We start from the raw sequence: 57671 nt of genomic DNA, 5'->3' as shown, positions 1-57671 counted from the left end.
AGCCATTTTGCCCCACTACAATCTTACTATATATTAATGAGAAAACAAAAAGACTGCTCCCAATTGTCGTTTTATTGCAACAATCAGGAGCAGTCTTTTAACCTATTATATTTTATAGTGTAACAGCATTATCGATTACTTCTTGTGGGATAACGATTTCTTCTACTTCATTGAAACCAGAGAAAGTAGATTTTACATCTTGTTCGATGTTCATTTTCTCTCCGTCTACTTCTATATCCATATCGAGCACGACATCTAATTTATTCGTTTGGAACGTCTCTTTATCAATGTGTATTAAATAGTTTACTGAATTAATAACAAAATCCATTTGAATCTCTTCGCCTGCACCCATCGTTTGCATCACTTCGTCGACTTGTGTTTTTACAAGTTCTGTGAATTTTTCACCTGAAGCCTCGAGCGTTAAAATATAGTTTTCATTATCTTGTTCAAATTTAAACTCATCTAAATATCCTTCAATCTGCTTCAGTTGATCGGATGCATCAGCTTGGCCGGCAGCATTCATAATTCCTGCCATCATTTCTTGTGGAAACTTCATCCACTGTCCTGCAGATTCTTCGTATACATAGAAATCATCTGCTGTCATATAGCTTTCTGATTCAGACGTTTGAGCAGGCATACCTTCTGCCAATCCATTTACAGTTGATGTACCTTTTTGATGCATTTGCATTGGTTCTACTATATATTCCATATCCATTTTCGAGCTAATTTCTAATGTAGTTTCTTCGCTAGGCATATTCATTTTTTGATTTAGATCCATTACTGCTTTTACACTTTTCAGCTCTTCTGAAGTAGCAATAGATTTATCATATACCTCTTGTAGTGTTAACTTACTCTGTTCTGTTACCTCTTCACTTTCCGCTGGAGTTGCAGTTTCGTTACATGCAGCTAAACCTAATGATAATGTGGCTACTGCTATAAGCATTGTCCATTTTTTCATATTAGTTATCATCCCTTCATGTGTTGATAACTATATATACGAGGAAAGTTTAGGTAAGGTTTCATTTATTTTACTCCACGCATATACTTTTGGATTAAAGGCGTCATTAAATACAATAGTAATCCGATAATAATCGCGATTACTCCGATTACACCAAAGTATAAAATTTCATTTTCTGGTGAATACAATTTAACTACCTGTGCATTGATGGCTTGTGCGGATGCATTCGTCATGAACCACAAACTCATCGTTTGAGCGGCAAAGGCACCTGGCGCAAGTTTTGTTGTAGCAGATAAACCAACTGGTGATAATAGTAACTCACCAAGTACAACTAAGAAGAAGCTCAGTACAAGCCAAAACGGGTTAACAAGCGTTTCCGTTCCATTCATATAGGCTGGAATGATCATCACAATGAATGACATACCCGCAAAGAACAAACCGAAAGAGAACTTTTTAGGCGTAGATGGTTGTCTGTCACCAAGTTTTATCCACATCCAAGCAAAAATAGGTGCGAGCACAATTATAAATAACGGATTTAATGATTGGAACCATGCTGGTGAAATCTCAAAAGATCCTATCATCAGATTAACACGCTCATCCGCATACTGCGCCAATATATTGGCCCCTTGTTCGGCAATTGCCCAGAACATCATCGCCGAAACAAATAATGGAATATATGCAAGCAATCTTGACTTCTCATCAGCAGTTGTACGCTCACTTCTATACATCACGATAAAATACAAGGTCGGTATAACAATACCTAAAATAGAAACCGTCATTGTAAAGACATCAATTGTCATAATTCCTTGTTTCACTAATATAAATCCAAGAACAAGTACGATTATAATGACAAATCCGATTCTAGCAAATACCTTTTTCCGTTCTTCACTAGTCATTGGATTTGGCACATATGACCCTGCCAAACCAAGATTATTTTTCTTTGTTACTAAAAAGACGATTAATCCAAGAGCCATCCCAACTGCTGCTAGTCCAAATCCTAAATGGAAGTTGTACTCTAGACCGACAGTTCCAACGATCAATGGCGCAAGGAATCCTCCCATGTTAATACCCATATAGAAAATACTGAAACCAGAGTCACGACGAGCGTCCTTCTCTGAATACAAATCGCCAACGATAGTTGAAATATTTGATTTTAATAACCCTGTTCCAATGATGATTAGTGCCATCGAAATAAATAGTGTTGTAATTCCACCTGGGAACGACAATACGATATGACCGAGCATTATTAATACTCCACCATAAAATACAGTTCTTGTCGTACCTAGTATTCGGTCGGCTATCCAGCCTCCAATAATTCCAGACATATAAACAAGGGAACCATAAACGGCCATGATGGAGTTTGCCGTTGAACGCTCAAGCCCCAATCCACCTTGTGTTACTTCATAGTACATATAATAGATTAGAATTGCGCGCATCCCGTAGTAAGAAAAACGCTCCCAAAACTCTGTGAAAAATAAGGACATTAACCCTTTTGGATGTCCAAAGAATCCTTTTTGTGGAACTGATTTTACTATTTCATCTTTTGAAAACATGCTTTTACCTCTTTTCTAAAATAAGACATTCATTATATCGTCCTCTCTTTTTCCTGTCAAAAAATATCCAATTATTTCGCTTTCTGAAATTGTTCGCTATAATAGTCACTATGCAATAGAAGAAAGGAGGAGATTTTATGCTAAAGAAGTTTTTTGCATTTTATAAACCACATAAAAGGCTATTCGTTATCGATTTTAGTAGTGCTGTATTTGTCGCCCTTTTAGAACTGGCTTTTCCTGTTGCAGTGAAATGGTTTATCGATGTCTTATTACCAACTGGCGATTGGAATATGATTGTCCGCATCAGTATTTTATTGTTGCTCGTATACATATTGAGCACTTTCCTTAACTATGTAGTAAGTTATTTTGGTCATAAACTTGGGATTAATATCGAAACAGACATGCGCCAGCAATTATTTAATCATGTGCAACGGCAATCATTTCGGTTTTTTGATAATACAAAAACTGGTCATATTATGAGTCGTATTACGAATGACTTATTTGATATCGGCGAACTTGCCCATCATGGTCCGGAGGATTTATTCATCGCCATTATGACGCTTATTGGAGCATTTGCCATTATGTTCAATATCAATCCTGAGCTTGCAATTATCGCAATCATTATGGTTCCATTCCTATCTATCGTTGCTACTTACGGAAATATTATGATGAACAAAGCATGGAAGAATATGTATGGTAAAATTGCTGACGTAAATGCCCGAGTCGAAGATAGTGTATCCGGTGTACGTGTAGTCCAATCATTTACAAATGAAAAATTTGAAATCGCTCGTTTCAAAGAAGATAACGGGAATTTCCGTTTGGCAAAACTAAGCGCTTATAAAGTAATGGCTGGTACACATTCCAGTATTTATATGATGACCCGACTTGTGACATTAGTTGTACTTGTGGTGGGAGCTTGGTTTACATTCCAAGAAAAATTATCTTACGGTGAGCTTGTGAGCTTTATATTGTATGTCAATGTGTTGATCAAACCAGTGGATAAAATTACAGCACTACTCGAGCTATATCCCAAAGGAATGGCTGGATTTAAACGGTTTTTGGATCTCGTGGAACAAGAACCAGAGATTAAAGATCGACCAAATGCTTTAAGTGTTACTCATTTAAATGGAAACATTGAATTTGACAATGTTAGCTTCCGCTACGATAAGCATAAATCTGTACTAGAGGACATTAATTTATCGATTAAAGCTGGGGAAACGGTGGCTTTTGTCGGTCCGTCTGGAGCAGGAAAAACAACCATTTGTTCACTTATTCCACGTTTTTATGAGGTGAATGAAGGTGCCATTTCCATTGATGGACTAAATATTCAAGACGTCACTATGCAATCATTACGTGCTCAAATTGGAATTGTACAACAGGATGTCTTTTTATTTACTGGTACCATTGAAGAAAATATCGCGTACGGGAAAAAGGATGCTACTACCGAAGAAATTCGCGATGCAGCAAAAAAAGCGCATTTAGAAGACTTTATCGCCGGCCTTCCTGAAGGGTATAATACTCAAATTGGAGAAAGAGGACTTAAATTATCTGGTGGACAAAAGCAGCGCTTAGCAATTGCGCGTATGTTCTTGAAAAATCCACCAATTTTAATATTGGACGAGGCTACCTCTGCCCTTGATACAGAAACAGAAAAAATAATCCAAAAATCATTAATGGAGCTTGCAGAAAATCGCACAACACTTATTATTGCCCATCGCCTTGCAACTATTCGCGATGCAGACCGAGTGTTAGTGGTAACCGAAGACGGAATCGCAGAAGATGGATCGTATAATGAGTTAGTCGCGCAAGACGGGATTTTCGCTAGATTGCATAATATACAGTTCCAAGAAGTGTGAAAAGAAGCTTATCGCCCGAGCGATAAGCTTCTTTTTTATTCTTCTACAAAGACAAATTGCTCAAATCGATCATAGTCTGATTTTTTCAGTTCGACTCTAACAAGCGTCCCTTCTTCTTCGTACGATGTCGACTTCACAGATGCATGCTCGTTTAAATAAGATACAAGATCTCCTCGATCAAAAGGGATCAACATATTGCATAAAACATAGTCCGAAAAAATACGTTTTTTAATCATATCTAGCAGTTCGTCTAGGCCTGCCCCTTCCTTAGCAGAAATCCAAATATTATCGCTAGTTACATGAGGATATTTCAAATCAGCCAAGTCTGATTTATTGTATACATAAATCGTCGGTACATCCTCTACCCCTACAGCGAGTAGCGTCTCGTTCGTAACATCCATCATATAACGGTTTTCAGCATTTGATACATCTACAACATGTAGTAGTAAGCTAGCATCTCGTGCTTCTTCCAAAGTGGAACGGAATGCTTTCACTAAATGGTGAGGTAGCTTACTAACAAATCCTACCGTATCTGTTAATAAAAACTCTTTTTGATCAGGTAACTTGATCTGACGAACGGAAGTTTCGAGCGTAGCAAATAGCATATCCTTTTCAAATACTTGTTTGGAATCCGCTTGTCCAACTTTATGAAGCAATTGATTCATAATAGTAGACTTACCAGCATTTGTGTATCCCACTAATGATACAACTGGAATGGCGTTTTTCTTCCGTTGTTTACGTTGTGTTTCGCGCTGATATTTGACCTGCTCTAGCTCACGTTTAAGTTTGGCAATTTGATCTTCAATTTTACGTCTATCCAGCTCTAGTTTTGTTTCCCCAGCACCACGGTTTTTAAAACCGCCGCCTGTTCCCCCACCTTGTCTACCAAGGGATGCTCGGAGTCCGACTAAACGTGGCAACATATACTGTAGCTGTGCCAATTCTACTTGCATCTGTGCTTCGTTCGATTTCGCACGACGAGCAAAAATGTCTAATATGAGCATCGTCCGATCGATTACTTTACATTCTAGATMCCGTTCTAAATTTCGAATTTGTGATGGTGTAAGTTCATCATTAAAAATAACTAGATTGGCATCAGCTTCTTCGTAAAAGTTTTTTATCTCTTCTACTTTACCTGTCCCAACGTAATGGGAATTCGTCACACGTTCTAGATTTTGCGTGACTTCTCCTACTACTTGTACGTTTAGTGCTTCTGCTAAATTGTGTAATTCTTCTAATCCATATTCAAAATGCTCATCATGCTGCAAATTGACCGCAACAATGACCGCTTTTTCTATAAATTCTTCCAAAATTATTCCTCCTCTTAGTGGAAGTGATACGTTGCCCGTTCATATATAAGCGTTTCTTTATCCCCTGTCCCCTCTATATGAACTGCCGCTAATCTTTCCTTTGTTCCACTTTGTAACTGTTTAAAGATTAGCTTTGTATTGCTTAGTAAAAGTATGTGTCCATCTTCTTCTACCAAGTCAAAATACCTTTTCCACTTATTCATTATTCCCTTTGGATCACGCACATGAAATTCACATGCTGAAATGCTTAATTGTAAATTACTTTCGTTAATAGTGCCATCATTTTGAAGTGATTGATAGCGTTCTTCATCGCTTTCCTCCCATTCGATAAAAAATGGAGTAGGTAATGCATCGCTTATCTCTTCTTTCACAAATAGCATCTTCCACTTACGAACTTGGCCACTTGTTGTTTTTCTTTCAGCATGTAAAACTCCAGAGGTTTCTATACCCTTCGCTTCCAGTTGCCCGAAAAGTTCATCAATTGTCGTCGTACGAATGCAAATAGTTCCAAATCCAGCAGTTGTTTTCAAATCGTGCAAGAATAGATTAATTAATGGATGGTTTGCATTTTCTGCAATTTCTTTATGTTCAAGCGCTAACCACTCTATATAGCTAGTCTTTGCGTATAAAAGTGCATTATATGTACCCCAATTTGTATGTTGGCCTCCAATAACGGCGTGATAACCTTTCTTGTTCCAATCACTTGCAACTTGACTCGGTGTTTTTGTTACGTGATGGACGATATGATCTAAATACATTTTAACAACCCTTTCCCATTTTATTTACTAATGAAATTATGTAAAACAAAAGAGATGACTTAGAAATATGTCATCTCTTTGTCGATTTCCCGGGAAATATCTTATACGAAAACTTTATCTTTCGACATTTCGCGAAGTAAGAACTTTTGAATTTTCCCCGAAGCGGTCATTGGATATGCATCGATAAATTCAATGTATTTCGGGATTTTATGATGAGATATTTTCCCTTTACAGTATGTCTTTAATTCTTCACCCGTTAAGTTTTCGCCTGTTTTTAAAATAACCCACGCCATTAGTTCTTCCCCGTATTTCTGATCCGGTACCCCAACTACTTGAACATCTTGAATCGCCGGGTGCTGATACAAAAACTCTTCCACTTCTTTTGGATAAATATTTTCTCCGCCGCGAATGACCATGTCTTTCATGCGTCCAGTTATATCGAGGTACCCTTCCTCGTCCATTACTGCGATATCGCCCGTATGTAGCCATCCTTCTGCATCAATGGCAGATTTTGTCGCTTCTTCGTTTTTATAATAACCTTTCATCACTAGGTAACCTCTCGTACATAACTCACCCGGAACTCCCGCTGGTGTATCTTCCCCTGTTACCGGGTCGATAATTTTCACTTCTACTCCCGGATGGGCTTTCCCAACAGTCGATACTCGTTTTTCGATTGCATCGTCCGTTTTCGTTTGTGTAATAACCGGAGAAGATTCTGTTTGCCCATATGCTATTGTTACTTCTGACATCCCCATATCTTCTATTACTCTTTTCATTACTTCTATTGGACAAATGGAACCAGCCATAATCCCAGTGCGTAATGTAGATAAGTCATATTGAGCAAAATCTGGATGATTTAACTCCGCTATAAACATAGTAGGGACACCGTGTAATGCCGTACACTTTTCGTCTTGCACCATTTGTAATACTTTTTCTGCATTAAACTGTTCCATGATGACCATTGTACTACCATGGGTAACAGATGCAATTGTACCCATCACACAGCCGAAGCAATGGAAGAATGGAACAGGGATGCATAATCGGTCATTTTCTGTAAGATGAATATAATCTCCAACAAGTTGTCCATTATTCACTACATTTTTATGCGTTAGCATTACACCTTTTGGAAATCCAGTCGTTCCAGATGTATACTGCATATTAATGACATCATCATTATGAAGTGCGTTCAAACGTTGCGTTAATGTTTCATCAGGTACACTTTCTGCATGTGCTAAAAGCTCGGACCATGTATAAATTCCTGGATATTCATTTTCACTCATCACAATGACACGTTTAAAATTTGGTAATTTCTCAGAGTGTATTTTACCTTTTTCTGAGTCTTCGATTTCTGGACAGACAGCGCGTATAATGTCCAAGTATGATGTCCCTTTATATGACTCGCATAATATAAGTGTCGTTGCATCCGACTGTTGCAGTAAATACTCCAACTCTTTTTCTTGATAACTCGTATTTACAGTTATAAGAACAGCACCCATCTTTCCTGTTGCATACTGACTTAATAACCACTCTCTTTTGTTATCAKACCATATTGCAACATGTTCCCCTTTGTGGATGCCCATACCGATGAACGCTTTTGCAAGCTCGTCCGTTTCTTCGTCAAATTCTTTATATGTTTTTCGAATGCCATGTTCGGGATATACGTAGGCTTCTGTTTCTGGAAATTTTCTTGCTGCTTCTTTTACTATTTGTCCAACTGTTTTTTCATTTAACAAACAAATCTCCCCTTTTTGAATGCTATTTCATTTCCTATTATTCTATCACAAAATTCTGACGAAATAGACTATTTCTTAACTAATTGACTTAATAGTAAAACGTGATAAAATCCTAATTACTTCGTCACTTCAAAGCGTTGAAGTGCGAAAGTGTTTTATTAATTTCACTGAGGAGGATTTACTATGTTTCGAATTCGTTCGACGATCATGCCTTCCTTTTTAGAGGCTGTTCTCATTACAATGATGATTATTGCATTAATGGCAGTTTGTATTGTTCAATTTGATGCAGTTCCACATATGCCTATTTTACTGGCGATTTTATTACTGATTACTTATGGATTATTCAAAAAAGTGCCTTTCAAAAAGTTAGAGGAAGGACTAATAGAAGGATCCAAAGCAGGACTTGGAGCAATTTTTATCTTTTTCTTTATAGGTATTTTAATAAGTAGCTGGATGATGGGTGGGACTATACCTACACTGATTTATTTAGGTTTCCAGTTTATTACTCCGCATTTTTTCTATGCGATTGTATTTTTAATTACATGTATTGTTGGATTGTCTATTGGGAGCTCCTTAACAACGGTTGCGACAGTTGGCGTTGCATTTATTGGGATGGCAAGCGCGATGGATATTTCTTTAGCTATTACAGCTGGAGCAATTGTTTCAGGAGCCTTTTTTGGAGATAAAATGTCTCCCTTATCTGATACGACGAATCTTGCTTCTGCGATTGTTCAAGTCGATCTATTTGAACATATTCGCAATATGGGATGGACGACTATTCCTGCATTTTTTATCTCTCTTGTTGGTTACGGGATTTTATCGCCTAATAAAGAAATCCAAGAGTTAGATCAGATTAATGTTTTTCAAGAGGGACTTCTTCAGACAGGTATGGTCCACTGGTATACATTACTTCCGATCGTTTTACTCTTTATACTTTCTATCAAAAAAGTGCCTGCGATTATTGCATTAGCTTTAACTTCTATTGCGGCTATTTGCATTTCTTACTTTTTTCATTTCACTCCTTTTGAAGAAGTACTGAATATATTGTTTAACGGCTATTCGTCTAGTGTTGGAATCGAAGCAGTTGACTCCCTTCTTACCCGTGGTGGTATGAATAGTATGATGTTTACGATTGGACTTGTCATACTTGCTTTAAGTATGGGAGGGCTATTATTTACACTCGGCATTGTACAAAGTTTACTTGCGAAAGTGGAAAGTTTATTGAAAAGCGTAGGAGCTGTTATTACAGCGACGGCTTTTACTGGAATTGGTGTAAACACATTAATAGGCGAGCAATATTTATCCATATTACTAACAGGTGAATCATTCCAATCGCAATTTAAAAAAGTAGGACTTGCCAATAAAAACTTAGCGCGTGTTATGGAAGACGCTGGGACAGTCGTGAATCCACTTGTTCCATGGAGTGTGTGTGGCATATTCATCACGAATGTATTAGCTGTTTCCACAATTGATTACTTGCCATTTGCCTTTTTCTGTTTGTTAAGCCCAATTCTGACGATATTGTTTGGATGGACTGGTAAGACGCTTACTTATTTGAAGTAATTTCTATTTAATTGTTATTACAACTAAAGCTTTCATTTTTCCAACTAACCTAAAATATCATCGGTGTGTTACACTATTTCCAAGTATATTACGGAAAAAGAAGGCGAATCGTATGGAATTTCAAGAAATGAAAACATATCTAATAGAACAAGTTGGAAAAAAGCAGTTGGTTGCTGCAACGATCAGTCAGCCACGTGCCAAGTCTAATGAAGTAAAGCGCGTTAAACTAAAGCCAATCGAAATAAAAAATAAATATCACATTCAACTAGAATATCAATATGAACGCATTTTAAAACATGAAAATGTTCCACTAGAAAGTTTTGCGGAGACACTAGAAGACCTGTTAGAACAGTTCCGCCAAATTCATGCGGATTTCGTAACAGAAAAAGTACAAGCCCAACTTTCTAAGAAAAACAAAGTAATGTGGAAATCAGAGAAAACAGAAGCTGCAAAAACAGTGAATCTCTCGCATAATCGTAAAAAGAATTATTTGTTAGATGAAAACACTCCCTATCCTTTTCTTATTCGTTTAGGCGTACAAACCGAGGAAGGAAAAGTGAAAAAGCAAAAATACGATAAGTTCAAGCAAATTAACCGTTTTGTGGAGTTTATCGACGATGCTCTTGCCCATTTACCAAAGGATAAACCTGTGCGGATTCTCGATTTTGGATCTGGGAAATCATATTTAACTTTTGCACTTTATCATTATTTAAAAATCGAAAAAGGTCTCGATATTCGAGTGACTGGTTTGGATTTGAAAAAGGAAGTTATTGAGGAATGTGCGCAGATTGCAGACGATTTAGGCTATGAACAACTCGAGTTTTTAGTTGGAGATATTAATGATTACAACGACGAAACAGCTGTAGATATGGTTGTTACACTCCATGCTTGTGACGTTGCAACAGATATGGCCCTTGCACGTGCAGTAAAATGGGGAGCCAGTGTTATTTTAAGTGTCCCTTGTTGCCAGCATGAGTTAAATAGACAGCTAGATGCACCTGGTCTTGATATTATGTTAAAGCACGGACTCATAAAAGAACGCTTTGCAGCACTCGCAACGGACTCCATTCGAGCAGAAATATTAAATATGGTCGGCTATGAGGCACAATTAGTGGAGTTTATTGATATGGAAAATACGCCGAAAAATATATTAATACGAGCTTATAAGAACGGGAAAATAGCGACCGATGAACAAATGGAAGGTTATAAACAGTTTAAGCAAATGTTAAATGCAGATCCTTTTTTGGAGAATGAATTGAAAGAAATGATGCCTAGTACCACGGATAGGAGTTGAAATCATGAAAGAACCGACATTTAAAAAAGTAGCCTATGGTATAGCAATGGCTATCGCTATCATTATTGTGCATTTCATCGATGTACGAGTATATAATATGTCCCCGATCATCGCCTTGTTATTAGCGATTTTAATCACCTTTTTAGGGATAGTATTTATCAACAAATCGGAGAAAATGGATAGAAAAATTTCGCGAATGAATTACAACTTACTAAATGTAGCGGTTGTACTAGCCCTATTCTTCGCTTATGTCACCATTTCACAGTAAAAGGTCGTCTCCAAAAACGGGGACGACCTTTCTTTTTATAACTCTTGTCTTAATGCTTGAATGACATCTATTTTCGTTGCTTTTCGTGCTGGTCTCCACCCTGAAATCATTGCAACACTAATGCTAATAACAGAAGCAATGACCACAAGTTGCCAAGGGATTAAAGAAAAGGTCATCGATATACCTTCGAACTCTTCCTCCCCTAAGGCTGCACCTACTACCATCGGCAATATCCAGTTTGCTAGGAAACTTACAGCATAAGAAATGATGACTGCTAGCACTGTCCCAATTACACCGATCCATGCACTTTCCATCAAAAACAAGCGTTGAATCAGTTTAGGACTTGCGCCAATTGCTTTCATTACACCGATTTCACGAGTTCTCTCCGTTACCGCCATTGTCATCGTATTAAAAATACCGATGGAAGCTATTAATACGGCGATTGTCCCAACAAAGATAAGCCCTATTTTAAATGCCATGAAAAAGACATCTAACTGCTCTAATTGTTCTGAAACGGAATACACACTATAGCCCATTTCTTTTAGGTCTTCCGTTACCGATTTTACATGCTCTAAGCTAGAAGTGTAGATTTTCATGCTAGAGTAGAATAAGTCGGTATTCTCTCCTTCCACATTCACTTCGTACACTTCCTGAAACTTGTCCTTCCATGACTCATCTAATAGCATGTTCGTATCGACAAACCAATCCCTCGCCGGTTTCTCCGTTACTCCTACAATCGTAAAATCCCAGTTTTCCGGGAAAGCTTCTTCCGATTCATATGATTGAAGTGACATAGAAATCGTTTTTCCGATTAAACTCTCTTTGTATCCTCCCTTAGATTCCGCTTCTTCTTCCGTACTTTTCTCCATTTCCTGGCGTTCCGTATCCGTTAATAAGTTCTCTGCAAACTGGTAGCCTACAATGATTTCATTGTCCTTCGTAGGCATACGCCCTTCAGATAGTTTGAGATTTGATTTTTCTTCTTCTGCAAAATTAGTAAGCAGCATACTACCTTCAAGCGAACGATTTTCTAGTTGAGAAACTGTCATGATGTCCATACGAGTTCTTTGTACAATTGCATCTACATGTTCCACTGCTCTAATTTTAGAAATATCGATTTCTTCTCCATCATTTGTATACACTTCAACTTCGGTAATAGCTTGATCTTCTAATACTTCTTGACGCATCGTATCTTGTATGCCAAATCCGATGGAAGCTAGTACGATTAAAAATGCACACCCCATTGTTGCGGCAAGTATGGTCATAAATACACGTAATTTGTTTTTCTTTATATGCTGGCGTACAAAGTCGACCTGATCTTTAAATAACATTGCTTGTATCTCCTTTCACTAATTCCCCGTCACGCATTCTGAATTTACGATGTGCGATGTTAGCGACTTCTTCATCATGCGTAATAATAACGAATGTTACCCCCAGTGTTTGATTGAGGTCTTGTATTAATAACAATATATCTTGTTCTGTCTCCGAATCTAAGCTACCAGTTGGCTCATCTGCGAAAAGAATTGGAGGATTTGTAATCAATGCTCGGGCAATACTAACGCGCTGCTGTTGTCCGCCTGATAATTCATTTGGGTAATGGTCTGCTACTTCCGTGAGTCCTACTTTACTCAATAACTGTTGCACGCTTGCTTTTCTTTTTTTCGCCGCTATTCCTTTTAATTTCAATGGTAGCTCAATGTTTTCAAATGCGGTCAACCCAGGCATGAGTTGAAAGTTTTGAAAGATGAAGCCAAAATTATTTAATCGGAACTGCGCTCTTTCGGTTTCATTCAAGCTAGCGGTTTCTTGGTCATTCACTATTATGGATCCTTGTTCTGGACTCATGAATCCTGCTATTGTATGTAGTAACGTGGACTTTCCCGATCCACTTTTTCCTACAATCACAACGATTTCCCCTTTTTCTACTTCAAAGGATAATCCTTTTAGGACGGGTACCCTCTTTTCTTTTCCTTTTTTTCCAATTAGAAATGTATGATTAACATTTTGTACTTGTATCATTTGTTTTCTCCTTCCGTCTTGCTACTTTATTTAGTGTACAGATTGTTTCTTAACATTTTGGAAGGATAAATATGAAGAATTTCTTAAGAATTATTTTAGAATCATTCAAACTTTCCATAACACTTGCCCGTCTAATCATTGAAACGTAATCGCGGGTACGGGAAAAAGGAGTTCAAAAACGTCATGACGAAAAAGGAAAAATTTCAACTTGTTGAAAACTATATAGTAGAACATCAAAACGATTATTATCGGCTAGCTTTTAGTTATGTAAAAAATAAAGAAAATGCGTTGGATATTATTCAAGACAGTATTATTAAAGCATTAAACTCGATTGATTGTTTAGAGGAAGTGCAATATATTAAAACATGGTTTTATCGAATTGTTGTAAATACATCCATCGATTTCATTCGAAAGCATGGACGTATGCAAACAATGGACGATGATATTCTTCATTCCCTTTTACCTGAGCAACATGATTTAGAAAAAGACTATGATTTATATGAAGCCATCGATCATCTAAAAGAACCATATAAAACAATTATCGTTTTGCGATATTTTGAGGATTTAAAAATTGATGAAATAGCAGAAGTACAACAGGAAAATACAAATACGATCAAAACGAGATTGTATGCAGCACTTCGAAAACTACGAGTCAATATGGAAGAGAAGGTGGAATTATGAAAAAGTTACAAGATGCCAAAAAGAAATACGAAGAAATTGAAATCCCTGAGGAATTAAATAATATAGTGAAAAACTCTATTAAAAAAGCAAACAGAAAACAGAAGAAGCCTTTCAAACAATGGGGACTTGGCTTAGTTGCAGCGGCAGCATTGTTTACAACTAGTGTGAATGTAAGCCCCGCACTCGCACAATCTCTTGCAACCCTCCCTCTGCTTGGGCAATTTGTTCAAGTCGTCACCTTTCAGGCCATTAAGCTTGATGAAGACACTTATAACGCCGACTTAAAAACTCCAATAGTTACTGGACTGGAAAATAAGGAATTAGAACAAATGTTAAATGAAAAATATATCGCAGAAAATGAAGCACTTTATGAAGGCTTCCAAAAAGAAATAAAGGAATTAGAGGAAGCAGGCGGTGGGCATCTAGGTGTAACATCTACGTATGAAGTAGTAACGGATACAGAGGATATTCTTTCTATTAGTCGTTATGAAGTGAATACAGTTGGATCATCTTCTACAACAATGCGTACAGATACGATTGATAAGAAAAACCAGATACTAATTACATTACCAAGTTTATTTAAAAATGATGCGTATATCGAGGCTATTTCTACTTATTTAAAAGATGAAATGGCAAAACAAATGGCAAATGACTCTAATAAAATATATTGGATCGATGATAAGGACGAAATAGGTTTCGTATTCGAAGCTATTCGCCCGGATCAAACTTTCTCCATAACTGCAGATCATAAGCTAACAATTTCGTTTGACAAATATGAAATAGCCCCAGGTTATATGGGTGTTCTGACATTTGAAATTCCAACTGAAGTGATAAGTGAATATCTCATAAGTGATTACTATATAAAATAATGGACTGGTTGCAAAATCGAACTAGTTGATTATCCGGTTCTACCCCTTAAATTAAACGAAAAACTGCTCCTTCTCACAAACTAGTGAGTAGGAGCAGTTTTGCTAATTATGATGGCATCGGAGTTTTGGTTGGTGCTGCATAACCTTCTTTATAAGCCTCATCGATAGCATTTCGAATTTCTACTAAAGATTTGCCTTCTTGTACCATGGAGATGCTAGCTATCGCCGTTTCTACACAAGCTGCACATCTTGTTCCGTGGTCATCCCACACAACTTCTCCATTTTCTTTTATCTCGTGAACGAAACAGTTAAAGTTATCTTTATGCCCTGCACTATCTCCGCAACCACAGTAACAAGGCATCCATTTTAAAATATCATGAGCCTTTGCTGCTGCTTGATAAACAAGTTGCATATCTTCCGACTGGTTTTCTAAAAATGCTGGTAACACATCTGTTGATGCAGTTGTTTCTTGTAAATCGCCATTTGCTAAGTGTGCGATATGTTCTTCATGCCCCTCATGATCTTCTTTGGTCGTTTTCTGTCCGCATGCTGAAAGAACTAATATAGAAGCAAGGCATATAAATAGTATTTTTTTCATAATAGGCAATCTCTCTTCTTAAATCATTTTTTCCGGACGAACGATTTCATCGAACTTTTCAGCAGTCAATAAATCAAGTGCTACTGCCGCTTCTTTCAATGTCGACCCATTTTTATGTGCATGTTTTGCAATTTTTGCTGCATTTTCATAACCGATATACGGGTTTAAGGCAGTCACTAACATGAGTGAATTGTTTACATGATGTTCGATTGTTTCTAAGTTTGGTTCAATGCCAACCGCGCAATTGTTGTTAAAACTAATAATTGCATCGCTTAGTAATTCTACAGATTGTAGGAAATTATGAATGATGACTGGTTTGAAAACATTCAATTGGTAGTTCCCTTGACTTGCTGCGAAGCTGATCGTCGTATCATTACCCATAACTTGTGCAACAACCATTGTCATCGCTTCACTTTGTGTTGGGTTTACTTTACCTGGCATAATCGAGCTTCCCGGTTCATTTTCCGGAATGGAAATTTCTCCAATACCGGAGCGTGGACCACTTGCAAGTAAGCGAACATCATTAGCGATTTTCATTAAGTCTGCGGCAAGTGCTTTTACCGCCCCGTGCACATACACGACATCGTCATAGCTTGTTAAAGAATGGAATTTATTTTTGGCGGAAGTAAATTCAATGCCCAATGCTTTTGAAATTTCAGCTGCAACTAAATCGCCAAATCCTTTTGGTGCATTCAAACCCGTACCTACCGCTGTTCCACCGATTGCTAGCTCCTTCATGTCGGACACACTTTGCGCAATCATTTTAGAAGATTTTTCTAGCATTCTATGCCATCCACTAAACTCTTGTCCTAGTGAAAGTGGAGTAGCATCCTGCAAATGTGTACGTCCGATTTTCACGATATCCATAAATTTTTCGGATTTCTTGCCAAGTGTTTCTTTTAATACATCGATTGCAGGTAATAGTTTTTGCTCTACGGCAAGCACTCCTGCAATATGCAGGGCTGTTGGGAATGTATCATTGGAACTTTGAGATTTATTGACGTCATCGTTGGGATGAAGTCGCTCTTGGCTTCCTTGTGCTTCTAGAAGTTGATTGCCACGATGTGCAATAACCTCGTTTACATTCATATTCGATTGTGTACCGCTACCCGTTTGCCATACGACAAGTGGGAAATGCATATCTAATTTTCCTGCTAAAATTTCATCTGCTGCTGCTGCGATAGCATCTTTTTTGACTTCTGAAAGATTTCCTAGAGAGTGACTAACTATTGCGGCAGATTTTTTTAATAAGGCAAGTCCATGGACAACACCAATTGGCATTTTTTCAGCACCAATTTTAAAGTTTTCTTTGGACCTTTGTGTTTGTGCACCCCAAAGGCTATCTTGCGGAACTCGAATTTCTCCCATAGAATCATGCTCAATACGATAAGACATTTTTCTCTCTCCTTTTAGATCCATTTGTTGTTGTTTTCTTCTAACATTTTCAAAAACTCATCCACTACAATCGGATTAAATTGGGTACCTCTTCCGTCTTTCATCTCTTGTATAGCATCTTCAATCGTCATAGCGTCTCTATATACACGGTTTGTCGTCATGGCATCGAAGGCATCTACAACGGAAACAATGGAAGCCTCCAATGAAATTTCGCTTCCCATTAACCCGTATGGATATCCTTTTCCATCATACCGCTCATGATGCTCTTCTACAATAAAAGCAGCTTTCCGTAACCATTCTACTTCATGCTTTCGCATCATTTCAGCACCTAATGTCGTATGCATTTTGATGATGTTCCATTCTTTTTCTGTTAATTTACTAGGTTTGTTTAATATATCTAATGGAATTGCTAGTTTACCTATATCATGAAAATAGGAACCTACACTTAGAATCGACACATTTTGCTTCGGCTCCATTCTTTTCCAAAGTTCAATCGAATAATCTCTAATACGAGCGCAATGATGGTATGTATAGCCATCCACTTCTTGTATTTTTCTTGCATCGCGTTGAATAATATATCGTTCCGTAAAGTTTTTCTCAAAAAAAGAAGAGGTCATTTCAAATAACATTTCTACAGTTTCTTTTGCATAACAAGTATGAACAGCGGGATTTATATTTGTATCTATGACATCACCCGGACATAAGATAATTTTCTTTCCTTCTACATCCACCTCTAGTTCCCCACTCAAAATGGTATATCGCTCTGTAAATGAATCATCATCATTCGGAGTATAGTGAATCCAAGAAGCACTATTTGGGATAAGCGTATATAAAGAATAGGAAATTCCATTCGCACTCCCAATGTAAGTCGTTACCGATTTATCTGTAACAACTTTTGGCAAATACATCTTTTGTTTAAGATCCTGTACCTGTTCGATTGTTAGCATGCTATTCGCCTCCATTCATTTGACAATATTCTACGTAATATGTGTATATTATATAGTTTATTTAGAATAAATGAAATACGGCGAAAAAAGCCGAGAAAGTTTTTCTCGGCTTACAAATAGCTTATGCCTCTTGCTCCACTTTAGATTTTTTTATTTCTTCCGTGAGTTGTTCAATACTTGGTCGAATATTCCCTTTACCAGAGTAGTTTTCGAGCATTTCTTTTACATCGATTCCGGATGAAGCTTTTAATGTTTCTTGTAAGGTAGACATTAAATTAGTTGCATAAGAAGTCACTTTGTTTGCACCGCCACCTTCTCCACTTCCTGTATCTACCACTGTAATTTTGTCGATATTGGAAAGTGGGCTTGCAATTTGTTTCGCATATTCCGGTAACATATGGACAATCATATCTAAAACAGCTGCTTGACCGTACATATCAAATGCTTCTGCAATTTTACGTTTTGCTTCGGCTTCGGCAAGACCTTTTAGACGAATGATATCGGCTTCCGATTCCCCTTGCGCTCGCTGTGCATCGGCTTTTGCAAGACCGTCTAATCGTACCTTTTCTGCATCGGCTTTCGCTTTTGCTTCAATTCTGTATTTTTCAGCATCTGCTTCTGCAATTTCTCGAGATTTAGAAGCTGCAGCATTTTGTTCAATTGCATACCGGTCTGCGTCAGCTTTTTTCTTCACTTCAGAGTCGTATTGTTTTTCACGTCGTAAAATTTCTTTTTCTTCTAACTCAATTTGTTTTTGACGCTCGATAATTTGAATTTGCATTTCTTGCTCCGTTACTTCTTGTTTAGAACGTGCAGTTTCTAATTCATATGCTTGGTCAGCACGTGCTTTTGCGATATCTTGTTCACGGCGATATTCTGCCACTTTTAATTGATTGTCTTTTTCTGCTTCTGCAATTTCAGTTGCACGTTCTATTTCAGCACGCTGCGCATCTTTGGAAGCTTCTGCACGTTTAATACGAGTTTCTTTTTCTGCCTCTGCAGTCGCAATATCTGCATCTCTTTTCACTTGCGCAATTCTCGGTTTCCCTAGTGAATCTAAATAACCGTTTTTATCACGAACATCTTTAATCGTAAAGGAAACGATGATTAATCCCATTTTTGCTAAGTCTTGAGAAGCAACTCGTTGCACTTCTTGGGAGAACTTATCACGATTTTTATAAATTTCTTCTACCGTCATAGACCCTAATATAGAGCGCAAATGACCTTCTAGTACTTCTTTTGCTTCATTCTCACGATCTGCTTTTGATTTTCCTAAAAATTGTTCCGCTGCGGTTGCAATCTCAGAAATAGAGCCACCAATTTTTATAATTGCCGTTCCATCTGCCATAACAGGAACACCCTGCTCTGTATATACTTCAGGTGTTGTAACTTCTAGCTTACTTGACAAAAGACTAAGTGGTTCACCTTGTTGAAATACCGGGTATACGAATGTACCGCCACCGCGGATTATTTTAATGCGGTTTCCTGAATCATCGGTATGAACGTTTTTGGATCCTAAATAACTACCGGTTACGATTAGCGCTTCGTCAGGACCTACAGTGCGATATTTCGTAATATATACTGCAAGTACAACGATTAAAACAAAAACAACAATTCCTATTACTATTAAAAGTCCCATATCCATTTTTATTCCCCCTATTTATTATTTTAACGGCTCATATTCTTTCACTAAAAATGTGCCGTCCTCAATATCAATGATTAATACTTGCTTGTCATAATCTATCTCTTCCTTGTCATATCCAACTGCTCTTTTCGAAATAATTCCATTTACCGTTTCGATCACGATTTCTCCATAACCATCAATCGGAATCGGAACAATTACTCGTGCTACCTGGCCTTGCAGTGACTCATTCGTATATGCTGTCGAAACTTCTGCAGAAGCTAATGGAACAAGTACAAAGAAATATAATAAAAAAGTTATAACGCTCGAAACTACAAGTGCTACTATAATGATTATTTCATCGTTCCAGTTCGTTAATTTAAGAAGTATAAATCCGGTCGCACATATAAATAATAAGAAGGTAAGTATTGTCGTCGGATTCAAAATCCCACTATCCATTCCATCAATTGCATCTGCAAACAGCACATATAATATCGTGATTAAACCAATAACGAATAATCCATACAAGAAGATTTGTTCGATTTTCCTCACCCCTTTCTCCCTTATGCCTCTCTAATCTTTTATACGGGTTAACTCACGGAAAGTTTCATATTTTTACATTGTTATAAATTTTTAAATTTCATTCATTAAAAAGCGCTTTCATTCGACTGTTTAAACCCTTATTTTAGGAAGCAATGTTACAGCATTGTAAATTTTGATAAATAGACGTAAAAAGTGTGTAGATTTTGTAATTTTTTTGGTATGCTATTTGAGGAAAAACGTTGAAAAATAAACTTTAAAGTCCAGGAGGCTTTTTTTATGATTGGTTCAAAAAAAATAGATCCCTTTTTCTCATCATTGTTAAATATCGCAAAAAACGTGCAAGAAGCAGCACACTATACAGATGATTTCCGTGTTAATTCCATTTCAGATTTAAAGGAAATCAGTGTTCATGTGAAGAACTATGAGACTGCAGGAGACAAATTAATTCATGAGCTGATTGTTATGCTTAATAAATCATTCATGACTCCTATTGAACGAGAAGATATTTTGCAACTAGCGGTTAGAATGGATGATATTTTAGATGGCATTGATGATTTTACAGCTAATTTAGAAATGTTCTCACTTCTTGAAATCGATGATTTTATGCGTACTTTTTTAGAGTATATCGTGAAAAGTACAGATGAAATTGTAAAAGCAATGGAACTTCTTGCACAGAAAAAACTACTTAAAATGCATGAGCATTCCGTTCTTATTAAAGATTACGAGCGTAAATGTGATGAAGTACTTCGTTCATCTATTAAACAACTGTTTTTAAATGAAAAAGACCCGATTCGAATTATTCAGTTTAAAGATATATACGAAAAACTAGAAGAAGTTGCAGATTATTGCCAAAACGTAGCTACTACGATTGAAGCAATTATCATGCGAAATGCGTAGGAGCACGTCCTATGGATTCTATTTTAATTCTTACAATTCTTGTTGTCGTTTTTGCTTTAGCCTTCGATTTCATAAACGGGTTTCATGATACGGCTAATGCTATAGCAACTTCTGTTTCAACAAGAGCGTTAAAACCAAGAGTTGCTGTATTAATGGCAGCTATAATGAACTTTGTTGGAGCACTTACTTTTACTGGGGTTGCAAAAACAATTACAAAGGATATCGTTGATCCGTTCGTATTACAAAATGGTTCCCTCATTATTTTGGCTGCACTATTTTCAGCTATTATTTGGAATTTAGTTACTTGGTATTTCGGTATTCCTTCCAGTTCTTCGCATACTTTAATCGGTTCTATCGCAGGAGCTGCCGTTTCTGCTGCTGGGTTTGCCGTTTTGAACTGGGAAGGATTCATTAAAATCATTCAAGCACTGCTTATTTCACCATTTTTAGCGTTAGCAGTTGGATTTTTAATGATGTCTTTATTCAAAGTGCTTTTTAGAAAGACAAGCTTATATGGAACAAATAAAGGTTTCCGTACGTTTCAAATCGGAACTGCAGCATTACAATCCTTTACACATGGTACGAACGATGCACAAAAAGCAATGGGGATTATTACAATGGCCTTAATCGCTGCTGAGTGGCAAACAAATGATGATATCCAGTTATGGGTACGAATTGCCGCTGCAACTGCAATGGGACTAGGTACATCCATTGGTGGCTACAAAATTATTAAAACGGTTGGCGGTAAGATTATGAAAATCCGCCCTATCAATGGAGCTGCCGCTGACTTATCATCTGCCATGATTATTTTTGGCGCAACAACTATTCATTTACCAGTTTCCACGACACATGTTATTTCATCTGCAATTATGGGAGTTGGAACTGCTCAACGTGCCAAAGGTGTAAAATGGGGAGTTGCGAAGAAAATCGTTTTAACTTGGATTATTACATTACCAATTTCCGCAGTTTTAGCGGGAGTTATCTTCCAAGTACTTAACTTATTTTTCTAATTTGAAAACCTCGTCTGAAAAGACGAGGTTTTTTTGTATGACTTATTCTTTAATGATTAAACCGAGTGATTTTGCAAAGCCAATTGCCTGTTCTGTCGATACGATGCAATCCGCAAGATTTTCCATCGTAACTGTAAGTTGTTCATATATGTTCGTACTCAAATCTATTCCTTTTAAATCCGTTTCCGTGAAATTGGCACCATCTAATTCACATTTTTCGAAGCCTACTTTATCAAATGACGCTTCTATAAAGTCGGCACGATTGATAGATGTTTGTTTAAAAGCTACCTTTTTTAATTTAGAAAAACTCATACTTAAATAATTGGCAACGGAGTCTTCTATCCTCACATCTGTTAGTCTACTTCCAGAAATATTCGTTCCTAATAGCTTGGAGTTTCTCATCTCTACCCTGTGAAATACTGCATTTCCAAAATCTACATTGGACAAATCACATTTTTCAAACAAGCAGTCCACAAATTCGACTTGATGAAATCGAACCCCTTCCATTGAAACCCCTTGAAAGTGTACTTGGTCAAAAATGATTTTGTTTTCTTGCTCCTCTTCCAATTCTAAAAACGTTACAATTCCTTCTGATACAAAATTGTCTTCTAGAAGTGCACTATTTACATCTAGTTCAGGTAAAAAGCTACGAAGCTTCGGTGGAGTAATTTTCAACTCGATTCCTCCCTTTCTTTGTTCCTTTTATCTTAACATTATATTAGTATATTCTCGCTTCTTTCTAGTACAATGAAGAAAGTTATTTAGTATGAGGAGGAAACTATATGTACTGGTTGTCTAATATAGTTACACGTTATTACAAAACTATATTGATCTCTTGGTTGGTCCTATTTATTGCTTTAGCAGTGCTCGCTCTCCGTTTGCCGGGTTTATTGGAAGGTGATGGGTTTAGCACAAACGGCGAGCATCAGCAAGTGATGGATGAATTAACGAATACTTTTGATCTTCCTGCGGAGACTCTATTTATAGTTTTCGATCAATCAACAAACGACACAATCAAGCAAACAATAGCACAGATTGAAGATTTACAACTTGCTGAAACGATTCAATCACCATTAGACGAACCTTCCCTTTATAAGGAACATGTTGCTTATGCCATGTTACATTTCAGTGGCGACACAGCAGATATGCCAGATGTAGTAGATAAAATCCGCACTTCTATCGATGGTGAAAAAGGGGTTACATTAACCGGGGGCGCTGCTATTAATAAAGACATTAATGTAGCCAGCCAGAAAGATCTAGCTAGTGCAGAAGCAATTGGTCTACCGATTGCGATTATTGTGCTACTTCTTGCTTTTGGTAGCGTAGTTGCTGCGTTTGTCCCGCTTATCGTTGGTATTGTAACAGTTGTTTCTACATTCGGGGTCATGACTTTATTTAGCGAAACAATGAATTTATCGATTTTTGTATTGAATATTATTCCAATGCTTGKGCTTGCATTAAGTATTGATTTTGCGCTCCTTCTTATTAATCGCTATAAGGAAGAAAGGTTAAAACAATCTATTGCAGATGCAGTTCAAACGTCGATTCAAACTGCCGGTCGCTCTATTATTTTCTCTGCAGTTTGTGTGTTCATCGGTTTAGGCGCGATGCTCGTTATGAAAGTCGAGATATTCCAAAACCTAGCACTTGGTGGAATGCTTGTCGTATTTATGGCCGTGTTAGCTTCTATCACTTTGCTGCCTTCCCTTTTATTATTAATGAAAGATCGTATAAATAAATGGACGATTATTCGAGTAAAACCTGGTGCTTCAACTAGATGGCGGAACTTTGCCGCTTTCGTGATGAAGCGTCCCGTGACACTTGTTTTAGTAGCGCTCATCGTTTTAGGCATTGGTATTATTCCTGTAAAGGATATGAAATTGACGATTCCGCAAGTAGATTCATTGCCACTTACATACGATTCTCGCCAAGCTTATGAATTAATGGATAGGGAGTTCGGATTAGGTGAAAAATCGACTGTTTATATGATTGCTGAACGTAGTGATGGCTGGGAAAACACAGACGGGCTTGAAATGATGAAAAAAATAGAAGATCAATTATTAGTTGATAAAGATGTAGATTCAGTTAATACAATCTTTAGTGCTAGCAATATTGCTACAGTCCAACAGTGGGAGCAAAGCATACAGATTCCTGAAGTGAAAGCACAGTTAACCCCTTTGCTTTCGTCATTTGTTCAAGGAAATAAGCTCTTAATCCCAGTAACACTAGATTTGAACGGTTCCTCTAACGAAGCTCAAGACTGGGCTCGCGAATGGTCCGAAAAAGACTTGGGTGTCGATATAATACTAGGCGGACAGCCTAAGTTCAACCAAGAAATTTTCGATGAGATATTTGATAAAGTAGGTATGCTCCTTGCAATCATTCTAGGATCTACATTTGTCATATTAATGATTGCTTTCCGTTCTATTTTAATCCCATTGAAGGCAATTATTATGAATGTGATCGGTTTATCCTCTACTTTCGGAATTCTCGTTTATATATTCCAGTACGGACATTTCGGAATAGAAGAGACGACGATTGCACTCATTATCCCGGTCATCGTATTTAGTTTAGTTTTCGGACTCAGCATGGACTATGAGGTGTTTCTAATATCCCGTATTCAAGAAGAGTACTCGAAAAGTTTAGATAACACTGCCGCTACAATTGACGGGCTTACTTCAACGAGTAAGATCATTACGTCTGCTGCGCTAATCATGATTGTCATCACTGGCGCTTTCGCTTTTACAGATGTAATGCCAGTGAAGCAAATTGGAATCGGCATTGCCATTGCTGTGGCGATTGATGCATCCATTATTCGATTACTACTAGTTCCGAGCTTGATGAAGCTATTCGGAAAGTGGAATTGGTGGATGCCATTTAGAAAAGGACCTTATAAAGCTAGTAAATGGCATTAATCTTGCATTATTTTCAACTAAATGAAAAAGACCAGAAGAAAATTGAACTATTTTCTTCTGGTCTTTTCTTTATTTAAATTTTGTTTGATACCAATCCTTGGCAGCTTGCACTTCATCTTGTGTTAATTGATGTCCGTATGAATGCCAATACAGCTCTACATTTGCTCCGGCAGCTTGAAGTAAGTCACGTAATTCCTCAGATTCTGCCGCTGGGCACATATGGTCATTTTTCCCCGCTCCGATAAATACAGGTGCATCAGATAAGGCTGGAAGTTCTACACTACGTCTAGGAACCATTGGATGATGCAAAATAGCACCTTTTAACACATTTTTATATTCGAATAAAAGATTAGCTGCAATATTAGCACCGTTCGAATAACCAATTGCTACTACATTATCGCGATCAAATTCATAGTTTTCCGCTGCTTCATCAATAAAGTTTTTCAATTCTTCCGAACGGAACATTAAATCCTCCATATCGAATACACCTTCAGCTAAACGTTTGAAAAAACGTGGCATCCCATTTTCCAATACATTTCCGCGAACACTTAATATATTAGCCGCTCCGTCAATTTCTTTACCAAGTCCAACTAGATCATGCTCATTTCCGCCAGTCCCGTGCAATAGTAATAATGTTGGTTTAGATTGGTCGTCGCCTTTATAAAAAACATGTTTCATATTAAAACTTCCTTTCAAATATCTTGAATTCGAGATAATTATAACGCGAAACATTTTCTTGGTCAAATAAAGTGATTCACAACTAAACTCCCCATTTTCCAACTAACAAAAAAGCTGTTCCGTAATTCAATTACGGAACAGCTCTTCTTATACTATTTGCTTCGTACCCTTCCACAAAATCGATCCAATCATTGTAAGAACTAGGACGATCAAGCCTAAAACAAAGGGATAAATAATATGCACATCATATAATAACCCTGCTAAAAGTGGTCCTAGCACATTTCCAATACTCATATATGCATTATTCATCCCCATTGCAAAACCTTGTTCCTGTCCTGCTAGCTTCGAGATTAACGTCGTAAGTACTGGACGTAAAATGGAAGTGGAAAGGAAAATAATCATCGTAATGACAAAGAAAAACACATAACTGGACACGAAAATCGAAAGGAGAAACCCTAAAGCAGCGATACCTAAAAACAACCTTAACACGTTCGCTTCTCCAAAACGGCGAACAATCCAGTCAACAACTAATAATTGAACAATTACACTGACAATACCAGTAGCGGTTATCATCCATGCAATGTCTTGTGGTGAAGCTCCGAATTCATTGTCCACAAAGAGGCCTAAAACGGATTCGTATGCCATTAACCCGAAGCTCATCACGAGTGTAATAACAAGTGGAACGAAATATGGTTTCTTAACCGATTGTACGATTTCTTTCACCATAGGCTCAGGTTTATGTTCAGGAGCCGTACTATTTTCCGGTTTACTCTCCTTTAGTACGAACAATGAAAAGACAACCGCTAAAACTCCTACAATTGCAGAAATCAAAAGAGGCATTTTCAAACCAAAATCGGCTAGAAAACCACCGATACCAGGTCCAATAACAATACCAAGTGACATGGCTGCAGAGATAAAACTATTTCCCTTCGCTCGCTGATCCATTGTTGTAATATCTGCCACATACGCAAAAATTGCCGGTACTAATAACGCTGCACCTATACCGCCTATCACACGTGACACATATAAAACACCTACAGTATCTGAAAAATAAAAGACGAACATAGATAATGCCAAGCCGCTTAAACCTGCAATAATCATAATTCGTCTACCATATTTGTCTGCCCATTTCCCAGCAATTGGCGACATAATTAGCTGTGCCCCAGCAAATATCGCAATCATGAGTCCTGCTGCCGTTCCACCTTGTCCGATAGACTTCAAATACGCCGGTAAAATAGGAATAATAATACCAAAACTCCCTATCGCGATAAACATATTTATCATTAAAACTAATAATTTCTTTCGTTGATCTTTCGTCATTTGTTACCTACTTTCATTCAAAAATAATTGTACACTTGCAAAAGAATACCACGGCTCTCAACACTATACAAGAAACTAATTAAAATTTACATCTAAATAACATTTCTCAATATTTCGCTACTACATAAAAAAGAGCTACCCGATGAACTCCGAGTAACTCTTTTCCTTTATTCATTCAACTTTTCAAGCGTTTTTGCCGTTCCTTGCATTGGATAAGACTCCGCTAAACTATCATAACCAACCTTTACTTCGTCATATAGTTCTAGCATATCCCGCATGGCCATTGTAATGGTAAACCAGGTTGCATCTTTTCCGCTGTCAATTGCTTCTTGTGCAGAAAGTTTTTCTGCTTCCTCAGCCGTCAAATCATCCACAACGAGAATATTCGTGTTGTTCATGTCTACAATAATTCCAGTCATATATCCAGTTGGCTGAGATTGGGTTGGATTTTTTTCATAAAACTGCATGATGAAATAAAAGATAGCACCAATCGCTATAAGCGTAAGAACTAACATAATCGCAACAGTAGATCTCCCTTTCATGTGAAATCCCCCTTACCTAGCAGCCACTTTTCGGAAGCCTTCTTCTAGTAAATATGCCTTTGCTTCTGCATAAGAACCGAAACTTTCTTCTAAGTTATAGCCATGATAAATATTCCACATTTCATCCTCTTGTAACAATGTTAGCTTCGAATTTTCTTTGTTTTTCCACTCTTCTTCTACTTCTTCCTCGGTAACCTCTTCTTCCTCCGTCGCTAAATAGGCAATGGAGTCTTTAATTGTTTTTCTTAAATCGTCGGCAGAAGCCTCCCGGATATTCAAAAGTCCCTTGTCATTGGCTTCCTCATATTGTGGAAGATCTCCTACATAGACAAATCCATTTCCATTCGGATGAAGATGGTAAACGACTGTGGTCTTTTCATATAAGCTTTCTTCGTAATGGTAATTTACCCGTTTCATCGAAACTTCTTTTCGAGTAAGTTCCGGAAATTCTTGTATAATTGCTTCTTTTTCTTCAAATGTTAGCATGTGATTCCTCTTTCTTTTCTTTTTTCATTTGTTTAGTATAGCACACTCCTTAACCTCTACGCGTCCACCATTCTGCAACAATTATAAAACAAATAACTACTGCAATAGCGACTGCAAAAAACCAATCTGGTAAACTCCCCAATTGTCTTATTCCTCCTTGCTAATTTGACTCACAAATCGACCGAAGTTTTGTGATGCAAATCCTTGAACCTTTTCTGTTGCATAAGTTTTCAATAAATAATGCACTAAATTTTGTGTTTTTGAAGCATCTTCCAATCCATCTACAAATTCACTTATACCATCGAAGTCAGAGCCAAATCCTATTAGATGTTCTCCACCAAGAGATACAATATGATCAACATGTTGTACCAAATCCGACATACCCACATTCTTTTCAGAATTGTTGATGAATTGTGGATAATAAACAATATGAATAGGTGACTCTTTTTCGATTAATGCTTTTAGTTGCTGGTCTGTTAAATTTCTATTAGAGTCACATACGGCCCTAGCATTCGAGTGACTTGCCATGAGCCATTTCGCTTTTGGAAGTACATCCCAAAATGACTTTTCGCTTAAATGAGAAACATCGATAATAATATTTTGCTCATTTAATAAGGTCACAACCTCTTTACCAAATGAGGTCAAGCCAGTTCCCGATTCCTCTGCTGCACCGTCAGCTATAGCATTTGCACCATTCCACGTGAGACCAACTAATTTCACCCCATGGGATAGTAGCAATTTTAGCCTTTCTATATCTCCATCCAGCATATCCAAGCCTTCCAATGATAATACCGCACCAATTTGTCCTTCTTGAAGCGTTTCAAGTTGCTTCCATTTATAAATTGCTACTACATCATCATGTTTTCCAACAATTTCGGTATGGAAAAATTCAATTTGTCGGACAGCCTCCATGAACTGCTTTTCTTTCGGAAATCCTTCCGATACAAAGACGGCGAATACTTGTAAAGCTACTTTACCAGCTTTTAGTCGTTCTTTATTTGCTTGTAATAAAGGTGAATCTGTAAAAGAAATCGGTGCATCTTCTTTAGCAAGTTTAAATAGTACATCACAATGTAAGTCGTAAATTTTCATCTCTTATCTCCTAAAAAAACCGGCACTCTTCTAATAAGAAGTACCGGTTGAATTTTATAGTAATTCCGCACGAAGTTGTTCAGCAGATTTTGGTGAAAGTAGTCCAAGTGGAATATCAAATGCCGTTTTTGCACCACTTTGACCAGTTTGTCCTAAACGATATGCTGCTCTTGCATACGCAACTAACACACTAGATGTAAAATTAGGATTGCTTTCTAGCTTCAATGAAAACTCCATTAATTGTTTTTCCTTTGTACCACTTTCACCACTTCGAATAACAAATCCACCATGAGGCATCCCACTATGGTTTTGTTGTAATTCTTCTTCCGAAATAAAGTGTACTGTTGTATCATAGTCAGCGAAATAGTTTGGCATAGTGACAATTTGCTGCTCCACTGTTTCCTGACTCGCTCCATCTTCTAATACTACATAACATTCTCTTGTGTGTTTTTCACGTGTGGATAGTGTCGGATGCTCTCCGTTGCGCACACGTTCTACCGCTTCTTTTACAGGAAGCGTATATTGGACCGCATTTTTTACTCCTTCAATTCGGCGTACCGCATCAGAATGTCCCTGGCTCAAACCGTCTCCCCAAAATGTATATGTATTACCTTCTGGAAGTACTACTTCTCCAAGCAATCGGTTTAATGAGAATAAGCCTGGATCCCATCCAACTGATATAACACTTATTTTGTTAGAAGCTTTCGCTGCTTTATCCACTTTATCAAAAAACTCCGGGATTAATGCATGTGTATCAAAACTGTCTACCGTATGGAAAATTTGCGCTATTTCTGGTGTTTGTTCCGGTAAATCTTTAGCAGAACCACCACATAAAATCATCACATCAATTTTATCTTGAAAATCTTTTGCATCTTCCACCAAATATACTCCAACCGAAGCATCATTTACCTCAACGGTTGATGGGTCACGTCTAGTAAATACACCAACTAACTCCATATCAGGATTTTGTTTTACCGCTAGTTGGACTCCTCTTCCTAAGTTTCCGTAACCAATAATACCAATTCGAATTTTACTCATTTACTTTTCCTCCATAATTACGATTTCCTACTATTAAAAATACATGCATAATACCCAACAGTCAACGAATAATTATTCAGGAGCTTCTTCAGAAAATGCTAGCCATTCTTCTCTTGATGGACCATACATTCCTGGCACAGCTAATCCTGCTTGTCTCATTAATACAGTGATTTGACCTCTGTGATGTGTTTGATGGGATATTAATACTTGAAGTATAGTTGCAACAGTCCACGTTTCTCCGTACATATCCTTTTCTTCTAGAAGCGTCGCATCTGACCATTGTTCTTTTATCGCTTGTACCATTGCATTACTTGATTCTTTGTATGCCACAGCCATTTGTTTGGCCGTTATTGGTTTTGCGGCATCGTGCGGAGTAGCATTGAATTGTAATCCCGTTTTCCCAATCATTTCATCGATTGTCACAACGATATGCCAAGCAAGTGTTCCTAGCGTTCTTCCTTCTTCATAAACCTTTTGTTTTAAAGATTCATCTGTTAGTGTATTGAATATTTTTAGTGTCGAATCAGATTCATGTCTCCAGTTTGTCAAAAAGTCTTCTAAAGTTCTAATCATAATATCCCTCCAAATCTGTCTATACACTATATTTCGATATACTAAAGGTAGATTCCTGCTTACTTGCGAATAGATATTACCATCATGTTATGGTAGACTAAAGGACAGACAATAAGAGGACGTGAGCGAATTGATTAAAATAGAATTACCGAAACCAACCGTAACAATCACCCAGCGTGAACAATTACTAAAAGAAGGCGATATCGAAATTCCAGCTATTTACGGGTTTATCGACTTCCACCAACTCCCTCGTGATAAAGGTGGCATCTTTATGTTTTATAACAAAAATGATGAGCTTTTATTCGTCGGGAAAGCACGTAAAATAAGACAACGTATTAAAAAGCACTTTGAAGACAATGTATCCCCAATGATTAAACACCGCGACGAGGTATATAAAATCAGCGTATGTATAGTAGATGAAGCCATGGATCGTGAAATTTATGAAACGTATGCGATTAACACATTAAAATCGAAGTACAATATCGACAAAGCATTTTTTAGATAAGAGTTCTATGATAAAACACAAAGAGTAGATTAATCTACCCTTTGTGTTTTTTTAGTTATCCTTTTCAGTTACTTTACAGTTTCAAAAATGCTTGTGCTGTGAAGTGGTTGAACCCGTGATTTTGGATCGATAAACGTTTTAATATGGCTTATTGCAATCGGTACTTCTCCAAATCCAACAGCGATCAGTTTTACTTTTCCGTCATGCGTACACACATCACCTGCAGCATATATTCCTTCTATATTCGTCTCCATTTTTTCATTGACCACGACTGAATTTTTTTGCATATCCAGTCCCCATGTTTTCAAAGGTCCAAGAGATGCAACGTTACCGTAATTGACAATAACATGGTCTACGGGAAGCCGTTGTTCCGATTTATCTTTGGCAACGATCACCACTTCATGTATATTCTCAGCATCTCCAACTAATTCTTTTACAACAAATGGTGTTTTCACTTGTACATTAGAACTTTCTAATTGTTGGACAGTCATTTCATGAGCCGTGAATTGTTCTTTTCGGTGACAAATGGTTACATTTGAAGCAACATTCTCCAACATCAAAGACCAATCGAGCGCAGAGTCTCCACCACCTAATACAAGTACATTCGAGTCCTTGAAATGATTAATATCTTGCACTTTATAATGAAGGTTTTTCCCTTCATACTCAACCGCTCCCGGAACATTTAACTTCCTAGGTTGGAAAGAACCAATACCAGAAGTAAGCAATATTGTTTTCGAATAATGCACTGTTCTATCCGTTGTTAATACAAAATAATCTGGAAACTTTTCAAGCGACATTGCCGTTTCTTCCAAACAAATTGTTGGATTACTATAAGCAGCTTGTTCTTCCAAATTTGCCACTAAATCTTTGGCTAAAATCTTAGGAAGTCCACCAATATCGTATATATATTTATCAGGATAAAGCTCCATTAACTGCCCACCCAATTGTGGCAAACTATCTATTATTTTCACTTTCAAATCGCGTAGTCCCGCATAAAAGGATGCAAATAATCCTGTTGGGCCACCACCAATAATAATTACATCGTACAATTCCTCTTCCATTACTACTTCCACCTCACTGTATTTCCAAGAATGAAAATGATTCTCAACTATAGCTTAACATAAATTGGACCGACCTTACAGAAATCGATTTCGTATATCTGGAGTCGGTATTGTACAATTATCCTTTTTCCCGAACCATTTATATCTATTTTTCGCAATTATTTTGTATACACTATTTCTAAACGACCTAGGAAATACTTTGAGCAGATAAAAAGCTTTCCACATTCCATTTAAGTGCCTACAAATTTCAAGCGCTGCATCTGAGGAATCATATACTGTATTATTATCAATTACTATCACACTATCCAGATTGTCGGCAATTAAATGCTTTTTCTTTAGATCCTCGCCAACTTCACTTTGTAAAGCCGCAAAGCGAAAATAACCACGAGGATCTCTTTTAATAATAAATTGAACGCTTGCATCGCAGAAATTGCATTCCCCGTCAAACAAAATAATAGCAGTCATATGAACCTCCTCCTTTCTAACAGTATATCAGTTATCATAGAAAAAACCCCAGTACATAGGCATACTGAGGCATCCTATTTATTGTTTATCAGAAGGAGTATCGGAAGAACCAACTTCTTCTAAAATTTCAAAGCTGTTTTCATAATCCCTTATTCGAGGGTCTTCGTCATCTACTGGTTGATCAGTTGTAGAATTTAATAATGATTCTTCTAGTGGACGTATTTCCTCATTCACTTCCTGCTGGGCATGCTCTACGCAAGTAGTCGTGGTTGGAACAGCTTCCAATCTTTCAAGTGGGATTTCTTTTCCACATTCTGTACATTTGCCGTAAGTACCATTATCTATTGCCGTTAAAGCTTCCTTTATATCTGCTATCTCATCTTCATAGTGTCTTCGTAGCGCTAACCTTGTGTGTTTATCTGTTAAGTCTGTTGCATTATCCGCAGGGTGATTATCGTAATTAGATAACTCGGTTGTTTCAAATTCTTCATCATTATCTATACTATGTTCTACTTCGTCTAAACGTTTAAGTAATGTAATTTTTAATTCATCATAATTTGTCATTTGGACTCCTCCTTCATTACTTAGTAGGATTCCCATATTTCATCAAAATAAAACAAATTCCCCCCGTGATTGAAACATTACATTAAATTCAACAAATGGAGTATGATAACTATATAAGGAGTGATAGTTATGGGAATTCATAAGTTTTTTATGAGCATGAATGATTTAGAAAGAATTATTCGAGCTCCTGGACGTTTTAAATTTGAAGAGCATAATGTTGCGGCGCATTCATGGAAGGTTTCCCAATACGCGATGTTCTTTGCTACAATAGAAGAAAATAATGGTGCTACAATCAATTGGAAATCACTTTACGAAAAAACCATTAATCACGACTTTGCAGAAATTTTTATCGGTGATATTAAAACACCCGTCAAGCATGCTTCTCCTGAATTGAAACAAATGCTTTCTCACGTAGAAGAAAAAATGATGGAAAACTTCATAAAACACGAGATACCCGAAGAATTCCACACCGTATTTTTCGACAGAATGAAAGAAGGAAAAGACGAAACAATTGAAGGTAAATTATTAGAGCTTGCGGACAAACTAGACCAAGTATATGAGGCTTTTGCAGAATTGCAACGTGGAAATATGGATGCAGAGTTTCTTAAAATGTATGAAAATGCACTTCGAAAGATTTTCAAAATACCACTACCGAAAAGTATTGCGTATTTTAAAGAAGTAATGCTTCAAGATTTAATAGCAGAGGAATCTGTTATCGATGTAAAAACGATAACATTGAAAATACTAGTCGAATAAAAATATTTTCCTCAAAAATACGATATATCGTATAATATAGTGTATACTATTATTGAACTATTACGACAATTGGAGGGAGGGTATTGAATGCCAATACCTGTAAATCACGCAAAACCTGTACGCACTACTGCTAAACTCCATGCTTTCAACCAATTACAGCAATGGATTATTGATGGTACGCTTCAACCGCAAGAAAAGTTAAATGATCTGGAGCTTGCAAAAGCGTTGGGTGTTAGTAGAACACCAATCCGGGAATCGCTGCAACTTTTAGAGTCACAAGGTTTCGTATCCATGCAACCAGGAAGAGCTACACAAGTTACGTCGGTGGAAACAGAGGATATAAATAATCTTCTCCCCCCACTCTCTGTATTGCAAGCGCTTGCAGCAGAGCTCGCTATCCTAAATATAGACGAAGCTACACTTCAACTACTGGAGGAAAAAAATAGACAATTTGCAGAAGCACTCCACGCAAAAGATTTTTCTACTGCTCTAAAAGTAGATGAAGAGTTTCATCAAATTATTGTAGATAGTGCGAGTAATCCATACATACATTCCATGGTAGAAATGCTTCAAGCACATGTGCGAAGACTATTCTATTATGAAAAGATTATTTTAAGAGAATATTCCATCAAGCAGCATGAAGAAATTATTAAACTTCTTCGAGAAAAAGATGCACAAAAATTAGCAGAAACAATGCGTTCAAATTGGATTTATACGATTGAAGAGTTTTAAAAAAAGATTCATTCCCATTATTTAGTGGGAATGAATCTTTTACTTTTAAGCGATTTGCGTTCGTTGAAATCTTGCAATAATACCAGTAATAATCGTCACAATAATAAATGGAATCAACCATCCTAAACCTACATCATAAAACGGTAAACTATTCTCATAAAACGATACAATTGGTTTCAACCACCCATAATATTCGATGTCCAAAGAACCGCATAAGGCTTTAAAACCATCAATAACACTTATCAAAAATGTAACAAACATAACCGTGCCATAGACAATTCTCGCATGATTAAACAATGGAGATAGGAAGGTCAACAAGATAATTACAATCGCTAAAGGATAAAGCAACATTAAAACTGGAATTGAATAAGTAATAATATTAGATAAACCAAAGTTAGCAATAATACATGTAAATACACTAAAGAAAATAACAAAGGCCTTATAGCTAATCTTCGGGAATAGTGTATGAAAATATTCTCCACATGCAGTAGTTAAACCAATACTTGTAGTCAGACATGCCAAGAAGATTACTATAGATAAAAGAATCGCTCCAAAAGAACCGAAATAATGCTCTGCAGCACTATTTAACACAGGCCCACCATTGTCAAACAAGCCAAAAAGTCCAGTACTAGTTGCGCCTAAATAAGCAATACCTGCATAAATGACACCTAGGAAGAAAATTGCAACGCCCCCGGCTTTCGCTGTTGCGCCAATAATCCCTTTCGTTGTCGTAACACCCATTGATCGAATTGCAGTGATAACTATGATACCAAATACGAGGGACGCCAGTGCATCCATTGTATTATAGCCTTCTGTAAATCCAGTCATAAATGCTTTGTCCACATAATTTCCTTGGGGTTCCCCTAATCCACCCATCGGTTTAAAGACAACAAATACTAATAAAATAAGTAAACCAATGATAATTCCCGGCGCTAAATATTTCCCTACATTATCTACAATTTTAGATGGATTTAGCGAAAATAACATCGTAATTCCAAAGAAAAATATTGTAAAGATAAGTAATCCAATCTGCGCAAAGTCTTGAGGAATAAAAGGTAAAATACCTATCTCATAAGAAACTGCTCCCGTTCTTGGAAGTGCAAAGAACGGTCCAATTGTTAAGTACAATAACGATGTAAATATAACCGCAAATATAGGATGTACTCTGTTTGATAAATCTTGTAAATTTTTACTTCCTGAAAAGCCCATCGCAAGTGTACCTAGGAAAGGTAATCCTATTCCGGTTGCTAAAAAACCAAAAACTGCCGGCCATAGGTTAGTACCAGCGTTTTGTCCTAAACTTGCTGGAAATATTAAATTGCCTGCTCCAAAAAACAGTGCAAATAACATTACCCCGATAACAAGGTAATTGGAAAATGATATTTTCTTGTCCATTCTTTCTTCCTCCTGTGATATAAGAAATAATCATTTCTTGTTGTATGTAGAATGTTCTCTAAGATGAATGCTATACAAATGATTTTTCTACATCACTTCTGTATGCAATATATCAGTATTTGATAATACTATGGATTTAATCAGAATGCAATWTATTAATCTCAATTGATCGAACATTTATTTTATTGGAATAATATTCATTTGTAAAAAATACAAGTGGAATTTRAGTAAGTCTGTCTTTCGGAAGACTCTAACTGGGGATAACCTATGCAATATAGGGATAATGCGTCTTACGAAGTGTCCACCAGGATTTCCGCTACAGGGCGGACGCTTTCCGCGGGGTGCGGCAAGCGAGAAGGCTAGCGGATATCTTGCGACGCATTATCACCAAATAACGACATACCTTCTACTTTATAATTCCCAAAAGCAAAAAGAAGCAAACACTTTAAAATTACCTTTTAAAGTACCCGCTTCTATTCTTAAAACTATTTATCCTCCGGAAAGAGTACTTCCTTCAGTTCATCATCGGAGGAACTATTTGTAAGCTTCACTCTAGCCCGATAAGCAGCACGGGTAATGAGATGTCCCGCAACAGGTGCTGTTAAAAACACAAAAACAATTCCGAGAAGTAATCGTACACTGATAAAACCTTCATGCACCCAGAAGTAGATAAATGCACCTGAAAGGCTCAATAATACAGCTAATGTCGAACTTTTCGTAGCCGCATGGGATCTCGTGTATACATCAGGCAGGCGAATTATCCCAAGTGCACTAATTACACTCATGATACTACCTAGCAATATGAGCAAAGCCGCTCCTAACTCAATTGTCTGATTTACGTTCAACGATAACCCCCCTCTCCACATGCTTGGAAATGGCAATCGTGCTAATGAAAGCAAGTATTCCTAAAATGAGAATTGCTTCTAAAAAGGCTTTCGTTTTTAGCACTATGGAGATAACAGCAATCATCGAGATTAAATTCACACCAATCATATCTAACGCAACCGCTCGGTCTGGCATAGATGGCCCTTTAATAATACGAATTAACGCGATTGCAATGGAAAAGGCAAATAAGGCAAGTGCTACAAGAAGTATCTTCTCTACCATTAGCGTGTCACCTCCATAATTGCTTTTTCAAACTTTGTAATGGATCGTAAAACATCTGCTTTGGATTGCTCTATATCCATCGCATGAATATAGAACATATCCCCAGCTGGATTTACTTCCATTACGACGGATCCCGGTGTCAGCGTGAGCAACATCGCAAGTGTCGTTATTTCCCAATCTCCTTTAAGTTCCGTTTTATAAGTAAAAATTCCTGGTTTTATCTTTAGCTTCGGACTTAATATTTGCTTAATTATTAATATACTGGACGCAGCCAATTCAGATATAAATATAAAAATTAGTTTAATAATCGAGTACAATCTTCTTAAATAAAATTGAGTACCGAAAAAACGATGCATTAAGAAAATAATAACAATCCCAACGATGAATCCAGCCAAAAAGGTTGTAATTTTTAGCTCATCTTCATCCTGTAGTAGCATCCAGAGAAACGCTATAAATAAATTAAATAAAAACTGTGCCGGCACTAGTCATCACCTCTCCCATTACTTATTTCCATCAAATACTGCGTCAATATAAACAGAAGGGTTAGATAGTGTATGTGCTGCATTACTTACATACCCTGATATAAATTCTGCTCCGAGTCCAAGGGATATTGTACCAATGGCAAGCAACACTATAGAGATAATCATTCCTTTTTTCAATGGTACTTCATCATCCGGACTAATAATTGTTTCTCCAAATATTGACTTCAAAAAGATTCGAAGAAGTGAATATAAGACCACAATACTTGATATAAAAGCAAGTGTTAGTAAAATGTAAGAACCAGATTCTATTGCGCCTTGTCCTACCAATATTTTACCTACAAAACCACTAAGTGGTGGTATTCCAGCAAGTGAACAAGTAACTATAAACACCATCCAACCGAATAGAGGATAGTTTCTAATTAACCCACTTATTTCATCAATTTTCGTTTTTCCAGTTAAAGTAATCATCGTACCAGCTATTAAAAATAGCATGGCTTTTGCAACCATATCGTGCATTACATAATAGATAGAACCTTCTAAGGCTGTTTGAGTTGCAACAGCTAATCCGACTAATATAAATCCAACCGCAATAACTACATTGTAAGAAGCGATTAAACGAACATCTTTATAAGCAATCGCACCTATACATCCAACAACTAAGGTTACTCCCGCCATAATTCCTATCAATGTATGTGTAATCGAAGGTTCATGATAGAAAATGAGCGTAAAAGTACGAAATAGAGCATAAATACCAACCTTTGTTAGTAATGCACCAAACAATGCTGCAATTGCTGTTGGAGGTACGCTATATGAACCAGGTAACCAGAAGAACAACAATAAACCTGCTTTTAAACTAAAAACGATTAAAAATAGAATACTAATTGTTGTGAGCAATGGACCCTGTCCCGCTTCTGCTACTCTTTCTGACAGATGGGCCATATTCAGCGTACCTAACGTTCCGTACAAATAGGCAAGTGCAACTAAGAAAAACCAAGAAGAAAGTATATTAATAACTACGTACTTAATAGATTCTCTAAGCTGCGCTTTTTTCCCGCCTAAAGTGACTAACACGTAAGAAGCAAGAAGCATCACTTCAAAACAGACGAATAGGTTAAACAAATCGCCAGTTAGAAATGAGCCATTTACACCAGCAATTAAGAATAAAACAAAGGGATAAAAGAACATTTTCTCATGACTTTCTCCAATGGAAGAAAAAGCATAGATAAGACAAATTGCAGTTACTATATTAGCCGTTAATACAAATAACATGGCAAACGAGTCTGCCACAAAAAGAATACCAAACGGAGGTTCCCAGCCGCCAAAGTCTAATCGAAGAATACCCTCTGTTTGTATTTTGTTCAATATATATAAACTAATCCCAGCCAAACCTAACATCGTCACTAAACTAATCACGCGTTGTGTTTTGACGAATGGTCGAATGAACACAAGTATAACCCCAACTATGATTGGGATTATTAAAGGCAGTACAATTATATTATTCATCATTTGTCCCTCTCAATGCATTTAGATCATCCGACCCAATATCTTGATATGCGCGATACGCTAATACGAGTATGAATGCCGTTACCGCAAAACTTATAACAATTGCTGTTAATATTAATGCTTGTGGCAAAGCATCTGTATAGGGTGGATCTGCTTCCGTTAACAATGGGACATTTCCTGTTTTCAAACCGCCCAACGTTAAGATAAGCAAATGAACTGCATGGGAAAGTACTGCAGTGCCTAAAATTACACGAATAATATTTCGAGAGAGGATTAAATACGTAGCAACGGCAACTAATACACCGATTAGTAATATTATTAACGTTTCCATAGTCTATTCCTCCTCACTTATGCTTAAAATTATTGTTACAACTACACCAACTACTGCAAGTGCCACTCCAGCTTCAAAAATCGTTACTGTCGTAAGCTCCGTTTTACCAAACACAGGCAAGTCAAAATAAGCAAATGTTTGCGACATGAAAGGAACACCTAATAGCAAAGAACCAAATCCTGTGCCAGTTGCAAGTAACACACCAAATGCTGCAACAAGCTTAAAATCGAGCGGCAAACTTTTTTGAACCGTTTCGATATCATGTGATAGATACAAAAGTACAATTGCGGACGCCAATACCAATCCGCCGATAAATCCTCCACCTGGGGTATTGTGCCCCGAAAGGAACAAATACACACCGAATGTTAAGATGATAAATACGACAATTTTTGTAACTGTGCGCAAGATGACATCATTTATTTTCAATTTTTTCATCCCCCTTTTTCGCTCTTAGCTTAATCATGGTGTAAACACCTAAGCCAGCTATAAAGAGAACTACTACTTCAAGCATTGTATCGAATCCACGGAAATCTCCTAAAATAGCGTTAACGATATTTGCACCACCTGCTAATTCATAGGCATCCTCAAAAAATGCGGAAATCGAATCAAATCGATTATAATTTAATACCGAAAGCGCGACCAATACGACAACTGCTCCAGTTCCTACTGAAATTACTGCATTTGTCAACTTTGTTTTTGCAGGGACTCTCTCCTTTTTCCAATCAGGTAAATGGGAGAAAGCTAAAAGGAACAATACAGTCGTAATCGATTCCACCACCAACTGTGTTAACGCTAAGTCTGGTGCTCGGAAAATAACAAAAAAGATGGCAATCGAATATCCTAAAACCCCATTTAACAAGGTTGCCGTCATACGTGATTTCGCAAATAACATTGCCACTGCAGCAATCGCCATTACTCCTACCAAAATAACTTCATATGCCCTAATCCTTACATCCATTGTAAAGTTAAGTGTGAATGCCCCAGAATAAAAGAAGAACCCACCTACTGTTAATATGAAGAATGTATAAATATAGACTAAATAGTCTCTTAACAAACCGGTCATATATTTGTTTGTCACAACGGTTGATTTACTTTCCGCAAACGATAAAAAGTTATCATAGAATGCATTTAGCGTAAATCTAGAAGATAATAACCCATAAACCGGCTTCCACTTTTTGAGAACCCGATATAATAACAATCCAACTAAAATAACACCAATTGTCATGAGTAATTCCGGCTTAATCCCGTGCCATGCAGAAATATGCGGCGTGAGATTTGCTGCATCACCAAATGTCGGATAAACACTCGCCATTGCTGGCTTCAGTATATAAGCTCCCAAAAGATTCGGGAAGAAGAAAATGCCTACAACGAACACACTTAAAATGATCGGAGAAATAAGCATTCCCATTGGCGCTTCATGAATGGGCTTATCCAATTTCTCTGGTTGAACTGGTCCAAGAAATGTTTTGAAGATGATAATCATACAGTAAATGAATGTAAATACACTCGCTATCCAAGCGACAATCGGGAAAATAATTCCGAGCGATTGCAAAGAGAGTATATCTGCATTCATTATTTGAATAGTTGCTGCAAAAAACATTTCCTTACTCAAAAATCCATTAAACAATGGTAATCCGGCCATCGATAAGCTTCCAATGACTCCTACAGTAAAAGTAAATGGCATAAAAGTCATTAATCCACCTAAGCGGCGGATATCTCGGGTACCAAGCTCATGATCGACAATCCCGACGACCATAAATAGTGCACCTTTAAACGTGGAGTGATTGATTAGATGAAACAAAGCTGCAAATGTAGCCTGTGTATAAATAATAGATTCCTCAGAATAACCAAACTGCAAGGCAATGGAACCCAGTCCAAGTAAACTCATAATCAGGCCAAGCTGACTAACAGTAGAATAAGCTAATAATGCTTTTAAATCAGTTTGACGAACGGCATTAAATGACCCCCAAAATAGCGTAATCATGCCGACACCACTTACAGTCCAAAACCAAATCTGATCTCCACCAAAAACTGGAGTAAAACGAGCAACTAAATAAATTCCGGCTTTCACCATTGTTGCAGAATGTAAATATGCACTAACAGGTGTCGGTGCTTCCATGGCATCCGGCAACCAAATATGAAAAGGAAACTGAGCGGATTTAGTAAATGCCCCGAGCAATACTAAAATCATCGCAGGGATAAATAACGCATGATCCGTAAAGTCCCCTACATTTGCTATAATTTCACGTATACTAAAAGAACCGGTCATTGTATGAAGCATTATGAACCCGACGAGCATCGCAATCCCACCACTTACCGTAATAAGCATTGCCTTTTGTGCTCCATGTCTCGATGCCTTACGATGATTCCAAAATGCAATTAATAGGAAAGAAGAAACACTTGTAAGTTCCCAAAACACATATAATACCATTAAGTTATCGGAAAACACGACACCAAGCATGGCACCCATGAATAGTAAAAGATAGCAATAAAAATGTTGAAGTGACTCTTTAGTAGAAAGATAAAAAATAGAATAGAGAATCACCAAACTACCTACACCGGTAATAAGTAATCCCAATATCATACTTAAACCATCCAAATAAGTAGTGAAGTTAATGTTGAACGAGGGAATCCAATTGTATGTATGGATATATGTTTTACCGCCTGCTACCGAGGGGATCAACCTAGCAAGCATAATAAATAACGTAATAGGCACTAACATAACTAGCCATCCGATATGTAAAAATTTGAAACGCCTATAAATGAATGGCACGAGTGCGGCTATTACAAAAGGAATAATAATAGCTAAAGTAACTGAAAACAAATTGTAGCCTCCTATTTCCAAAACGTATTGTGGGAACCTTCAGTTTTGAAAGAATTATTTCATTTGAAAGGGATACTTGACTATCCTAGTAACTAGTAGCATAATAGGAATCCATATGAGGTCCTTATAGTACTTCGGAAGAATTCGGGGTGTTTAACATTGCCTGTTTAAGCGAAAAGCACTTAGTATGCTTTTCATATAAATGATTGATGAACGTATAGATATATATTATCGAATATATACGTTAAATTATACACGAAAGAACTATACACTGCACTTGATGTGAACATAGGCAGAACATTTTGACTAGAACATGCATGTAGATAGATGAAAATTAATTAATAAAAACGAGGTGTAGACAACCGTGAAACACAGAAAAGGTCGAATGGATGAAAGTATACTTGTCTGCGTATACTACGGCCCGAATGGAGAACGACTGATCAGAAGAGGTCATAAGATGGCAAGCATGCTAGATTGCCCGCTTTATATTCTAACTGTTGACCCACTTCCATATGATGCGTTCGACGCTGAAAGATCTGGATATATTGAGGATTGGAAAAACCTAGCAGAGGAATTGGAAGTAGAAGAATTTATCATTCGTGATAACGAAAAACGTTCTTCTCCGAAAGTTATTAAAGAAGTTGCTCATCAACTTAATATTACACAAATAATTATTGGACAAACAGCTCAAAGCAGATGGGAAGAAATCACAAAAGGTTCTTTTATGAATGTTTTGTTAAGAGAAGTTCCTTTCGTTGATTTCCATGTAGTATCAGTTGAACGTTCTATAAAGGATGAAGAAGAAGGCATATTTGAAAAAGGAGTCCGCGCCTATTTAGTTACGGACGGAGACTCCTATAAAGTTTCTTTCACTTGTGCTAAAAACATGTGCCAAGAAGGCATATTCTTTAAAGAAATAGGAACAGACTTCGACAATGGGATTTTCAAGTTTATGCATAACAACAAAATGCATCAGGTCCATATACAAGATAATTTAGTTACAGACTCATCTCAAGTACCCGATGGCTGTAGTGTAAAATTATAAAAGGGAGACTCCTAGGAGTTTCCCTTTTTTCAATCTAGCTACTTTATTTATTTGATGCAAGAGTAATTTTACGGTCTCTTGGCAATGCGAACGCTACGAGTCCTATGATTGGCAATATAGAAACAATAATCATCGTTATATAAACTCCGACCTGGTCCATTAAAATACCGATAACTACCGCTCCTAAGGCTCCCATCCCAAACGCGAGTCCAACAGTTAGCCCTGCCATCGTTCCGATTTTACTCGGCACAAGCTCTTGCGCATACACGACAGTTACGGAAAAACTTAACATGATGAAGAAACCGATCAAAATTAGTAAAATGACAACCGCCCAAATAGGAACATAGGGCAATATCAACGAGAGTGGGATCGGTACAAGTACCGAAAGTAAAATAACATTCTTTCTTCCGAATCTATCTGCCCACGGTCCCCCAAAAAACGTCCCAACTGCTCCAAGCGCAAGGAAGATAAATATAAACACTTGTCCTTTTGGCATCGTAAAATCATAATTCTCTATTAAATGAAATATGTAAAAGCTTGTCATATTCGTCACGTAAAAAGATCTTGCAAAAATAATAACCATTAAAAGGCTTAATGCAATTCCTACCTGCTTTTTAGAAAGTTCCGGTAACGATGAAAGGAGCGTCTTTTTCTTCTTCGCTAAACTTTCTTCTTCCAGCTGTTTTTTATACCAAGCCGAAATTTTGGATAAGATGAAAATACCAACAGCTGCAACAACTAAAAAAAGCGCGGCTCCCTTTTGACCAAGTGGTACAAGGATAAATGCACTTATTAATGGAGCAAGTGCTTGTCCAGAGTTTCCCCCTACTTGATAAATCGACTGAGAAAGTCCTCTTTTAGAACCTGCTGCCATAAACGAAACCCTTGATCCTTCAGGATGAAAAACCGCAGAACCAAGCCCTAGAAAAATAACCGACACTAAAATTATCCAATATTCAGGGGCAAACGCAAGTCCTGCCATTCCAATAAAAGAACTAGTCATTCCAAGTGGAAGTGCATAAGGCATCGGTTTTTTATCACTTATAAAGCCTACAACAGGCTGTAATGTTGCGGCCACGATATTTAACATAAAAGATATTAACCCTAGTTGGGTAAACGTTAAGCCAATTTCATTTCTAAGTATTGGGAACATGGCCGGAATGACAGCTTGTAGTGAATCATTAAATAAGTGGCAAAGACCAATCGCAAACATAATTGGATAAACTGGAGTTCCTAATCTATTCGAAGCACTTCCGGTCGTCATTTTACATATCACACTCTTTCTACGCTCGAGATAATAACAGTAAACTCATTATAGCGCAAATTTTCATAATATGATTACATTTTTATTCATACGGATAGATGCAAGCTTCAAGGTTATACTAAAAAAAAGTTATTTATAGAGGAGCTTGTACAGAAATATGGATACGTTTTTCGAATTGAACTTTTGGGAAATGATTCTTAGGACGACTATTTCCTTTTTTGCATTGTTAGTATTAGCGAGGGCTCTTGGTAAGAAACAACTTAGCCAACTTACATTTTTCCACTACATTACAGGAATTTCATTTGGATCCATTGCTGCGGAAATTGCTTCGCAAAAAGAAACACCTTTTCTTGATGGTCTTATCTCACTAATATGGTGGACCCTTCTTACATTGTTTATGAGTTATATTTCATTAAAATCAACAAAATTACGTGTTCTTGTCGACGATGAACCTACAATTATTATAAAGGATGGGGAGATTTCCGTTAAATCGTTGAAGTCGGCTCGCCTGCATATGGACGATGTGTTAATGATGTTAAGAGAACAATCTATTTTCTCTGTTCAAGATGTGCATTATGCCGTACTTGAAACAAATGGAGAGTTAAGTGTCTTTAAAAAAGTGGCCCAACAAGAAGCAACAAAGTTGGACGTCAAGGCGGATGTATCCCTTCCGGCATTTATGCCTTCTGAAATTATTTCAGATGGGAAAATTGTTCAAAAAAACTTGAAGGAACTCGATTTAACAGAGGATTGGGTAATGAAAAAACTTCGAAAACATGGGGTCGAATCAGTCAGTGACGTTTTTTACGCACAACTTCAAACGAATGGCTCTTTATATATTAGCTTAAGGAAAAATGGGATTTGAAAAGTTGCTATAGTGTTTATCTTTTAGCGGGCGAGCGACGAGCTCGCCCTTTTTTTTACTTAAATTCCATTATTGCTCGTATTAAATCTGTTGGAGCTTCATACATACTCATATGGCCTACATCATTTAATAATACTTGTTTTATATACTTTCCGTTTGCTGTAAAAACCTTTTCGGAAGGTATCAATTGATCCTTTTCTCCAGCTATTAATAACACTGGTAGAGTTGTATTTTCTAAAACTTCTCGACGATCTATTCGATTTTTCATGGCAATCAGTGCATTTTTGGCTCCAACAGGAGAAGTGGAATAGCCAATTTTTTTCACTTCCGTTATTTCCTTTAAATGACTGTCCAAATGGCTTGGGGAAAATAATTTCGGCACTAGTCCATTTATAAATGCTTTCATTCCTTCTGAATCTATTTTATGCGCAGAAGCATCTCTTCCTTCTTTTGCTTCTTCTGAGTCCGGAAAGCCCGTAGAATGGATTAACGAGAAACCCTTTAAACGCTCATTATATTTTTCTGCAAATGCAAGTGTAATATAACCTCCTAATGAATGCCCGAACATCGTTACTTGATCGACTTTTATTGCATCCATAAAATCTTTTATAAAAGTAGCATATTGCTCTATTTCTTTAATATTTTCCTGCACAGCCGAACTTCCGTGGCCAGGCAAGTCTAATGCAATCACTCGGTTCGTTTGTGCAAGTTCTTCGAAAATATTATCCCAATAATCCGAGCTCCCACAAAATCCATGAATGAGTAGGATCGGTTCCCCATTTCCTTCTTCTCTGTATGCTACATCTGCTTGATTAACTTGAATATTCATTACGCTCATCTCCTTATTTGATCGATAATTGTTTCACAGCTTCATTGAGCTTCTGTATGTCGACTGCTGTTACTTCCTTACTTGATAATTTGTATTTTTCTTTTAGCGCAAGAATGCGGTGTACACTTTCGTTAATTCTTTCCTCTGAAATTTCGCCGTCGTTTACTGATTTTTCAATAGCCTCTATCGCTTTTAGCACATTATCATATTCATGTGCGATTAACACAATATCGTTTCCTGCTTTTACTGCTTGGACAGTTGCTTGACCAATTTCATGATTATCTATGATAGCTTTCATCGTCATATCGTCTGTCATCACGACACCGTCAAACTGGAGTTGGTCTCTTAGTATGCCAGTAATAATTTCATGCGACAAAGAAGATGGAAATTCAGAATCTATTTTTGGCAATAAAATATGCGCAACCATTACAACATCGGCACCTTCTTCCATCGCACGTTTAAACGGAATCAATTCAAGCTTTTCCAAATCCTCTAGGCTTTTCTCCACAATCGGCAATTCTAAATGGGAATCCACAGCCGTGTCACCATGACCAGGAAAATGCTTCACAACCGAAATAACATGTTCACTTTGAATACCTTTCATCGTTTGAATACCAAGGTCACTTACAATATCTACATTATCTCCATATGACCGATCTCCAATCACTGGATTTTTTGGATTACTATTTACGTCCAGCACAGGTGCAAAATCGAGATTAAAACCAAATGCCTTCATTTCTTTTCCTAAGTGAGTACCAATTCTATAAGAATAAGAAGGATCATTTAGTTTCCCGATTTCCTTATTTGTCGGTAACTTGCTCAGTCCCGGTAATCGGGAAATTCTACCGCCTTCTTGATCGACACCTAAAAATAATGGAAACTTTTCATTTTCACTTTCTTTTTTTATGGCGTTTAATAATGTAGTTGTTTCATTTACATCTTTTAGATTATTTTTATAAAAAATGAGCCCACCTACTTTGTCTGTTGAAACTAGTCGTTTTGTCTCTTCGGAGAAGGTAGTTCCTTCCACTCCAGCAAAAATCATTTGACCTATTTTTTCTTTTAAGGTCATCTCACTTATGACTGGATTTTCTTGTACAACTGTTTCAACTGCGTCTGTAACAACAGAGATATGATCGACTAGTGGGTTCGGTTCACTTTCTGTTGGTTTCGGAATAATCCACTTTAGTTGGTAATTCGATTCTACTTCATAAATGAGTATTAGTAGTCCAGCCTCATCATATTTAATTTCATCTGCTTCTCCTTGAACTGCTTCAATATCCGTTAAACGTATTTGCTGGATAGCTTCTGAGTTAGATCTAATATCAAATACAATTTCAGTCTGATGACCAATCGTAGCTTTTTTGGACGGATAATCTTCATATATTGCTGTGGCCAAGTCACTTTTCTTTGCCGATTCCCCCCATAATTCATACACTTCCTGTATACCCGTTTTTCCTGCGATAAACGGTACATCCAATACTTGACCTTTTGACGCAAGCTCAAAGACAAGCGCAACAAGTGATTCTGCCTCTGGTACTTCAACATTAGATTGTTTTTCTTGATCGATTGTTTCCTTTGTTTTATCTTTATCTTCCATCACCATCACAATAATCGAGATCATAATAAATAATAAGAAAATGAGTCCAACTTTTTTTGTCATGCAAGAACCCTCCTTCTTATTGGTTTTCCCTAATTCTCCATTCTATAATCGTTGCCTTTATACCTTTATTATTTTAAATATAATTATTATACTTGATATATTTTTTATACCACCATATAATGAAATAGAAAAGAGGGAGAAATCCTATGAAAATTTGTCCATATTTAGAATCATCCTTTGAAATACTAGGAAGACGTTGGAACGGTTTAATCGTTCATTACTTATTTAATTGTCCCAATTATTGCGCCCATTTCTCGGATATGAAAAAGGATTTAACCGATATCACGCCCCGTGCATTGTCACTTAAGCTGACAGAACTTGCAGAACACGGGCTAGTGGAGAAAAAAACAACAGTAGAGCCATCTATCCAAATTTCTTACCATTTATCTGTTGCCGGTCAAGAACTTGCAGAAGCACTTAAACCGGTACATGCTTGGGCAAAACAACATATTACTTTAGAAAAGGGGAAATAACATGACGAATAATAATTCCATGATGTGTGATTTAGAAACAGGTATTTGTGGACCAGCAGGAGAAGGAAATTCCGAAATGGAACTAATCGATTTAACTGCACCAACTAAAAAAATCGATCTATATTATGTAACTGATCCAATTTGCTCGCATTGCTGGGCATTAGAACCGGCATTACGTAAGTTTATGGAAGAGTACGGTCAGTATGTCAATCTGCATACATTAATGGGAGGCTTGCTCGAAAAATGGGACGGATTCGCCGATGTATCCAATGGAATTTCCGGACCTGGTGACGTAGCAGGGCACTGGCGTGAGGTCGGTGATCATACACGTATGCCAATCGACGGTAGCTTCTGGTTCGAGGATCCGATTACTTCGTCTTACATTCCGTCCCGTGTATATAAAGTGGTGCAACAAAAAGATGCAAGCTTAGCTCCTGTCTTTTTGAGAAAAGCAAGAGAAGCCGTATTCCCGTTCAATAAAAATATTAGTAACGACCAATTACTAATCGACATCGTTAACAGCATCGGTCTAAACGGAGAAGAAATCGTAAAAGAATCTCATCTTCCAGCAGCACAGGAAAGTTTGCAAGAAGATTTTATCATGGCAAGTCGACTAGGTGTACGTGGCTTCCCAACAATCATTTTCTTAAATGAAGAACAAAAAGGGGTAAAAGTCGTAGGAGCTCGCCCTTATGACAATTACGTGCAAGCTTTGAAGCAAATACTGCCAGAAGAAAACATTCAACCAAAAGCAGTGGATACATTACAACATGTATTGCAAAAAGAAGGACTATTATTCTCTCGTGAAATCGAAGAACTTTATAGTTTAGCACAATCAGATGTTACAGCATTTGTGGAAAAAGAATTAGTTGCGGATAGCTATGTGGTAGAAAAAGTGCTTGGGGAGAAATATATAAAACTGAAATAAAAAGCGCAAATGTCCTCGAGTAGCTTAGACTCAAGGACATTTTTTGCGTTTGGTTGCTCTTGTAGCTGGATTGATTGCTCTTTATGGTGAATTGGTTGCTGCTCCGTATTATTTGGTTGCTTTCGCTGTAGGGTTAGTTGCTTTCACAAGCATTTCTGTCTCCCTTATCCGTTTTTTTACAATTTCTCATAAGCCATCTTCCGAATAATTTGCTCATGTTGTGGATATTTCTCTAATAACTCTCTTTGCGTGAAAAGCTCAAAGTCTTCAAAATCAAAACCAGGGGACACCATACATCCTACAAGCGAAAACGCTCCATTAGCCACAACCGATGAGCCAAATATAGAGTTTCGTGGAACAAGGACTTGAGGGTATTCCCCATTTTCGATATCTAGCCCTAACTTATGCTCGACATAATTTCCTTCTTCATCAATCACATGTACAATTAGCGAACTCCCACCGTGGAAGTACCATAGTTCATCTGACTTTAATCGGTGGAAATGCGATATGTCTCCTTCTCCTAACAAAAAATAAATACTTGTATAATGCTTTCGAGTTGCTCCAAAGGCATCGAGTGTTTCTTCAGAAGCATGTGTACTTTTAAAATATCCACCTTCCGGATGGGCTTCTAAACCTAAGTGTTGTATATAATATTTCGCATCTTTATGCATTAAACTTCTCTCGTTTCCAAATGTTTTGTACAGTTAAATAGATGACATAAGTTTTCATTATCTTGAAGCTCTACTATAGTAACTGAAGTGTTCCCTATATCTTTTGCAAATTCCCCTTTTGGAATAAGTGCATGTAAAAGTCGTCCGATAAATCCGCCATGACTTACGACTAAAACCCTTTTACCAGGATGTGCTTCTTTCACATCTTCGATAAAGGACATCCCTCTAGAAATAATCGTTTCCTCCGGTTCAAAACCAATGTCTTGCTTCCTCCATTCAGGACCCCACTTCGCTACTCGCTCGGCTTCTGTAGTACCTTCAATGATTCCGCCACCAATTTCACCTAAACGTTTGTCTATAAGAAAATCGATTGTGGCTTGTTTTTCGGAAATTATTTCTGCCGTTCTTTTTGCGCGGATTAAAGGGCTTGTATAAATAACATCCCACTCTTCATGTTGCATTCTACTCGCAACACGCTTAGCCATTTCAATACCCTCTTCATCAAGCGGCACATCGGTGCTTCCTTGAGCTCGCCCTTCTTTATTCCATGCTGTTACACCGTGTCTTATAAAACCGATTGTTGTCATGTAATAAGCCCCTTTGCTTTTTCTTTAACTCTTTACTGAAATTTACTACGAAAACGCTCTTTCGGCAACACTTTTAAAAGATAGGTTGAATCGACTTTTTTATTAATTTCGACTTGACCTTCACGCAACGTCAAGGTTTAGACTGTAGATATTAGGAGGTGATGTAGTGGAATATACCATACAAAAGCTTGGTCAGTTAGCAGGAATAAGCACACGGACACTTCGCTACTATGATGAAATCGGCTTACTAAAACCAGCACGGATCAATTCATCGGGTTATCGAATTTATGGTTCTGCAGAAGTAGATCGACTACAGCAAATTTTGTTTTACCGGGAGCTTGGGGTGAGTTTAGATAGTATTAAAGAAATAATGACTTCAGAAGAATTCGACGGGGCAACTGCTTTAAAGGAACATCGGGAAAAGCTGCTAGAAAAGAGAGCACAATTAGATTTATTAATCGAAAATGTGGATAAATCCATTCAATTAACAGAAAGGAAGATTATCATGACGGACAAAGAAAAATTTGAAGGGTTCAAACAAAAGCTTGTGGATGATAACGAGCAAAAATACGGGAAAGAAATTCGAGAAAAATATGGCGAGAATACTGTCAAAAAATCGAATGCTAAAGTAAAAGGAATGACACAAGCACAGTATGAAGAAGTGACGAAGTTAGAAGAAAAACTAGCTTTGAATTTAAAAGCGGCAATAGCAACTGGTGATCCAGCAGGAGAACTTGCACAAAAGACAGCAGATTTGCACCGTCAATGGCTGAGCTTTTACTGGGATCAATATACGAAAGAAGCCCATGCTGGTCTTGCACAAATGTATGTGGATGATGAACGATTTACTGCTTACTACGATAAGATACAGCCTGGTGCGGCGGTGTTTTTAAGAGATGCTGTGCACATTTTTACAAAATAACACTAAGACTTTGCAAACATCAAGAAGACTAAGTTCGCACCAATTTCTAAATTCTAGTCCTAATCCAAAAGAATCCATAATGTTACTAATGGATTCTTTTTGGATATTGTCCTTATTATTAAATGTTGACAATTTCTGTTAGCTCCTAATAAAGAAATGATTAATGATTGAGTCAGTTGAAAATCATATGGAAAATTTTCGTACTTCAAATTGTTGTATGCTTAAATTTGAACTATTACTAGATTTATTTCCATTTTTCACATGTATAGTTTCAGTACCCGCTTTAAACGTTTTGGTGTTATCACAACTTCGTATCCAGTTAAATTCCAGGTCTGACTTTCTCCCATTAATGATAAATAATAATTACTAACTGATTTCTCATTATCATTAAATCCCGAAAGTAAAACAACAAGTAATAAAAATAAGCCGATATTATGCAACTCTGTATAAAAAGCTACATAATATCGGCTCTAAGGATTTTATACTTTATAGAAGATTAGCTTTTCGTTACATTCACAGAACTTTTCTAATTGAAAATTATAGGAAAAGTAAATATAACGAAAGCTGCCCAAAGTCCGTAGACCGGCAAATACTTAGTAACTGCACCTTGGATTGTTGAAGGTCCGGATTTGTTTTGTAGAAAACGCATATAGGAGAGCATAATCCAAATTAGATTTGCCCAGATAAGTATGTTTACTCCTAAAACAGCAATTCTATTAGGCGTAATCCCATAAGAAGAAAGTCTGAACACGATGGCTGACAAAGCCACACTGTCAATGATAAGCGCAAGAACAATTAAAGCAAAATTTATATAATCTGAAATGTTCTTCTTCTCGTCTGAGTCGCTCTCGGTAATGGAAAATATGGTAACGGCCAATACACCAAGGAGTATTCCGTTGAAGGCTATTAGGAAATTACGGTCCATAAATGGATTTTTTCCGACCCATATAACCGTTATAAGATAGACCAACAATGTGATCAGGACAAGAGGACTAAAAATTTTAGCTATATATGGTGTAATATTCTTCGCAAGTTTAAGATTCATTGATACCAGGTATGCAGCCACAATAGCGAGAGCGGCAGCACCAAATAAAACGACATTACTAAAATAAAATTCTTCTATATCCAGGCCAACAAAGCTAAATAATTGCATGGTTAATGCTGCTAACACCATTCCGCTAACTGCCATGCAGGCGTAGAGAATACAAAATTCCAAATTAAATTTAATATAGGCTAATCTTGTACTGCCTTTTGAATATTCATTTCCTGTAAATGCAAGCCCTACTAATACCCATAAGAATATGGGTAGATGTAAATAAGCAAGGATGATACTGTCTTTATAATTTAATGGCTGCATATTAAGATAAATCCCAGAAATCAGGAACAAGGCTGCAAGGGAATAAATAATACTTTTTTTCGGAGTATTATTGTAAACAAAATAGGCAGCAATAAAGGGAATTATTCCAAAAGCCAAGTTAATTGGAGCAATTGCTTCCTGTTCGACAAAATGGAAAATGATCCTGGTGCTTATCCCGGCCAGAATGGCTAAAATGCCCATGAATAAGAAACCTTTTTGAAGCAAGGAAGACTTTTCTGTATTTGCCGTCTCCTTGAAATGTAATCTTTCATACCAAACACCAAGAACCTGTGAATCAGGATTTTGTTCCCATGCGTGTGAGAATGACTTTTTAAAAGCTTTCGGGTCTTTTCTATACATTCTCTCCAGCTCATGAGGTTTATCAATACTTTCAATAATCAAATTGTTCATGTCCATAGTTATACCTCCCCTAATAATTGTTACATTAAGTTTCTTCCACATGTGATGGCATAGTACTGGATTTTCTTTAAAGCTTTTACAGATAAATCGGAGTAAGCTTTATTTTCGTCAATATAGCGTAAGAGTTTGAAAGCCTGATATAAAGCAAAGTAAAAAGGTATCGCCGGTGCATCGAAAGCGATGAAAACGAGATATTTTATAAAAGCAAACTCTGGAAGCAATTTTGCTACAAGATTCGCCATCTCAGGCACCCCAAAAATGCACCAAGCAAGAACTGGGACTCCTAAAAGAATAACAGCTATTTTTAAAAACAAGGTTGTTACTTTTTCCATAAAAAGCGTCTGACTTATTTTTTTATATTTTGATTTTAATATAAATTTTATCGTTTTGCAATAAACTTTTATTAATTTAAATAACATTTTTATTGTATACTTTTTTAAAGCAAAAATAAAAAGCATTCCTCATTCAAAGAAATGCTCTATAACTTTAAACCATTAAATTTATAACTTGTACAGCTAACCTGCAGTTTAAGGGAACACTTTCACAACCTTGTATTTATTTTAAGGTAAATATCTAGCGCGAAAATATATAGGAATCTTATTCTCCACAATCATTAACGATTAATCTACCTCTTTCTTTAACAGGGCATTTTTTAATACTTGCTCAAGTATGTGGATATCTTCTGGATAAGCTAAAGGAATCATTGCAATTTCCTCCAATGACTTCCAAGCGATTTCATGAATGAATTCATCTGGGTCTTGAAGCGTCATTTCCCCACTCACTATTTCCACTAAAAAATATTCTACATGATAAGAAATTCCATGTTCGCTAATGACGCCACTTTTAGTATGTATTTTTTCTGTAGTACGAACTATAAAGCCGGTTTCTTCTAAGAACTCTCTTATACAACATTGTTCAAATGTTTCCCCTTCTTCTACTGTCCCAGATGGAACGGTCCACTTCTTTTCTTCGTCCGGAGCTGCTTGAAGAACCATTAATATTTCCTTATTTTCATTGATACAAACCCCTGCTGCACCTTGCCATTTGAACATTTTTATTCCTCGCTTCATTTATTAGATTAGATCTACATCATTTATTTCGGGTACATGTCGTGATTTTTTCAAATCTACAAGCCCATTTGGACGAAAGCAAACACCTTCTGCTTCTAGCATTGCACGCTGTGAATAGGCGGATTCTTCATCTGGAATGGCGATTTCCCCTTTAATATTGATAACACGATGCCAAGGTAAGTTGTGTTTTGCACTCATCGTGTGAAGTATTCGGACAACCTGTCTTGCACCCCTGGGACTTCCGGCTTCTTTTGCAATTTGACCATATGTCATTACTTTTCCTTGTGGTATCGCTTTTATAATTTCCATAACTCTTTCTGTAAAAGGGTTCATCACTTTTCATCCTTTCATTACTTTGATTATAACTGAAAAATAATATTTCATTCAGTACCTTGCATAGAATAATACTGTATGATATATTGTTCTCAAAGGTACTATTCATTGAACAGTAGTGAAAGGAGTGAACGAGAAGTGAATATTCAATTTAAAAAAGGCGTACTGAATCTTTGTGTGCTTGTTTTATTGGATAAGCAAGATCGATATGGCTATGAGCTTGTCCAAAAAATATCCGACCAAATCTCCATTTMCGAAGGTTCCGTTTATCCGTTATTACGACGCCTAACTAAGGAAGGATATTTCACCACTTATTTGCAGGAATCAACAGAAGGCCCACCGCGTAAATATTATAAGCTGACGGAACTAGGCAGAACATACTTACATGAGCAGTTGAACGAATGGAAAAGCTTCACAAATGGTGTAAACAATCTAATCGAAGAGGGTGCAAAAAATGACTGAACAACAGTTTTTAAATGAATTAGAACTTGCGTTAGTGGGACTTTCAGCAGAAGAACGAAACGATATACTTTCTGATATAAGAGAGTATTTTATAAACGGTCGCGAGGATGGAAAAACAGATAGCGATATCGCCGTATCACTCGGTTCCCCGAAAGAAATTGCACAGGAATTAGTGGAGTTTCCGATTCAAGAAAAAATTTCGACTGAAAATAAAGTGATTAGAATTCCACAAACGAATTTTTCCAATGTCATGATGAAAATCGACTATGGCTCTCTAAATGTGTTCCCTTCTGAAACAGATGAAACGATTGTTGAGTTAATTGGAGAAAACGATAAACTAAAACTTACTGCAGAAGTTGCGAACGACACTTTATCCATTCAATTAAAATCAAAGAAATTCCAGTTTTTCAGCTTTTTATTCCTTATTAAAGAGATGAAAGTCAATGTAGCACTTCCTAAAAAACTATACACGACAATCATTATGAAAACAGACAATGGCCGCATTCGCGCAGAAAAAATGCTTGGTAAGACAATTAAAGCAACCTCCGATAACGGCAGCATCGGCTTAAAAGAAGTTGCCGCAACTGTTTTGGAAGTAGAAACAGATAACGGGCGAATTGAAATGGATAAAGTGCAAGTTGATAAACTTTCCACTCAGACAGACAATGGCAGAATTGAGTTGCGTAATGTAGATGCCGAAAAAGTTATTACGGAAACGGATAATGGAAGAATTATAATGGAATCAGTGAATGGGGATATCATCGGAAAAACCGACAATGGGAGAATTACACTTCTAACTTCAAGCCTTGACCGCATGATCCAGCTAGAAACCGATAACGGTAGCATTTTAGTTGAAACAGAGAACAAACCAACCGATGTATCGATACATGCTAAAACAGATCATGGCCGGGTTAGTGTGTTTGGCGAAAAGAATTCTCGTACTGTGTTTGGAAACGGCACAAATACTGTTCGGCTTTCCTCTGATAATGGGAAAATTACTGTGGCAAACAAAAGTATGACCTGAAAAAATAGCTCTTTGCTTCGGCAAAGAGCTATTTTTAAACTAGAACACTACTTTCTCTTCCAAGTTTCTCCACAAGTGATGTGCTTCTCTAGCAATATGCTCTAACAGGTTAGGTGGAGCGGTTGTAACAGCAGCACATGCTTTAATGAGTTCACTTAGTTCCAATTTAAATGCTTCTAATGCCTTAGCCTCTTTTATGACCATTTGGTTAAACGTATTTAACACCGGCGAGATTTCGTTACGTGGCTGTCGTATGATTGTTCTAAGTGCATTAGCTTGTAGAAATAGATTCTCAAATTTCTTTGTTTTCTTCCTTACTTCATCATGAAGCTCGTAGTTAGATGCATCTACATAATGGCTTATAAAAATAAGATGATCGAGCATTTGTCGTAACCAAAAATAATTTTCATGGATGGTTGCTTCTGCAGGGGTAATATGAGCACCAGTTTCGATCAATTTAAATACTTGTAGTGCCTCATCTGCTTCTCGTATCATATGATCGAGCAGTGATACCGGCGTTGAGATAATCACTTCACAATGTAGCGCTTTATCCATCGTATGAAGTAGTAAATCCTTAAATTCATGTGTAGAACTTTTCGCTTCGGTTAGTAAATTAACGATATCGCCTTGTTTCGATTCGGCTTGCCGAAATATGCCTCCCATCCGCTGAACCATTTGGTGATTTGCACGAGCAAGCTCTAGTTCATGATGGCTTATTTCCCGATCAAAAAATTCTCCATGCTCAAAATTATTCCGCACCCAAAAATCGATTATCCCAAATGTGTCTCGCTCATAATTATCTGTATAAGGCAAAACTACACCTCTTTCCTGTTAGTAACATCATCGTATCCTATGCAGGTTATTTGCCTATGGTTACGATAGTAAGATAGAAGCAGATAAATAAGGTTACAAAACAACATTTGAAATTTATTATGTGTAGAAATTATTTTTTAGTAAGTGCGAACAGGCACAATTAATTGAAGGATTTCATCACCATGGACGGAGTTTAAAATGAACGGTCGCATGCCTCCTGTAAATTGAACAATCACATCATGCCCGTCTAAAGCTTTTAAAGCGTCCATCATATATTTTGCACTAAACGAAACTTTTATCTCATCTCCTTCAATTGACGTCGATTGAATTTCTTCTTCCACTTCTCCAATTTCGGGAGAGCTAGATGATATTTCAACAATATGACCATCTAATGAGGACAAACGAACAATGTTATTGCGTTCTTCACGAGCTAATAAAGAAGCACGATCTATCGCTTGAAATAATGCTTTTCCGTTCATCGTAACAGTTGTTTTATAATCAGTGGGAATTAAGCGTGATGTATCTGGATAATTCCCTTCTAGTAAGCGAGAATACAACAATACATTTTCCGTTTTAAATAATATTTGTTGGTTTGTTATTGCTATATGAACAGGTTGTGACGAGTCTCCTATGATTTTGCTTAATTCGTTTAAGCTCTTCCCTGGAATAACTACACTGTATTCCCCTTCTGGTGGCTGCTCTA

Annotated in this window: 60 protein-coding genes and 1 pseudogene (1 of these 61 only partly in view); 19 read left to right on the top strand and 42 right to left on the bottom strand. The window is 37.1% G+C overall.

The features are described from left to right. Positions 1–112: 112 nt before the first annotated feature. Entirely contained in the window at positions 113–958 is an 846-nt protein-coding gene (locus AC1DFT_RS10625) for a DUF6612 family protein (RefSeq protein ID WP_477919169.1), read from the bottom strand. 65 nt (positions 959–1023) lie between these two features. After that, positions 1024–2511 (bottom strand): peptide MFS transporter, encoded by a 1488-nt coding sequence (locus AC1DFT_RS10620; RefSeq protein ID WP_477919168.1) that lies wholly within the window; start codon positions 2509–2511, stop codon positions 1024–1026. A 137-nt stretch (positions 2512–2648) separates the two neighbouring features. Between AC1DFT_RS10620 and AC1DFT_RS10615 the strand changes: the two genes are divergently transcribed. After that, positions 2649–4367 carry an ABC transporter ATP-binding protein gene (locus AC1DFT_RS10615; RefSeq protein WP_477919167.1) on the top strand — a complete coding sequence of 573 codons (1719 nt, stop codon included), beginning with the start codon at positions 2649–2651 and terminating at the stop codon, positions 4365–4367. A gap of 35 nt (positions 4368–4402) precedes the next feature. Here AC1DFT_RS10615 and hflX read toward each other — a convergent pair whose 3' ends face one another. From hflX to AC1DFT_RS10600, 3 genes are all read right to left on the bottom strand, one after another. Then, a complete protein-coding gene (gene hflX / locus AC1DFT_RS10610) occupies positions 4403–5677 on the bottom strand; it encodes a GTPase HflX (RefSeq protein ID WP_477919166.1) in 1275 nt (424 codons plus the stop codon). Positions 5678–5691: 14 nt separating this feature from the next. Next, entirely contained in the window at positions 5692–6435 is a 744-nt protein-coding gene (locus AC1DFT_RS10605; protein ID WP_477919165.1) for a VOC family protein, read from the bottom strand. 101 nt (positions 6436–6536) lie between these two features. After that, entirely contained in the window at positions 6537–8168 is a 1632-nt protein-coding gene (locus AC1DFT_RS10600) for an AMP-binding protein (protein ID WP_477919164.1), read from the bottom strand. A 183-nt stretch (positions 8169–8351) separates the two neighbouring features. Between AC1DFT_RS10600 and nhaC the strand changes: the two genes are divergently transcribed. The 3 genes from nhaC to AC1DFT_RS10585 all read left to right on the top strand — a co-directional run bounded on the left by nhaC (position 8352) and on the right by AC1DFT_RS10585 (position 11293). Then, the gene (gene nhaC / locus AC1DFT_RS10595; RefSeq protein ID WP_477919163.1) at positions 8352–9731 is read left to right on the top strand and encodes a Na+/H+ antiporter NhaC; all 1380 of its coding nucleotides are present in this window, start codon (positions 8352–8354) and stop codon (positions 9729–9731) included. 112 nt (positions 9732–9843) lie between these two features. Next, a complete protein-coding gene (locus tag AC1DFT_RS10590; protein ID WP_477919162.1) occupies positions 9844–11025 on the top strand; it encodes a class I SAM-dependent methyltransferase in 1182 nt (393 codons plus the stop codon). Positions 11026–11029: 4 nt separating this feature from the next. After that, on the top strand, positions 11030–11293 hold the full coding sequence (locus tag AC1DFT_RS10585) for a hypothetical protein (RefSeq protein ID WP_477919161.1): 264 nt from the start codon (positions 11030–11032) through the stop codon (positions 11291–11293). A 35-nt stretch (positions 11294–11328) separates the two neighbouring features. Here AC1DFT_RS10585 and AC1DFT_RS10580 read toward each other — a convergent pair whose 3' ends face one another. Both AC1DFT_RS10580 and AC1DFT_RS10575 read right to left on the bottom strand, forming a co-directional pair. Further along, positions 11329–12624 carry an ABC transporter permease gene (locus AC1DFT_RS10580; protein ID WP_477919160.1) on the bottom strand — a complete coding sequence of 432 codons (1296 nt, stop codon included), beginning with the start codon at positions 12622–12624 and terminating at the stop codon, positions 11329–11331. Further along, on the bottom strand, positions 12614–13312 hold the full coding sequence (locus AC1DFT_RS10575) for an ABC transporter ATP-binding protein (protein WP_477919159.1): 699 nt from the start codon (positions 13310–13312) through the stop codon (positions 12614–12616). Before AC1DFT_RS10575 ends, AC1DFT_RS10580 begins: the two co-directional genes overlap by 11 nt. A gap of 183 nt (positions 13313–13495) precedes the next feature. Here AC1DFT_RS10575 and AC1DFT_RS10570 point away from each other — a divergent pair, with 183 nt between their 5' ends. After that, entirely contained in the window at positions 13496–13993 is a 498-nt protein-coding gene (locus AC1DFT_RS10570; RefSeq protein WP_477919158.1) for a sigma-70 family RNA polymerase sigma factor, read from the top strand. Beyond that, complete coding sequence (gene rsiV / locus AC1DFT_RS10565; RefSeq protein WP_477919200.1) at positions 13987–14862, top strand: anti-sigma-V factor RsiV; 876 nt, start codon at positions 13987–13989, stop codon at positions 14860–14862. Before AC1DFT_RS10570 ends, rsiV begins: the two co-directional genes overlap by 7 nt. 106 nt (positions 14863–14968) lie before the next feature. On the opposite strand, the gene AC1DFT_RS10560 is transcribed toward rsiV, so the two are convergent. From AC1DFT_RS10560 to AC1DFT_RS10540, 5 genes are all read right to left on the bottom strand, one after another. Then, on the bottom strand, positions 14969–15460 hold the full coding sequence (locus AC1DFT_RS10560) for a PCYCGC motif-containing (lipo)protein (RefSeq protein WP_477919157.1): 492 nt from the start codon (positions 15458–15460) through the stop codon (positions 14969–14971). 18 nt (positions 15461–15478) lie between these two features. Then, positions 15479–16855 carry a class II fumarate hydratase gene (gene fumC / locus AC1DFT_RS10555; RefSeq protein ID WP_477919156.1) on the bottom strand — a complete coding sequence of 459 codons (1377 nt, stop codon included), beginning with the start codon at positions 16853–16855 and terminating at the stop codon, positions 15479–15481. A gap of 14 nt (positions 16856–16869) precedes the next feature. Further along, on the bottom strand, positions 16870–17802 hold the full coding sequence (locus AC1DFT_RS10550) for an HD domain-containing phosphohydrolase (protein WP_477919155.1): 933 nt from the start codon (positions 17800–17802) through the stop codon (positions 16870–16872). A 121-nt stretch (positions 17803–17923) separates the two neighbouring features. After that, positions 17924–19447 carry a flotillin family protein gene (locus AC1DFT_RS10545; RefSeq protein WP_477919154.1) on the bottom strand — a complete coding sequence of 508 codons (1524 nt, stop codon included), beginning with the start codon at positions 19445–19447 and terminating at the stop codon, positions 17924–17926. An 18-nt stretch (positions 19448–19465) separates the two neighbouring features. After that, positions 19466–19975: an NfeD family membrane protein gene (locus AC1DFT_RS10540; protein ID WP_477919153.1), complete on the bottom strand. Its 510-nt coding sequence runs from the start codon at positions 19973–19975 to the stop codon at positions 19466–19468. 267 nt (positions 19976–20242) lie between these two features. Between AC1DFT_RS10540 and AC1DFT_RS10535 the strand changes: the two genes are divergently transcribed. Together AC1DFT_RS10535 and AC1DFT_RS10530 are read left to right on the top strand one after the other, a co-directional pair. Next, entirely contained in the window at positions 20243–20863 is a 621-nt protein-coding gene (locus tag AC1DFT_RS10535; protein WP_477919152.1) for a DUF47 domain-containing protein, read from the top strand. Positions 20864–20874: 11 nt separating this feature from the next. Continuing rightward, entirely contained in the window at positions 20875–21873 is a 999-nt protein-coding gene (locus AC1DFT_RS10530) for an inorganic phosphate transporter (protein WP_477919151.1), read from the top strand. A gap of 42 nt (positions 21874–21915) precedes the next feature. Here the strand turns inward: AC1DFT_RS10530 and AC1DFT_RS10525 are convergent, their stop codons facing one another. After that, positions 21916–22548 (bottom strand): pentapeptide repeat-containing protein, encoded by a 633-nt coding sequence (locus tag AC1DFT_RS10525; RefSeq protein ID WP_477919150.1) that lies wholly within the window; start codon positions 22546–22548, stop codon positions 21916–21918. A 107-nt stretch (positions 22549–22655) separates the two neighbouring features. Between AC1DFT_RS10525 and AC1DFT_RS10520 the strand changes: the two genes are divergently transcribed. Beyond that, entirely contained in the window at positions 22656–24788 is a 2133-nt protein-coding gene (locus AC1DFT_RS10520) for an MMPL family transporter (RefSeq protein ID WP_477919149.1), read from the top strand. A 69-nt stretch (positions 24789–24857) separates the two neighbouring features. Here AC1DFT_RS10520 and AC1DFT_RS10515 read toward each other — a convergent pair whose 3' ends face one another. From AC1DFT_RS10515 to AC1DFT_RS10485, 7 genes are all read right to left on the bottom strand, one after another. Beyond that, on the bottom strand, positions 24858–25466 hold the full coding sequence (locus AC1DFT_RS10515; protein WP_477919148.1) for an alpha/beta hydrolase: 609 nt from the start codon (positions 25464–25466) through the stop codon (positions 24858–24860). A 147-nt stretch (positions 25467–25613) separates the two neighbouring features. Beyond that, positions 25614–26786, bottom strand: coding sequence for an MFS transporter (locus tag AC1DFT_RS10510; RefSeq protein WP_477919147.1), 1173 nt, complete (start codon positions 26784–26786; stop codon positions 25614–25616). 167 nt (positions 26787–26953) lie between these two features. Continuing rightward, the gene (locus AC1DFT_RS10505) at positions 26954–27328 is read right to left on the bottom strand and encodes a DUF3221 domain-containing protein (protein ID WP_477919146.1); all 375 of its coding nucleotides are present in this window, start codon (positions 27326–27328) and stop codon (positions 26954–26956) included. A 12-nt stretch (positions 27329–27340) separates the two neighbouring features. Then, positions 27341–27814: a hypothetical protein gene (locus AC1DFT_RS10500; RefSeq protein ID WP_477919145.1), complete on the bottom strand. Its 474-nt coding sequence runs from the start codon at positions 27812–27814 to the stop codon at positions 27341–27343. A 147-nt stretch (positions 27815–27961) separates the two neighbouring features. Then, on the bottom strand, positions 27962–28906 hold the full coding sequence (locus AC1DFT_RS10495) for a dipeptidase (RefSeq protein ID WP_477919144.1): 945 nt from the start codon (positions 28904–28906) through the stop codon (positions 27962–27964). A gap of 54 nt (positions 28907–28960) precedes the next feature. Further along, complete coding sequence (locus AC1DFT_RS10490; protein WP_477919143.1) at positions 28961–29944, bottom strand: diaminopimelate dehydrogenase; 984 nt, start codon at positions 29942–29944, stop codon at positions 28961–28963. Between the two features lie 72 nt (positions 29945–30016). Then, positions 30017–30517: a DinB family protein gene (locus tag AC1DFT_RS10485; RefSeq protein ID WP_477919142.1), complete on the bottom strand. Its 501-nt coding sequence runs from the start codon at positions 30515–30517 to the stop codon at positions 30017–30019. 130 nt (positions 30518–30647) lie between these two features. Here AC1DFT_RS10485 and AC1DFT_RS10480 point away from each other — a divergent pair, with 130 nt between their 5' ends. Beyond that, positions 30648–31022: a nucleotide excision repair endonuclease gene (locus AC1DFT_RS10480; RefSeq protein ID WP_477919141.1), complete on the top strand. Its 375-nt coding sequence runs from the start codon at positions 30648–30650 to the stop codon at positions 31020–31022. Between the two features lie 68 nt (positions 31023–31090). On the opposite strand, the gene AC1DFT_RS10475 is transcribed toward AC1DFT_RS10480, so the two are convergent. The 3 genes from AC1DFT_RS10475 to AC1DFT_RS10465 all read right to left on the bottom strand — a co-directional run bounded on the left by AC1DFT_RS10475 (position 31091) and on the right by AC1DFT_RS10465 (position 33112). Beyond that, positions 31091–32095 (bottom strand): NAD(P)/FAD-dependent oxidoreductase, encoded by a 1005-nt coding sequence (locus tag AC1DFT_RS10475; protein WP_477919140.1) that lies wholly within the window; start codon positions 32093–32095, stop codon positions 31091–31093. A 63-nt stretch (positions 32096–32158) separates the two neighbouring features. Continuing rightward, positions 32159–32548: a thiol-disulfide oxidoreductase DCC family protein gene (locus AC1DFT_RS10470; protein ID WP_477919139.1), complete on the bottom strand. Its 390-nt coding sequence runs from the start codon at positions 32546–32548 to the stop codon at positions 32159–32161. Positions 32549–32626: 78 nt separating this feature from the next. Continuing rightward, a complete protein-coding gene (locus AC1DFT_RS10465) occupies positions 32627–33112 on the bottom strand; it encodes a TraR/DksA C4-type zinc finger protein (RefSeq protein ID WP_477919138.1) in 486 nt (161 codons plus the stop codon). A 129-nt stretch (positions 33113–33241) separates the two neighbouring features. Here AC1DFT_RS10465 and AC1DFT_RS10460 point away from each other — a divergent pair, with 129 nt between their 5' ends. After that, positions 33242–33868 (top strand): YfbR-like 5'-deoxynucleotidase, encoded by a 627-nt coding sequence (locus AC1DFT_RS10460; protein WP_477919137.1) that lies wholly within the window; start codon positions 33242–33244, stop codon positions 33866–33868. An 87-nt stretch (positions 33869–33955) separates the two neighbouring features. Then, a complete protein-coding gene (locus AC1DFT_RS10455) occupies positions 33956–34600 on the top strand; it encodes a GntR family transcriptional regulator (RefSeq protein WP_477919136.1) in 645 nt (214 codons plus the stop codon). A 45-nt stretch (positions 34601–34645) separates the two neighbouring features. Here AC1DFT_RS10455 and brnQ read toward each other — a convergent pair whose 3' ends face one another. The 8 genes from brnQ to AC1DFT_RS10415 all read right to left on the bottom strand — a co-directional run bounded on the left by brnQ (position 34646) and on the right by AC1DFT_RS10415 (position 42242). Then, positions 34646–35995 carry a branched-chain amino acid transport system II carrier protein gene (gene brnQ / locus AC1DFT_RS10450; RefSeq protein ID WP_477919135.1) on the bottom strand — a complete coding sequence of 450 codons (1350 nt, stop codon included), beginning with the start codon at positions 35993–35995 and terminating at the stop codon, positions 34646–34648. Positions 35996–36480: 485 nt separating this feature from the next. Then, positions 36481–36840 carry a Na+/H+ antiporter subunit G gene (locus AC1DFT_RS10445; protein ID WP_477919134.1) on the bottom strand — a complete coding sequence of 120 codons (360 nt, stop codon included), beginning with the start codon at positions 36838–36840 and terminating at the stop codon, positions 36481–36483. Then, positions 36818–37102 (bottom strand): Na(+)/H(+) antiporter subunit F1, encoded by a 285-nt coding sequence (locus AC1DFT_RS10440; RefSeq protein ID WP_477919133.1) that lies wholly within the window; start codon positions 37100–37102, stop codon positions 36818–36820. The genes AC1DFT_RS10445 and AC1DFT_RS10440 overlap by 23 nt, the downstream gene beginning before the upstream one ends. Further along, positions 37102–37584: a Na+/H+ antiporter subunit E gene (locus tag AC1DFT_RS10435; RefSeq protein WP_477919132.1), complete on the bottom strand. Its 483-nt coding sequence runs from the start codon at positions 37582–37584 to the stop codon at positions 37102–37104. Before AC1DFT_RS10435 ends, AC1DFT_RS10440 begins: the two co-directional genes overlap by 1 nt. Positions 37585–37602: 18 nt before the next feature. Further along, positions 37603–39087: a Na+/H+ antiporter subunit D gene (locus AC1DFT_RS10430; RefSeq protein WP_477919131.1), complete on the bottom strand. Its 1485-nt coding sequence runs from the start codon at positions 39085–39087 to the stop codon at positions 37603–37605. After that, positions 39080–39418, bottom strand: a complete 339-nt coding sequence (locus tag AC1DFT_RS10425; RefSeq protein ID WP_477919130.1) for a Na(+)/H(+) antiporter subunit C — start codon at positions 39416–39418, stop codon at positions 39080–39082. The genes AC1DFT_RS10430 and AC1DFT_RS10425 overlap by 8 nt, the downstream gene beginning before the upstream one ends. A gap of 3 nt (positions 39419–39421) precedes the next feature. After that, a complete protein-coding gene (locus AC1DFT_RS10420; RefSeq protein WP_402823171.1) occupies positions 39422–39844 on the bottom strand; it encodes a Na(+)/H(+) antiporter subunit B in 423 nt (140 codons plus the stop codon). Then, positions 39831–42242 carry a Na+/H+ antiporter subunit A gene (locus AC1DFT_RS10415; RefSeq protein ID WP_477919129.1) on the bottom strand — a complete coding sequence of 804 codons (2412 nt, stop codon included), beginning with the start codon at positions 42240–42242 and terminating at the stop codon, positions 39831–39833. Before AC1DFT_RS10415 ends, AC1DFT_RS10420 begins: the two co-directional genes overlap by 14 nt. Positions 42243–42606: 364 nt before the next feature. Between AC1DFT_RS10415 and AC1DFT_RS10410 the strand changes: the two genes are divergently transcribed. Continuing rightward, positions 42607–43287 (top strand): universal stress protein, encoded by a 681-nt coding sequence (locus AC1DFT_RS10410; RefSeq protein WP_477919128.1) that lies wholly within the window; start codon positions 42607–42609, stop codon positions 43285–43287. Between the two features lie 43 nt (positions 43288–43330). Here the strand turns inward: AC1DFT_RS10410 and AC1DFT_RS10405 are convergent, their stop codons facing one another. Beyond that, the gene (locus tag AC1DFT_RS10405; RefSeq protein ID WP_477919127.1) at positions 43331–44551 is read right to left on the bottom strand and encodes an MFS transporter; all 1221 of its coding nucleotides are present in this window, start codon (positions 44549–44551) and stop codon (positions 43331–43333) included. A gap of 157 nt (positions 44552–44708) precedes the next feature. On the opposite strand from AC1DFT_RS10405, the gene AC1DFT_RS10400 reads away from it, so the two are divergent. Further along, on the top strand, positions 44709–45416 hold the full coding sequence (locus AC1DFT_RS10400) for a YetF domain-containing protein (protein ID WP_477919126.1): 708 nt from the start codon (positions 44709–44711) through the stop codon (positions 45414–45416). A gap of 55 nt (positions 45417–45471) precedes the next feature. Here AC1DFT_RS10400 and AC1DFT_RS10395 read toward each other — a convergent pair whose 3' ends face one another. Then, positions 45472–46245 (bottom strand): alpha/beta fold hydrolase, encoded by a 774-nt coding sequence (locus AC1DFT_RS10395; protein ID WP_477919125.1) that lies wholly within the window; start codon positions 46243–46245, stop codon positions 45472–45474. Between the two features lie 13 nt (positions 46246–46258). Beyond that, positions 46259–47908, bottom strand: coding sequence for a beta-N-acetylhexosaminidase (gene nagZ / locus AC1DFT_RS10390; RefSeq protein ID WP_477919124.1), 1650 nt, complete (start codon positions 47906–47908; stop codon positions 46259–46261). 146 nt (positions 47909–48054) lie between these two features. Here nagZ and AC1DFT_RS10385 point away from each other — a divergent pair, with 146 nt between their 5' ends. Beyond that, positions 48055–48381, top strand: coding sequence for a winged helix-turn-helix transcriptional regulator (locus tag AC1DFT_RS10385; protein ID WP_477919123.1), 327 nt, complete (start codon positions 48055–48057; stop codon positions 48379–48381). Position 48382: 1 nt separating this feature from the next. After that, on the top strand, positions 48383–49309 hold the full coding sequence (locus AC1DFT_RS10380; RefSeq protein WP_477919122.1) for a DsbA family protein: 927 nt from the start codon (positions 48383–48385) through the stop codon (positions 49307–49309). Between the two features lie 176 nt (positions 49310–49485). Here AC1DFT_RS10380 and AC1DFT_RS10375 read toward each other — a convergent pair whose 3' ends face one another. Both AC1DFT_RS10375 and AC1DFT_RS10370 read right to left on the bottom strand, forming a co-directional pair. Next, positions 49486–49980 (bottom strand): cupin domain-containing protein, encoded by a 495-nt coding sequence (locus AC1DFT_RS10375; protein WP_477919121.1) that lies wholly within the window; start codon positions 49978–49980, stop codon positions 49486–49488. Further along, positions 49980–50567: a histidine phosphatase family protein gene (locus AC1DFT_RS10370; protein WP_477919120.1), complete on the bottom strand. Its 588-nt coding sequence runs from the start codon at positions 50565–50567 to the stop codon at positions 49980–49982. Before AC1DFT_RS10370 ends, AC1DFT_RS10375 begins: the two co-directional genes overlap by 1 nt. Positions 50568–50733: 166 nt before the next feature. Between AC1DFT_RS10370 and AC1DFT_RS10365 the strand changes: the two genes are divergently transcribed. Further along, entirely contained in the window at positions 50734–51489 is a 756-nt protein-coding gene (locus AC1DFT_RS10365; protein WP_477919119.1) for a MerR family transcriptional regulator, read from the top strand. A 526-nt stretch (positions 51490–52015) separates the two neighbouring features. On the opposite strand, the gene AC1DFT_RS10360 is transcribed toward AC1DFT_RS10365, so the two are convergent. The 4 genes and pseudogenes from AC1DFT_RS10360 to AC1DFT_RS10345 all read right to left on the bottom strand — a co-directional run bounded on the left by AC1DFT_RS10360 (position 52016) and on the right by AC1DFT_RS10345 (position 54669). Then, positions 52016–53263 carry a DUF4153 domain-containing protein gene (locus tag AC1DFT_RS10360; RefSeq protein ID WP_477919118.1) on the bottom strand — a complete coding sequence of 416 codons (1248 nt, stop codon included), beginning with the start codon at positions 53261–53263 and terminating at the stop codon, positions 52016–52018. Between the two features lie 44 nt (positions 53264–53307). Then, a pseudogene (locus AC1DFT_RS10355) lies at positions 53308–53598 on the bottom strand (DUF2975 domain-containing protein); the annotation flags it as partial. A 288-nt stretch (positions 53599–53886) separates the two neighbouring features. Continuing rightward, positions 53887–54318, bottom strand: coding sequence for an NUDIX hydrolase (locus tag AC1DFT_RS10350; protein ID WP_477919117.1), 432 nt, complete (start codon positions 54316–54318; stop codon positions 53887–53889). Positions 54319–54339: 21 nt separating this feature from the next. Further along, complete coding sequence (locus AC1DFT_RS10345) at positions 54340–54669, bottom strand: MGMT family protein (protein ID WP_477919116.1); 330 nt, start codon at positions 54667–54669, stop codon at positions 54340–54342. Positions 54670–54807: 138 nt separating this feature from the next. Here AC1DFT_RS10345 and AC1DFT_RS10340 point away from each other — a divergent pair, with 138 nt between their 5' ends. Both AC1DFT_RS10340 and AC1DFT_RS10335 read left to right on the top strand, forming a co-directional pair. After that, entirely contained in the window at positions 54808–55131 is a 324-nt protein-coding gene (locus AC1DFT_RS10340) for a PadR family transcriptional regulator (protein ID WP_477919115.1), read from the top strand. Beyond that, positions 55124–56155: a DUF4097 family beta strand repeat-containing protein gene (locus AC1DFT_RS10335; RefSeq protein WP_477919114.1), complete on the top strand. Its 1032-nt coding sequence runs from the start codon at positions 55124–55126 to the stop codon at positions 56153–56155. Before AC1DFT_RS10340 ends, AC1DFT_RS10335 begins: the two co-directional genes overlap by 8 nt. A gap of 39 nt (positions 56156–56194) precedes the next feature. Here AC1DFT_RS10335 and AC1DFT_RS10330 read toward each other — a convergent pair whose 3' ends face one another. Both AC1DFT_RS10330 and dnaN read right to left on the bottom strand, forming a co-directional pair. Then, entirely contained in the window at positions 56195–56968 is a 774-nt protein-coding gene (locus tag AC1DFT_RS10330; protein ID WP_477919113.1) for a DUF2935 domain-containing protein, read from the bottom strand. Positions 56969–57105: 137 nt separating this feature from the next. After that, on the bottom strand, positions 57106–57671 hold the 3' end of the coding sequence (gene dnaN / locus AC1DFT_RS10325; RefSeq protein ID WP_477919199.1) for a DNA polymerase III subunit beta. It continues 571 nt past the right edge of the window; only the last 566 of its 1137 coding nucleotides appear in the window; its start codon lies beyond the right edge, outside the window; its stop codon occupies positions 57106–57108.

It is taken from the genome of Psychrobacillus sp. 05T411, assembly GCF_056396485.1.
The sequence above is the reverse complement of the archived record's forward strand: the minus strand, read 5'-3'. Positions and strand labels throughout refer to the sequence as shown.

Coding starts and splice junctions, on each gene's coding strand:
- AC1DFT_RS10625 (WP_477919169.1), bottom strand. CDS start 958: ATGAAAAAATGGACAATGCTTATAGCAGTAGCCACATTATCATTAGGT.
- AC1DFT_RS10620 (WP_477919168.1), bottom strand. CDS start 2,511: ATGTTTTCAAAAGATGAAATAGTAAAATCAGTTCCACAAAAAGGATTC.
- AC1DFT_RS10615 (WP_477919167.1), top strand. CDS start 2,649: ATGCTAAAGAAGTTTTTTGCATTTTATAAACCACATAAAAGGCTATTC.
- AC1DFT_RS10605 (WP_477919165.1), bottom strand. CDS start 6,435: ATGTATTTAGATCATATCGTCCATCACGTAACAAAAACACCGAGTCAA.
- nhaC (WP_477919163.1), top strand. CDS start 8,352: ATGTTTCGAATTCGTTCGACGATCATGCCTTCCTTTTTAGAGGCTGTT.
- AC1DFT_RS10590 (WP_477919162.1), top strand. CDS start 9,844: ATGGAATTTCAAGAAATGAAAACATATCTAATAGAACAAGTTGGAAAA.
- AC1DFT_RS10585 (WP_477919161.1), top strand. CDS start 11,030: ATGAAAGAACCGACATTTAAAAAAGTAGCCTATGGTATAGCAATGGCT.
- AC1DFT_RS10580 (WP_477919160.1), bottom strand. CDS start 12,624: ATGTTATTTAAAGATCAGGTCGACTTTGTACGCCAGCATATAAAGAAA.
- AC1DFT_RS10575 (WP_477919159.1), bottom strand. CDS start 13,312: ATGATACAAGTACAAAATGTTAATCATACATTTCTAATTGGAAAAAAA.
- AC1DFT_RS10570 (WP_477919158.1), top strand. CDS start 13,496: ATGACGAAAAAGGAAAAATTTCAACTTGTTGAAAACTATATAGTAGAA.
- AC1DFT_RS10560 (WP_477919157.1), bottom strand. CDS start 15,460: ATGAAAAAAATACTATTTATATGCCTTGCTTCTATATTAGTTCTTTCA.
- fumC (WP_477919156.1), bottom strand. CDS start 16,855: ATGTCTTATCGTATTGAGCATGATTCTATGGGAGAAATTCGAGTTCCG.
- AC1DFT_RS10550 (WP_477919155.1), bottom strand. CDS start 17,802: ATGCTAACAATCGAACAGGTACAGGATCTTAAACAAAAGATGTATTTG.
- AC1DFT_RS10545 (WP_477919154.1), bottom strand. CDS start 19,447: ATGGATATGGGACTTTTAATAGTAATAGGAATTGTTGTTTTTGTTTTA.
- AC1DFT_RS10535 (WP_477919152.1), top strand. CDS start 20,243: ATGATTGGTTCAAAAAAAATAGATCCCTTTTTCTCATCATTGTTAAAT.
- AC1DFT_RS10530 (WP_477919151.1), top strand. CDS start 20,875: ATGGATTCTATTTTAATTCTTACAATTCTTGTTGTCGTTTTTGCTTTA.
- AC1DFT_RS10515 (WP_477919148.1), bottom strand. CDS start 25,466: ATGAAACATGTTTTTTATAAAGGCGACGACCAATCTAAACCAACATTA.
- AC1DFT_RS10510 (WP_477919147.1), bottom strand. CDS start 26,786: ATGACGAAAGATCAACGAAAGAAATTATTAGTTTTAATGATAAATATG.
- AC1DFT_RS10505 (WP_477919146.1), bottom strand. CDS start 27,328: ATGAAAGGGAGATCTACTGTTGCGATTATGTTAGTTCTTACGCTTATA.
- AC1DFT_RS10500 (WP_477919145.1), bottom strand. CDS start 27,814: ATGCTAACATTTGAAGAAAAAGAAGCAATTATACAAGAATTTCCGGAA.
- AC1DFT_RS10495 (WP_477919144.1), bottom strand. CDS start 28,906: ATGAAAATTTACGACTTACATTGTGATGTACTATTTAAACTTGCTAAA.
- AC1DFT_RS10490 (WP_477919143.1), bottom strand. CDS start 29,944: ATGAGTAAAATTCGAATTGGTATTATTGGTTACGGAAACTTAGGAAGA.
- AC1DFT_RS10485 (WP_477919142.1), bottom strand. CDS start 30,517: ATGATTAGAACTTTAGAAGACTTTTTGACAAACTGGAGACATGAATCT.
- AC1DFT_RS10470 (WP_477919139.1), bottom strand. CDS start 32,548: ATGACTGCTATTATTTTGTTTGACGGGGAATGCAATTTCTGCGATGCA.
- AC1DFT_RS10465 (WP_477919138.1), bottom strand. CDS start 33,112: ATGACAAATTATGATGAATTAAAAATTACATTACTTAAACGTTTAGAC.
- AC1DFT_RS10460 (WP_477919137.1), top strand. CDS start 33,242: ATGGGAATTCATAAGTTTTTTATGAGCATGAATGATTTAGAAAGAATT.
- AC1DFT_RS10455 (WP_477919136.1), top strand. CDS start 33,956: ATGCCAATACCTGTAAATCACGCAAAACCTGTACGCACTACTGCTAAA.
- brnQ (WP_477919135.1), bottom strand. CDS start 35,995: ATGGACAAGAAAATATCATTTTCCAATTACCTTGTTATCGGGGTAATG.
- AC1DFT_RS10440 (WP_477919133.1), bottom strand. CDS start 37,102: ATGGTAGAGAAGATACTTCTTGTAGCACTTGCCTTATTTGCCTTTTCC.
- AC1DFT_RS10430 (WP_477919131.1), bottom strand. CDS start 39,087: ATGAATAATATAATTGTACTGCCTTTAATAATCCCAATCATAGTTGGG.
- AC1DFT_RS10425 (WP_477919130.1), bottom strand. CDS start 39,418: ATGGAAACGTTAATAATATTACTAATCGGTGTATTAGTTGCCGTTGCT.
- AC1DFT_RS10405 (WP_477919127.1), bottom strand. CDS start 44,551: ATGACGACCGGAAGTGCTTCGAATAGATTAGGAACTCCAGTTTATCCA.
- AC1DFT_RS10400 (WP_477919126.1), top strand. CDS start 44,709: ATGGATACGTTTTTCGAATTGAACTTTTGGGAAATGATTCTTAGGACG.
- AC1DFT_RS10395 (WP_477919125.1), bottom strand. CDS start 46,245: ATGAATATTCAAGTTAATCAAGCAGATGTAGCATACAGAGAAGAAGGA.
- nagZ (WP_477919124.1), bottom strand. CDS start 47,908: ATGACAAAAAAAGTTGGACTCATTTTCTTATTATTTATTATGATCTCG.
- AC1DFT_RS10385 (WP_477919123.1), top strand. CDS start 48,055: ATGAAAATTTGTCCATATTTAGAATCATCCTTTGAAATACTAGGAAGA.
- AC1DFT_RS10380 (WP_477919122.1), top strand. CDS start 48,383: ATGACGAATAATAATTCCATGATGTGTGATTTAGAAACAGGTATTTGT.
- AC1DFT_RS10375 (WP_477919121.1), bottom strand. CDS start 49,980: ATGCATAAAGATGCGAAATATTATATACAACACTTAGGTTTAGAAGCC.
- AC1DFT_RS10370 (WP_477919120.1), bottom strand. CDS start 50,567: ATGACAACAATCGGTTTTATAAGACACGGTGTAACAGCATGGAATAAA.
- AC1DFT_RS10360 (WP_477919118.1), bottom strand. CDS start 53,263: ATGGACATGAACAATTTGATTATTGAAAGTATTGATAAACCTCATGAG.
- AC1DFT_RS10350 (WP_477919117.1), bottom strand. CDS start 54,318: ATGTTCAAATGGCAAGGTGCAGCAGGGGTTTGTATCAATGAAAATAAG.
- AC1DFT_RS10345 (WP_477919116.1), bottom strand. CDS start 54,669: ATGAACCCTTTTACAGAAAGAGTTATGGAAATTATAAAAGCGATACCA.
- AC1DFT_RS10335 (WP_477919114.1), top strand. CDS start 55,124: ATGACTGAACAACAGTTTTTAAATGAATTAGAACTTGCGTTAGTGGGA.